Consider the following 57,671-nt stretch of genomic DNA (forward strand, 5'->3'; position numbering starts at 1 on the left):
TAAAGCGCCAAGTCCGGTCGACCGCGATAAAACTGCATGGGACCGGACTAAGCGCTAAAGCGCCAAGTCCGGTCGACAAAGGAGACGGACATGGATACTCCGGCACGGCTGAACGACCTTCAACGCACCACCCTCGCCATCGTCCTCGCCGGCGGACGAGGCACGCGGCTCGGACCGCTCACCAACAAACGCGTCAAACCCGCCGTGCACTTCGGCGGTAAGTACAGGATCATCGACTTCGCACTGTCGAACTGCCTGAACTCAGGCATCCGGCGTATCGCTGTCGTCACACAGTACAAGGCCCACTCGCTATTGCGCCACCTGCAGCGCGGCTGGAGCTTTCTGCGCGGCGAGTTCGGCGAATTCATCGACCTGTGGCCCGCGCAGCAGCGTGTGGAAGGCGCGCACTGGTATCGCGGCACCGCCGACGCCGTGTTCCAGAACCTCGACATCATTCGCTCCATCCGCCCCAAGTACGTGGTCGTGCTGGCGGGCGACCACATCTATAAGATGGACTACACGCGCATGATCGCGGATCACGCCGATAGCGGCGCGGATTGCACGGTCGGCTGCATCGAGGTGCCGCGCATGGACGCGGTGGCCTTCGGCGTCATGGCCGTCGACGAAAACCGTCGCGTGGTCGGCTTCGTGGAAAAACCCGCCGACCCGCCCGCAATACCTGGCCGCCCGGACACCGCATTGGCGAGCATGGGCATTTACGTGTTCAATGCGGACTACCTGTACTCGCTGCTGGAGGAAAACATCTCGACCGTCGATACGGATCACGACTTCGGCAAGGACATCCTGCCGCGCGTCGTCACGCAAGGCACGGCGATCGCACATCCGTTCGGCATGTCGTGCGTATCGTCGGACCCGAATGTGGAGCCGTACTGGCGCGACGTCGGCACCATCGACGCCTATTGGGCCGCCAACCTCGATCTCGCGTCCACGATTCCGACGCTCGACCTCTATGACCGCAGCTGGCCGATCTGGACGTATCAGGAACAGCTGCCGCCCGCCAAGTTCGTGCGGGACCTGAAGGGTCTGCAAGGTTCCGGCAACAATCTGCTCGCATGCGGCGGCTGTGTGATCTCGGGTTCGCAGATTTCGCGCTCGGTGTTGTCGTCGAATGTGAAAGTGAGTTCGTTCTGTAACATCAATGAGGCAGTCTTGTTGCCGCAGGTCACGGTCGGCGCGAGTTGCCGCCTGCAGAAAGTGGTGGTGGACCGCGGCTGCGCGATCCCGGACGGCACGGTGATCGGCGAAGATCCGGTGGCCGACGCCGAGCGTTTTTATCGCACCGACGACGGCGTCGTGCTCGTCACGCCCGAATCGCTGCGGCAGGAAGCGACCTGAGTCCGACCGGCTGCGTGCCGCTTGCCGTAGCTTCACCCGGCGCGGCGCGCGGCCAGCAGTGCGAGCACTCCCCGACCATCAATCAAGGAATCCAATTTAGCCTATGACGATTCGCGCCCTGCACGTCGCAAGCGAGCTGTATCCCCTCCTGAAAACAGGCGGTCTCGCCGACGTCGCGGGCGCGTTGCCGTCCGCGCTGGTCGAGCGCGGCGCCGATGTCCGCGTGCTGCTGCCCGGCTTCCCGTCGGTGGTTGCCGGCTTGCACGACGTGCGGCCGGTCGCCCAGCTTGGCAGCCGTTTCGGTGCGCCGGGCGTCACCCTCGAACAGGGAACGCTGCCGTCGAACGGACTGATCGTCTACACGATCCGTGCGGCCACGCTATATGACCGGCCCGGCAACCCCTATCTGAACGACGAGCACGTGCCATACGGCGACAACGCGCAGCGTTTCGCGCTGCTCGGCTGGGTCGCCGCGCAATTCGCGCAACAGCTCGATCCGGCCTGGTCGCCGCAGATCGTCCACGCACACGACTGGCATGCGGGACTCGCCGCCGCCTATCTGAAAGCCGCCGAAAGGCAGCATGGCCGGGCGCTCGCGCGCAGCGTCTTTACGGTGCACAACCTCGCGTATCAAGGCGTTTTCCCCGCGCATCAGTTCGGCCAGCTCGGCCTGCCCGACGATTTTTTCAGCATGTATGGCGTCGAATTCTATGGGCAGCTGTCGTTTCTGAAGGCGGGGCTTTACTACAGCGACCGCATCACGACCGTAAGCCCCACGTACGCCCGCGAAATTCAGACGCTGGCTCAAGGCGGCGGACTCGACGCTCTTTTACGCAACCGCTCGCACGACCTGTCCGGCATTCTGAACGGCGTCGACTATACGGTGTGGAACCCGGCGAGTGACGCGCTCCTCGAGAATCGCTACACCTCCACGCGGCTCGCCGGGAAACTGGCATGCAAGGAGGCGTTGCAAAAACGCTTCGGTCTCGCGCAGAAATCCGACGCGCTGCTGTTCGGCGTGGTGAGCCGCCTCACCGAGCAAAAAGGCCTCGACCTGCTGCTCGAAACCGTGCCGGAAATCGTCAAACGCGGCGGCCAGCTGGTCGTATTCGGCACCGGCGACCCGGCGCTCGAGAACGGCCTGAAACGTGTCGCGCAGACGCATCCCGATTCGGTCGCGGTGGAGCTTGGCTTCGACGAAAAGCTAGCGCATACGATCATCGCGGGCAGCGACGTGGTCGCCGTGCCATCGCGTTTCGAGCCCTGCGGGCTGACGCAGCTTTACGCGCTCGCCTACGGTTCGCTGCCGCTCGTGCATTGCGTCGGCGGTCTCGCGGACACCGTGGTGGACGCATCGCTCGAAAATCTCGCCGAAGATCTCGCCACCGGTTTCGTCTTCGAGCACTTCCAGCCACGCGGGCTCACCGCCGCGATTCGCCGGGCGTTCGCGCTCTATGGCCGGCGCACCGAATGGAAAGCGGCGCAGCGGCGCGCGATGCGCCAGGACTTCGGCTGGGGCGCTTCCGCAGACCGTTACCTGGCGCTGTATCGCGAGCTTTGCTGAGGCAGTGCCTGCCTGAACCGGCCGGGCCGCAAACAGCGCGGCGCCGCGCATCTTTGGTGATGGTTCGGCGCAACAACACGGGGACGGATCAACTGCCCCGCGTCAAACTCATGTATTGTTTCCTGACAATGCAGACCGTGCATTATTCTTGCAGCGTCTGAAGCAGTCCTGCGCGCGCGGCATTCGGCTCATGCCGAGGCACCGTCGCCGCGCATCCCTCCCGTTTTCACCGATCGCGCACGAACGACTGCGCGAGCCATACCATGACGAAGAACGTTCTGAGCATTCAGTCACATGTCGTTTTCGGGCACGCGGGCAACAGCGCCGCCGTCTTCCCGATGCGTAGGCTTGGCGTGAACGTGTGGCCGCTGAACACCGTGCAGTTCTCGAACCACACGCAGTACGGCCATTGGACCGGCACGGCGATCAATGCCGCGCAGATGGAAGAGCTCGCCGAAGGCATCGGCGCCATCGGCATGCTGCCGCGCTGCGACGCCGTGCTCTCGGGTTACCTCGGCACGCCGGAACAGGCGCAATCGGTACTGGAGATCGTCAAGGCCGTAAAGGCCGCGAATCCGCGCGCGTGGTACTTCTGCGATCCGGTGATGGGTGCGACGAGCGGCTGCAAGGTCGAGCCGGGCATCCAGGAATTCCTCGTGAACACCATGCCGGAGATGGCCGACGCCATGGCGCCGAACCATACCGAGTTGCAGCGGCTCGTTGGCCGCGAGATCGAGACGCTCGAAGAAGCCGTCACCGCGTGCCGCGAGATCATCGCGCGCGGGCCGAAGCTCGTGCTGGTCAAACATCTGCTCGACCGCAACAGTCCCGCCGATCGTTTCAACATGCTGGTGGTGACCGAACGCGAGGCGTGGATGTGCCAGCGCCCGCTCTATCCGTTCGCGCGGCAACCGGTCGGCGTCGGCGATCTGACGAGCGCGGTGTTCGTCGCTCGCACGCTGCTGGGCGATACGATTCGCGCGGCGTTCGAGCACACGCTCGCGGCGGTCAACGCCGTCGTCAAGCTGACCTGGCAAGCCGGGCGCTACGAGCTCGAACTGGTGGCTGCGCAAAACGAAATCGCGCAACCCCGCGAGTGGTTCGACGCATGGGTGGCGGAGACCGCATAGGCGCTGCGCTTGCCGCAGGCGGCAACGCGATGCTTTGCGCCGCACGGAACCTTGGCGGCCTGCCGGTCGTCCTATAATGCGTGCCGCGTGCGCGAAGCAACACCTCACGCGCGCAGCAACTTTTTCAGGCACCGGCATTCAGCAGACGAGGCATCGATGGACGGTTATATCCGCAGCGAGCGGGAAGAGTATTTCGAGCAGTTGTGTATCAGCGTCGACGCGGACGAGGTGCACGAACAGGAAGCCATCGAGTTCTTCGAGAACCAGTTCGACCAGGCCGACTTCGATCCCACGCAGTGGCTCGACATCGCGCTTTACTACTCGCCAGCCGTGGCGCGCGGCATCATCGACATGGTGACACCCGACGACAAGGCGCGCAGCAACATCGCCGAAGTGATCGCCGACAACCTCGACATCTCCTATGGCGAAGACGAGTGCGAGCAGTTTGCCGAGACCATTGAGTTCGCACTGAACAACGGCGTGCCAGTGGATCTCGACCTTGTGCTCGACGGCTGCCAGCGCGCGATCGACGATCTCGACACATGGGCTGACGACGAAACCAAGGCGCCCCTGCTGCGTCTGCGCGAAGAAGTGCTGCGCCAGCAAGGCGAGCGCTAGAGCCGGGCCCACCGCTCGACGCAACAAGCGTTGCATTGCGTTGAGTCTGTCTTTACTCACCGCCGCCGCATGCCGCCCACACGCGGCACCACGCCCGCACATGCCCTAAACGTTTCCCCTACGTCTCTTAAGCATGTGCGGTAATCCGCACCCCCGCCCTGCCGCGCGTCACGCGCCCCGTCCGCACGCGCGCGGCTTATGCCGAAATTCTCATCCAAAGCGCAGCGAACTGCCAAGACGGCGGCATATTGGCTTTCTATATTCGCGCCACATGACCGGCGTGCAAACCCGAGTGCGCGTATTCCAGCATTGTGTATCGCGAGCCATCCTCTTTAGTCTCTCGTTGCAAGCCGGACACACATCACAGCCTTGCCGCTTTCATAACCTGGAACTGTCGAAGTAAGGAGAGACCATGAGTTTTAACAACACGCTCAAACCGCTTGCTCTGTTCGTTGGCGCCATGATCGCAGCCGCGCCGCTCGCCAGTTTCGCCGACGACCTGCCTGTGAAGATCGGTTTCGCCGCGCCGATGACCGGGGCCAATGCCGGCTACGGCAAGGATCTCGAGAACGGAGTCCGGCTCGCTATCGAGGAAGCCAACGCGCAGAAAATCAAGATCGGCGACAAGGTTGCGCAGTTCCAGATCGTCTCGCAGGACGACCAGGCGGACCCTCGCATCGGCGTGCAGGTCGCGCAGAAACTGGTGGATGCGGGCGTTTCGGTGGTGGTCGGCCACTTCAACTCGGGCACGACGATTCCCGCCTCGCAGGTTTATGAGCAGGCCGGCATTCCGGTCATCGACCCCGCCGCGACGAACCCGATCATTACCGGCCGAGGCTTTGCAAACACCTTCATGGTGATTTCCACGGACGCGCAAAATGCCGGCAACGCAGGCGTCTACGCGGTCGAGGTGTCGAAGGCGAAACGCATTGCGATCATCGACGACCGCACCGCATTTGGCCAAGGCGAAGCCGACGAGTTCGAGAAGGCAGTCAAGGCACATGGCGGCAACATCGTCGCGCGCGAATACACCGACAATCACGCAGTCGACTTCAGCACGCAGATCACCAAGATCAAGGCGGCGAACGCGGACCTGATCTTCTTCGGCGGCCTCGACACGCAGGCCGCGGGCTTCGCGAGGCGCATGAAGCAACTCGGCGTGACGGCGCAACTGGTGGGCGGCGGCGGCGTGGAGGATCCGGAGTTCATCAAGCTTGCCGGCGACGCGGCCGAAGGCGTGATGGCCTGGGAATACGGCCGTCCGCTCGCGCAACTGCCGGGCGGCAAGGACTTCTCCGCGAAGTTCAAGAAGCGCTTTGGCGGCGAGATCCTGTCGTATGCGCCGTTCGGCTACGACGGAGCGTGGGCCGCGATCAAGGCCATGCAGCAGGCCAAATCGACCTCGCCCGCCGATTACCGGCCGGTTCTCAAGGCAATCGACTTCGAAGGCGTGACCGGCAGGATCTCGTTCGACAACACCGGCGCGCTGAAAAGCGGCGCGTCGACGCTCTATCAGGTCAAGAACGGCACGTGGGTTCCGATCGTGACCAAGAGCGGCTCCTGAGCGCGGCGCTACTTCGCGCTTACGCCCCCCGCAAGCTTCGCGGCCTTGACGACGATTTGCGCGTCGAGGTCGCGCTCGATGCGCACGAGATCGTCTTTGATCAGGGCAAACTCTGCGGGGGAGCACATCTGGTGTCCGAAGGCGGCGTGCAGTTGCCGCCTGATCTGCAGCACGCGTGCCTCGCGGTCGAACACATAGCGCGACGAGAAGGTCATAAACCGGTTCTGCACGTCGGTGTCGGCGGGCGTGTCGGTCAGGTTTGCGAAGCGCGGCAGCGTGATTTCCAGTGTCTCGTCAAAGTCTCCGCCAATGCATGCCCACGGCTGCGTGCGCACCGGCTCAGCGAGCCACGCCTGCACCTGCGAGCCCATGCCGCCCGAGAAGCTCGTAAGCGTCGGCATCGCCGTGGTGCCGTCGGTCCATACGAAATGCTCGACCTTGCCTTGCATCCACGTCGCGAACGGCCCGTCGGTCACCGCAACTTCGCCGGTACGTAACTGCGCGGTGCCATGCAGGCCGGTCTGCAACAGACGGTTGGCGGCAATCTGTTGCGTGCGCTGACGCGAAGCGCGTCGAAAGACATTGCGTTCGATCTCCGCAGTAAAGCCCGCGTCTTCCGCCCGGTACGCGTAGTCGGCAGTGCCGTTTTCGTCGACGTCGATCTGCACGCGCGCGCGCCGCTCGCGCACCTGAGTGGCCGGCGTGCGCGAAAGCACGCCCTCGCCGACCAGCAGCACCGGCCTGTCCATCGCCGCCGCCGGCAGATAACCGAAGCCCACGCCGCCCGCCGTCGTGTCCGCGTACAGCGAAAGATCAGGAATCCAGACGATCGCATGATTGATCGCGCTCGCGCCATAGCCCGGCACGTCCGGCAAGCTGTAGTACGGCCCGAGATTGAGCAGGACGGCCTCGCTGCGGATGCCGACGGCGGCCAGCAACGCGCTGTAAAGCGCGACGTGATCCTTGCAGTCGCCATAACGGTTACGCAGGATGTCAGCCGCCTTGTGCGGAATCGCCGCCGTCTCGCCCAGAAAAAGCGCGACGTAGCGAATATTCATGCGTACCCAGTCGTAAAGGATGTGCGCCTTCTCGCGGGGATCGGCCGCACGCGCGGTGAGCGACTGTGCAAGCTGCACGATGGACGGATCGTTGAAGGTGGCGTCGGCCGCGGGTCCCCCGTAACGTGCGGCGAAGCTCGCGAAGTCGGGCACGGTCGACACCATCAGACGATCGCCCCAATTCGCGTAGCCGACGGCGCCCGCTTCGAGCCGCGCATACAATCCGTGCCGGTAGTCGAATTCGTAGCGCGTGCGGCCGTTCGCCGTGACCGGCGGCAACGCGGTATAGCCACGCGCGTCGGCATAGAGCGGCACGTCGGCGGGAAGATCGAAGATCAGGCGCTGTTCCTCGACGGGTTCGCTCGTCGGCTCTACGAGGTAGGCGAACGTACCCGCCTGCAACGGCTTTGCGCGCGTCTTGCGAAACGTGAGATGCACGCGCGAGCCGGGCTCGACGCCGGGAAAAATCACGGTGCGCAACACGCCGTCCTGAAAGCTCGGCGCGCCCGCCGAGCGCGGCTCCTGAATATCGCGGATCGCTTCTGGACCGACCGCGTGCGTCGCGCCGTCGGCGTCGATCGTCTCGGCCGCGAGCAGTTGCACCTGCTCGATGTCCTTGTTGAACCACACATAGCGTTGCGCGATGTCGTCCACGCCGCTCGTCGTGTTCGCACGCAGCACGCTGTCGTCGTGTTCTTCGATCGAGCCGTCTTTCTGGATCGTGAAGAGATGAACGTCGCGCTCAGTGGTGTAAGGCGCACGGTCGTCGCCGGATGGGTCCGATCGCGTGTCTGCGGCAAAAGCGGTAGCGGCCGCCGCGCACAAGGCGAGCGCGGCGGCGATGTGCAGGCACGCCCGGTAGCGCATCATCAACAATGTTCCCCGCGCCGCCAATCAATCATCAATCGCCTTCACCGAGTTGGCCGAGCAGAGCCTGCAATCTCTCGACATGCCTGAGCAGCAGATGCCGATGCTTCTCGATCTGCTCGAGCCGCCCCGCAAGATCGGCCTGGATCGGATCGTCCGCATCCGCGGCGGCAATCACGTCTTCCACTCTCGATCGCAACGACGCGAGTTCAACCGGCGCATGCACGATGTGCCGCTCGAAACGGCGAACTTCTTGCACCGCGAGTTCACGGACCTTGCGAAAATACGCCTGGCGTCGATGCGCTTCAGCGTCGATGCTTTCGTCTTCGATGCGTCTGGCAGGCGACGCCTGGCCGAAAATCGGTTCAGGCGGACGCAGCACCGTCTTCTTCCGCACGGGATGCGCGGTGCCGCGAAACCGCGCGAGGGGCTGTTCATTGTCGATCGCCTCGCGCGCGTTGGGCGGGATCTCGGCTTCGGTATGCGGCGTGTTCATCCAGCCATTCGGCAGACCCGTCACCGCTTCTATGCCACGTACGAACTCCTCGCTGAATTCGCGCTGGCCGGACAACATCAACTTCAGGTAGCTCGCGGAGAAAGTCATCATGCGCGCGAGACGACTGGCCGCGCCGACCTCGCGCGTCAACAGCACGAGATTCGCGCGCCAGACCGGGAGCAGCAATTCGTCGGAATCTTCCATCGCTGGGTCTTCCATCTTTTGCCCGATGTAAAGACGACGCCATTGCGAGCGTCATCGTTTTGAAAGGGTAGCCGTTGCACGGCCTCACTGGCAAGCGGCGCACGCGATCGCACACGGAGCCGTGAATCGACCCGGCTCGCATCGCTCAACGTCAATGCACATCGTTCTTTAGCCTTCACCGCGCTGTTCGACACGTTGCATCGGGACGACGTTCCTGCTCGGCGCGCGCCGATGTGGCATGCTTGCAAACCGTGCGGCATAGGTCGTGCTGCACCGCGAGTTTCCCAACATTGATTAAGGGTTTTGTAATGAAGAAAATTGTTCTGGCCATTGCCGCAGCCGCCGCTGCTCTCAGCGCAATCGCTCCCGCACAAGCTTATGAGCATCACCACCACCAGGTGTGCCATAAGGTGCGCGTGCATCATCACTGGGAACGCCACTGCCGCTAATCGTTGCCCTCACATCGAGGGACACGACGGCCGCCGCGAACGCCTCGCATCGCGTCGCGCGCATCGCAAAGCCCCGCTACTTGCGGGGCTTTTTTTATCGACGGATTCGCACGGCGCACAGTGATTCGTCAGATGCGGACGCCATAACGCCATACGTTGTGCGCGAAAGGCGCGGCGCGCAATCGCGGACACACGCTGTTACACCTTCGCGGTCTGGGCCGACGCGGGGAAGCTGCGCGAGGCTTAAGCGCAACTCCGCGAACCGCGTGGAAATGATGGATGAAGTAGGGTAAAACATCAGGCCTGCAAGTGAGACGCCGCGGTCAACCGGCCTTGACGCACTCCGATGCCGTTGCGACCAGTTGCTCGAGCAGCGGCTCGACCTTCGCTGCAAGCGCTTCGTCGTACGCGTACGGCGGTTGTTCCTGCATATAGGTGATCTGGGACAACTCCAACTGCACCGCGTGCACCCCTTGCGAAGGCTGGCCGTAATGCCGCGTGATGTAGCCGCCCTTGAAGCGCCCATTAGCGACAGCCGAGTAGCCGCCATGTCGCTCGACGACAGCCGCCAGTTCCTCGCCCAAACCCGCCACCGCGCTTGCGCCGTTCGAGGTGCCGAAATTGAAGTCCGGCAAGCGTCCGTCAAAGAAGCGCGGCACATGCGAGCGGATCGAATGCGCCTCCCATAGCAGCACCTTGCCATGGCGAGCTTTGAGCGCGGCAAGTTCGCCCGCCAGGGCGTCGTGATACGGCACCCAGTAAGCGTCGCGACGGCGGGCCACTTCGGCCTCGTCCGGCAGATGACCTTCCAGGTACAACGGCTCCTTGTCGAAGGTATCGACGGGCAATAGTCCCGTTGTGTCCTGGCCCGGATAGAGGTTCGCTCCGTCGGGCGGACGGTTCAGGTCGATCACATAGCGCGCGTAAGTGGGCATGAGAATCGACGCGCCCATGCGTTTCGCGAACGCATAGAGCCGGTCGAGATGCCAGTCGCAATCGTCGGTGCGAAACGCTACGGGCGTCATCGTTCCGGCGATGTCGGCGGGGATTTCGGTGCCTACATGCGGGATCGAGATCAGCAACGGCAGGCTTCCTCGATGCAGCGTGAAAACCGGCGGAGTATTCGAAGCAGTCATGTCAGTTCTCTTTCGCAGGATCTTTGCAGTGACGCAGCCACGTAATGCACGATGCGCTGCTTTACGTCATTTCAGCAGGTCGGCGAGCGCCACGCGATAGCGCGCGTAAGCGCCCTCTTCGTCGCGATGCCGGCGATTGTCGACCACCTTCTCGCCGCCTGCGTACACATCGCGAATGGGCGTCTCGCCGTGCTCGCAGAATACAACGCCCGAGAGCCACGCGCTCGGCGCATGCTCGGCAATGCTCGCATGGTTCGGGTCGAGCACCAGCCAGTCCGCGCGATGACCCACTTGCAATGCGCCTGTCGCGCGGCCCGTTGCCTGCGCGCCGCCTTCGAGCGCCGCATCGAAAAGACGATCTGCCACATACGGCGTTTGCGCGGACGCGAGCACGTTGCGCTGCCGGCGCGTCAAACGCTGCCCGTATTCGAGCAGACGCAATTCTGCGCGCCAGTCCACGCCGATATGACTGTCCGAGCCGACGCCGATGCGCCCTTTCGCGTCGAGATATTCTTGCGCGGGGAAAAGGCCGTCGCCAAGATTCGCTTCGGTGGTCAGACACAAACCGGCCACCGCGCCGCTCCTCGCGAGCGCAAGCGTCTCGTTGGCATCGACATGCGTGGCGTGCACGAGGCACCATCGGCTGTCGACGTCGAAACGATCCAGCAGCCATTGGACCGGACGCGCGCCCTCTGTTTCCACGCACGCGTCGACTTCGGCAGTCTGTTCGGCGATATGGATGTGAACCGGCGCACTGCCGTCCAGCCCGCCGAGCAGTTCGCGCAACGATTGCTCGGAGACGGCGCGCAACGAGTGCGGCGCCACACCGTAGCGCAGTGCCGCATTTTCAGGCCGCGCGGCGCGCAATGCGCCGAGCAGTTCGAGCAGGCTGGCAGGCGTATTGATGAAGCGCCGCTGGTCGTCGCGCGGCGCGCGCGCGCCAAAGCCGCTGTATTGATACAACACCGGCAACATCGTCATACCGATGCCGCTCGCCGATGCTGCATCCACCACGCGTTGCGCGAGTTCCGCCGGGTTGCCATACCGCCCGCCGTCCGGCGTGTGATGCACGTAATGGAACTCGCACACCGACGTGTAGCCCGCCTTCAGCATTTCGATGTAGAGCCATTGTGCGACGCTGGCCAGGCCCTCGGGTGAGATACGCGCGGCAAAGCGATACATCAGATCGCGCCAGCTCCAGAAGTTGTCGGTGGCGCCTGTAGCCGATGACGCGCGATATTCGGTCAAGCCGGCCATTGCGCGCTGGAACGCATGCGAATGAAGATTCGGCATGCCAGGCATTATCGGACCCGCCGCTCTGGCCACTGATGCAGGCACGTCGCGTGTGTCGGGCTCGACCGTCGTCAGGTTTCCGTCGACGTCCCATTCCAGCAGAACGTCGCGGCGCCAGCCGCCCGGCAGGTACGCGTGCTCCGCGAATAGCGATTGTTTTGCTTGTGTCATCTCTCAGGTCCCGGCTCAGTTCGCATCGCGTGTAGAAGGACGATAAACCGTCTCGCCCGCGCGCACGACCCGCGCGCACAACGGACGCCCTATCCAGTAAGCCAATTCCGCGAGCGAATCGACCGACCATACCGCGAAGTCGGCCGCGCGGCCCACTTCGAGCGAGCCGTGCCTGTCCGCCTTGCCGAGCGCGCGCGCCGCATGCGACGTCACGCCCTTCAGTACTTCAGGCACGGTCATGCGGAACAGCGTGCTCGCCATGTTCATCATCAGCAGCAACGAGGTGGTGGGTGAAGTGCCGGGATTACTGTCAGTGGAAATTGCAATCGGCACCTCGTAACGCCGGAGCAGATCGAGCGGCGGCAGCTGCGTCTCGCGAATGAAGTAGTACGCGCCCGGCAGCAACACGGCCACCGTGCCGGCTTCTTTCATTGCCGCGACGCCGGCTTCGTCGAGAAACTCCAGGTGATCCGCGGACAGCGCCCGATGACGCGCCGCGAGGGCCGTGCCGCCGCCGTTGGACAACTGCTCCGCGTGCATTTTCACCGGCAGTTTGTAGCGCGCGGCGGCATTGAACACGCGCTCGCTTTGTTCGAGCGAAAAGCCGATGCGCTCGCAAAACACATCGACCGCATCGATCAGACCTTCGTCTGCGAGCGCGGGCAGCATGGTGTTGCAGACTTCGTCGATATACGCGTCGGCGCGGCCTGCGAATTCGGGCGGCAATGCGTGCGCGCCAAGGAACGTGGTGTAGACCGTCACCGGATAGCGTTCGCCCAGCTGGCGCGCGACGCGTAACATCTTGCGCTCGCTGTCCAGATCCAGTCCGTAACCGGATTTGATTTCGACCGTCGTCACGCCTTCGGCCAGCAACGGTTCGAGTCGCGCGGCCGATTGCCGGAACAACTCGTCTTCGGTCGCGGCACGCGTTGCGCGCACCGTGGACACGATGCCGCCGCCCTGCCGCGCGATCTCTTCATAGCTGACGCCCGCGAGGCGCTGCGCGAATTCATCGGCACGCTGCCCGCCGTACACGAGATGCGTGTGGCAATCGACGAGCCCCGGCGTCACCCATGCGCCGTGCAGATTTTCGCGCGGCCACCCCGCGTATTCCGCAGGCAAACTGGCGGCAGCGCCGAGCCACACGATGTTGCCGTTTTCAACCGCGATCGCGGCATCGCGCAGCGTGTGTTCGGGATCGCCCTGAGGGCACAAGTTCAGTTGATGCCAGACGGTTTGCTTCATCGCGTGCTCTTGCAGCTCGTTGCGTGTGTAAGGAGGTCCCCGCGCATGCGCTGCCGTGCTACGTCACGCACGCGCGAACCATGGTCATCGTTGCGTGTAGCGGATGCTGACGGCGAGCAGCGCGCCCGTGCCTTCCAGGTTGCATCGCAACGCGCTCGGCGTGTCGATGCGCAACGCGTCGCCGGTTTGCAGCCACTGCGGGTGCGCATTACGGTTTGCATCATCGTGTGCATTGCCCAATGTGACGGCAAGCGGCCCATTCGCGCAGTAAAGCAGCACGACGTCGGCGGACAAACTCCGTTCGGGCTGCGTCTCGTGCGGGGCCGCGCGCCACACTGCCAGCTCGCCCTGCGCCGAGTCGCGACGCACCATCAGATTGAAGTCGCGCGTCGCACCGTCGACAAGCCGCGCGTCGATCGCCGTCTCACCACTGAAGCGCGCGATATCGAGCGGCCGGGTCAGCGCGTGAGTCTTCACCGTGTCGTCCGGTTGGGTCTCGTCGAGCAACATGCCCGCGCCGGACAACAACACGAGCGTGCGATCGATGCCCGCGAATCGTGAGAACGGCCCCGCTTGCGCGACATCCGCCACACTCACGCGCCACACGAACGTGTCGAGCCCCGCATCCGCAGGAAACGCCACGACTTCGCGTGTGAGCCCGCCGCCGTTTTTCCACGGTACGGCTACGAGCTCCGCACCGCGGATCAATGTAACGCCGCGCGCGGAGCCGCTTTCCACAGCGCCTGTGCTGCCCGCAAACGTCATGCTCAGCGGCCCAGCATCGGCAGATTGAGGCCCGCTTCGCGCGCGGTTTGCTGCGCGAGTTCATAGCCTGCGTCCGCGTGACGCATCACGCCGGTCGCCGGGTCATTGAACAACACGCGGCCGAGGCGTTCTTTCGCGGCGTCCGTGCCGTCCGCGACGATCACGACGCCCGAATGCTGGCTGAAGCCCATGCCGACACCGCCGCCATGATGCAGCGACACCCACGACGCGCCGCCTGCCGTATTCAGCAACGCGTTGAGCAACGGCCAGTCGCTGACTGCGTCCGAGCCGTCTTTCATCGACTCGGTTTCGCGATTCGGGCTCGCCACCGAACCGGTATCGAGGTGATCGCGGCCAATCACGATCGGCGCCTTCAGTTCGCCGTTCTTCACCATTTCGTTGAATGCCTGGCCGAGACGGTAACGATCCTTCACGCCGACCCAGCAGATACGCGCCGGCAATCCCTGGAACGCGATGCGTTCGCGCGCCATGTCGAGCCAGTTATGCAGATGCGGATCGTCGGGAATGAGTTCCTTGACCTTAGCGTCCGTCTTGTAGATGTCCTCGGGATCGCCCGACAGTGCGACCCAGCGGAACGGTCCCTTGCCTTCGCAAAAGAGCGGGCGGATGTACGCCGGCACGAAGCCGGGGAAATCGAAGGCGTTCTTCACGCCCATTTCGAGCGCCATCTGACGAATGTTGTTGCCGTAATCGAGCGTGGCGGCACCGCGTTCCTGCAGCGTCAGCATGGCTTGCACCTGCTTGGCCATAGACTCTTTCGCCGGCACGACGATCGAATCCGGCGCGGTCTTTTGACGCTCGCGCCAGTCTTCGACCTTCCAGCCTTGAGGAAGGTAGCCGTGAATCGGATCGTGCGCGCTCGTCTGATCGGTCACGCAGTCCGGTGTGATGCCGCGCGTCACGCACTCGGCAAACACGTCGGCGGCGTTGCCGAGCAAACCGATAGACACTGCCTTGCCCGCCTGCTTCGCTTCTTCGAGCATGGCGAGTGCTTCGTCCAGTGTCTTGGCTTTCTTGTCCACGTAACGCGTCTTCAGACGGAAGTCGATGCGTGTCTCGTCGCATTCCACTGCGATCATCGAGAAGCCGGCCATGGTCGCGGCGAGCGGCTGCGCGCCGCCCATGCCGCCCAGACCGCCCGTCAGGATCCAGCGGCCCGCCGGATCGCCGTTGAAATGCTGGTTGGCCACCGAGAAGAACGTTTCGTACGTGCCCTGCACGATGCCCTGGCTACCGATGTAGATCCAGCTGCCCGCCGTCATCTGGCCGTACATCATCAGGCCCTTGCGATCGAGCTCGTGGAAATGCTCCCATGTCGCCCAGTGCGGGACCAGATTCGAATTCGCGAGCAGCACGCGCGGCGCGTCTGCATGCGTGCGGAAAACGCCGACCGGCTTACCCGATTGAATCAGCAGCGTCTCGTCTTCGTTCAGGTCCTTGAGCGAAGTAAGGATCTGGTCGAAGCAATCCCAGTTGCGCGCCGCACGGCCGATGCCGCCATAAACCACCAGCGCGTGAGGATGCTCGGCTACTTCGGGGTCCAGATTATTCTGGATCATCCGGTACGCGGCTTCCGCGATCCAGGTCTTGCAGGTCTTCTCAGCACCGCGCGGCGCACGGATCGTGCGGGTGGGGTCGAGACGCGGGTCGATGTGTTTCGGGTTGTTCATGGTGGCCCTCGGAATGCCTGAAGATGATCGGGATATGTCAGGGAAGAATCAGGGAAAGCGAAAATTAGAAATGTCCGGTGAAACGGTAACGGCTGCCCGGATGCCACAGATTCGCGATCGAAGCGACCTGGCTTTGCGACCACGTTCGCCGATGCAGCACGAGGCAAGGCTCCAGTTCGTCCATGGTCAACAGCTCGCGGGTATCGCCGTCCGCCGCCAATGCCTCGATGCGATATTCGACGCGCTGCAACGGCGCGACCCGCACGAGATACTGGTTCGGCGTGGTGTTCGTGAAATCCTGCAACGCGTATTCGGGGGCGACAGCCGGATTGACCCAGCGCTCTTCAAGCTGCACCGGCTCGTCGTTTTCGAAATGAAGCACGCGCGAATAAAATATCGGACTACCCGCGCTCACCTGCATTTCTTCGGCGAGCGCCGCATCGGCGATGCTCGCGCCAATGTGCAGCACCTTCGCCTGATAACGATGACCGCGCGCGACGATTTCGTCGGAGATACTGCGGATCGCCACCAGCGTCGATTCGTACTTGGGACGGGCCACGAACGTGCCCGAGCCTTGCACACGCGTCAGCACCTGCTCCGAGGTCAACTCGCGCAGCGCGCGGTTCACCGTCATGCGAGCGACGTTGAATTCGCGTGCAAGCTCGTTTTCGGAGGGCACCTGGTCGCCTTCGCCCCATTCGCCCGCGTGAATGCGCGCGAGGATGAAGTCCTTGATGCCCTGATATGCGGGTGCGTTCATTGGCTGCTGTGTCTCATGGTCCGGTCGGGGCGCCTAGGGGCGCTGAGTGCCGCTCAGAGATGCTGAGCGGCGCCTCATCGCACGTAGCCCCGCACGAATTCGCTTACTGTTCGGACACGAAGGAAAACGGGCTCAGCTTCGCGATCGTGCCGTTCTGCACGAGTCGCGTCACGGCCGCGATGTCCGGCGCGAAGTAGTGATCCAGTTCGTAATGCGCGACGTCCTTGCGCACCACGTCCATCACTTTCTGCAAACTCGGGCTCGTCTTGTGCGGCGCGCGCAGGTCCACACCTTGCGCGGCGGCGAGCAATTCGATCGACAGAATGTTGGCCGTGTTTTCGGCGATGTCGCCAAGTTTGCGCGCAGCGAACGTGGCCATCGAAACGTGATCTTCCTGGTTCGCGGACGTGGGCAACGAATCGACGGAAGCAGGATGCGCGAGCGTCTTGTTTTCCGATGCCAGCGCGGCAGCCGTTACGTGGGCGATCATGAAGCCGGAGTTCACGCCGCCATCGCGTACGAGGAACGGCGGCAGGCCCGACAGCGTCGCGTCGATCAGCAACGCGATGCGGCGTTCGGCCAACGCGCCGATTTCCGCGGCGGCGAGCGCGAGATTGTCCGCGGCGAATGCAACCGGCTCCGCGTGGAAGTTGCCGCCAGAGAGCACTTCGCCGGTGTCCGGGAAAATCAGCGGATTGTCGGACACGGCATTGGCTTCGAGCAGCAGCACGTCGGCGGCGTGACGCATCTGGTCGAGACACGCGCCCATGACTTGCGGCTGGCAGCGCAGGCTGTACGGGTCTTGCACCTTGTCGCAATCGGCGTGCGACACGTTGATGCCCGAACCTTGCAGCAGTGAGCGATATGCCGATGCCGCGTCGATCTGGCCTTGATGTCCGCGCAATTCGTGAATGCGTGCGTCGAACGGCTTGACCGAACCGGCCGCCGCATCGACCGACAACGCGCCCGCTACCAGCGCGGTGCGATACAGGTCCTCGATCGCGAACATGTTGTAAAGCGCGAGCGCAGTCGACGCCTGTGTGCCGTTCAGCAGCGCGAGGCCTTCCTTCGCTTGCAACGTGAGCGGCTTCAGACCGACGAGCGAGAGACCTTCGGTGGCCGGCAGACGTTCGCCTTTCGCGAAGACCTCGCCTACGCCGAGCAAAACCGCCGACATATGCGCAAGCGGCGCGAGGTCGCCTGATGCGCCCACGGAACCCTTCACCGGAATCACCGGCAGCACGTCGGCGTTATACAGCGTGATCAGCGCTTCCATGACTTCGCGGCGAATGCCGGAATGGCCGCGCCCGAGGCTCGACAACTTCAACGCAATCAACAGACGCACGACCGGGCGCGACATCGGCTCACCTACCCCGACCGCGTGCGACAACACCAGATTGCGTTGCAGCAGTTCGAGCTGGTCATGCGGAATATGCGTGCTCGCGAGACGCCCAAAGCCCGTGTTGATGCCATACGCGGGTTCGCCCTTCGCGGCGATGTCTGCTACCGCTTTCGCACATGCGTCGATAGCCGCGTGGCTTGCGGGATCGAGTCGCAGCGGCACATGTTCCCGCGCGATCTGGCGCAGTTGCGGGAGAGTGAGGTGGCCGGGCTTCAGAGTCATCATGGTTGTTGTCCTGTCTATACAATTTGAGAGAAGTCTAGCCGCGCCGTCTTGTATATACAACTTGTTTTTAATGCTTTCGGGACCAGGGCTTTCCACTAAGGCCGTCTGCACCGCATCCTAAGGCGTTCCTTGATCGGCTCGCGCCGCCAGCGCGGACCGAAGCCGCTGCCTTCAGCAACGGCCAACTTGTATATACACGTCCAATATAATGGCCGCCACGCGGACAAAAACCTTCCCGGCATCGATGAGCAGCGCTGAAAAAACCCACCCCATAACGCAAGGAAGCCCGCCAACTCATGCGAGCCGCGGGCTTCCTTCGACAACGGGTGACTCCGGATGCAGCGCTACAACTGCACGCGTGCCGCCATGAAATCCAGGAAACATTGCACGCGCCCCGCGAGCGACGCGCTCTGGTAATACACCGCGCTGACTGGCTGGCGCTCGTCGAGTAGCACATTGCCGAGAATCGGCACGAGGCGGGCGTCGCGGATATCGGCGGCTATCATGAACTCGGCGAGGCACGCGATACCCCAGCCCGACAGCGCGAGTTGCCGTAAGGTCTCTCCGCTCGATGCGGTGATCGACGGCTCGATTCTGAACGGCTCTGCGTTGGCGTTGGCGTTGCGGTTGCCGTTGCGGCTCCCCTTACCTTTGCCTGTGCTTCGCTCGCGCAACGGCCAGCGGTTCAGATGCTCCGGCGCCGTGAATCCGATCAGCCGATGCTCGGCTAAAGCATCGACCGATCTGGGCTCGCCGTGCTCGGCCAGATACGCGGGACTCGCGACCACGCGCAGTTTGCTGCTGCCGAGTGCGCGAGCATGCAGCGTGGAGTCCTGCAACGCGCCAATCCGGATGGCGATATCCACCTTCTGCTCCAGCAGATCGACGATCCGCTCGTTGCTGGTCAACTCCAGGCGGATCTCGGGATACAGCTCGGAGAACGCCGTCATATGCGGCGCAATGCAGTGAAGCATGAACGGCGACGCCGCGTCGACGCGCAAGCGCCCCGAAGGCCTGCGGCGCTCGCGCGTGACGGACTCCTCGGCTTCTTCCATCGCGTCGAGGATCGCGCGGGCGCGCTGCAGGAAGCCTTCGCCCTCTTCGGTCAATTGCAGACGGCGTGTCGTGCGCCTCACCAGCGCCGTGTCCAGCTTCTTTTCGAGGCGAGTGAGCGCGCGACTCACGCCTGACACGGTCTGCCCGAGCTTTTCCGCAGCCGCCGTGATCGAGCCGCTGTCGATCACGCTGACGAACACCAGCAACTCGTCGGTGGATGTTTTCATTGTTGATTCACAGTCAAGATTGATTTGAGACTAACACGCTTTTTGCGAGAATGAAGACGGCGGATACTGCTTGCCTGTCATCAGATTTCCACTCAGGAGAAGGTCTTGAAGATATTCATTACAGGCGCGGGCGGTTTTATCGGCGGTTCTATTGCGGCGCATCTCGTGCGCGCCGGTCATCAGGTGCGCGGTCTGATTCGCAAGCCCGAACATAGCGACGAGCTGAAACGGCTCGGCATCGAGCCGGTTATCGGCACGCTCGACGACCGCGCGTTGCTGATTGCCGAGGCGCAAGCCGCCGACGCTGTCATCAACGCCGCCAGCAGCGATCACGAAGGCGCGGTGAGCGCGCTGATCGAAGGACTCTCGGGCTCCGGCAAACCGTTCCTCCACACAAGCGGTTCAAGCATCGTCGGCGACGCATCGGGCGGCGAAGCGGCCGAAGCGCGCATCTATCACGAAGACGCGCTGCCTGAGCCGACCGCCGACAAGGCCGCGCGCGTCGCGATCGACCGCCGGGTCCTCGAAGCCGCGCAACAGAACATCCGCTCGGCGGTGCTGTGCAATACGCTGATCTATGGCCACGGTGCGGTAGCGGCCAGCGCAAGCGTGCAGTTGCCGCGCCTCGTGCGACAGGCTCAAAAGAGCGGCGTCGTGCGACACGTCGGCAGCGGCGGCAACACATGGTCGAACGTGCATATCGACGACGTCGCCGAGCTTTACCGTCTCGCGCTGGAAAAGAGCCCGGCCGGCACGTTCTACTTCGTCGAAAGCGGCGAAGCGTCGTTCCGCGAAATGAGCGCGGCCATCGCGCGCGCGATGAAGCTCGGCGAGCCGCAAGACTGGCCGCTCGAAGAAGCGCAAAAGGAATGGGGCTACGAAATGGCTTCGTACGGGCTCGGCTCGAATAGCCGCGTACGCGGCGAGCGCGCACGCAAGCTGTTGGGCTGGCAGCCCAAACGCACGTCGGTAATCGACTGGATCGAGCACGACATGATGTCCGGCCACGCGGCGTAGATCCGCGGTTTTCGTCGTAATTTGTGTAAGCGCCGGCGTTGCGAATCCGTAAGCTCGGCTCGATAGAATCCTGCTCATCTGACCCGCGCGGCTCGATGCTCGAGCCGCACACGAGCCCGGATTTGATCGATGACCTTGGCGTTGAATTTCGACTGGCTGACCAACCTGCTGGCGATCCTGTTCGTCGTAGCGTGCCTTTACGATGCACGCTACGACGAATACGGCACGTTGACGCTGTCAGCAGCTTTAATGGGTCTCGCCGTGATGGCGATCGAACTGTTTCTCAAGCCCGCGTTCGACATGGCGCTGTAGGCACGCGGCGCTCTATTCCTCCTCTCGCAATTCACTAACCACAAGCGGCACAACCGCCGCCGTGCGCCTCTTTCTCTTCATAGCGGTCGTGGTGCTTGACCCAATCGATAAGACTGCTCTTTTCATTGCGCCCTTTCGGCGTAACGTCCAGATGCGCGTACGTGTTGATGAACCGCTCGTCGCCGCGGCCATAGCAGGAATACGTGTGATAAACGTCGCCATTCGCGTCTTTATAGAAGACGCTATGGCCGTGTAGTTCGTCGATGCCGACGTCCTGCTCGACGAAGTTATACAAGGCCTTCTTGCTCGCCAGTTGTTCGGGCGTGAACGACACGTGATAGTCGAAATTGAAATCGCTTCCGTCGGACGACACCCACGGGAACGTCCAGCCCATGCGTTTTCTAAACGCTTCTATCCTGGCGAGCGGCGCATGCGAGATGGTCACGTACGAAACATCATGATGTTCCAGATGCGTGACGATCCCGGTCATGTGATCCGACAGGAACGAACAGCCAACACAACCCTCCTCCCAATCCGGGCCAAGCATGAAGTGATAAACGATCAACTGACTGCGCCCGTCGAAGAGATCGGCAAGCGTCTTGCGTCCCTGCGGCGTATCGAACACATACGTTTTATCCACCTTCACCCACGGTAGTTCGCGGCGCTTGCGGGCGAGTTCGTCACCGGCGCGCATGTGCGCTTTTTCTTCTACCAGCAGCGCCCTGCTCGCCTCCAGCCATTCCTGCCGCGAGCCGACCCGGTGCTGCGGGTCTTGCTGCGATTGCTTTGGTGTTTGCATCGGTTCCATCTGCGGCTCCTTCACAATGACGTACACGGCATGTAAATACGCGGCATGTGCAACTCATCGACGACTCGCGCACGGCAGACCGGTCTGCGCGTCACGAGCCGCGCCGTTTCCCTCGTGACGGCGAAGATTTGCGCGGCCCGGGTGTAGACAGTGCAGCGATACGGCGGGCTGGCTTTGACGCGCGCGGCGCTTCGTCTTCTTCGACGAAAGCGGCCAGACGATCGAGCGATTTCGCCCAGAAGCGCTCATAGCGGCCGAGCCACGCCATGGCTTCTTCCATCGGTCCGGCACAAAGCCGGCACGCGACCGTGCGGCCGTTCTTGCTACGTGTGATGAGGCCGGCCCCCGCGAGAACGTCGAGGTGCTTCATCACCGCCGGCAAGGACATGGCGAACGGCTCGGCAAGCCCGCTCACCGACAGTTCGGTTTCGGACAAACGCGCGAGCAGCGCACGCCGCGTGGGGTCCGACAACGCCGCAAAGGTGCGGTCGAGCAACGCTTCATTAAACTTAACCATGAGGTTAAGTTTAGAAACGAACTCGCGAATGTCAAGAACAGGCACGCAGTTTCTCCGGAGCACGCAGAAAACCGGCGCCCGCGCAGAGCAAAAAGAAACGCGGCACGTCGCAGATAGAACATTGCGACGTGCCGCGTCAGGGAGAACAACCGACTACGGTCCAGACCGCGGCACGCCGCGATACTCCGCCGTGCTCGCGTTACAGCAAATGACTCAGCGTGCCGCGGCTGCGCCGCGACGTCCCGAGCGAATCAGATCGCCCATCCGCCGAGATAGAACCCGACCAGCACGATCGCAATCGCCACCGTGCCCACGTTCAGCTTGCGGTATTCGCCGCTCACCACGCGGCCGATCACGAGCGTTGCAAAACCGAGCATTATGCCGGTCACGATATTCGCGGTCAGCACGATAAATACCGCGCACATGAGACCGGACATCGCGTCGACCATGTCGTCCATATGCAGCTTGCTGACGTTGGACAGCATCAGCAGCCCGACATACATCAGCGCGGGCGCTGTTGCGTACGACGGCACGAGGCTCGCGAGCGGCGAGAAGAACATCACACCGAGAAACAGCAGGCCGACCACTGCTGCCGCCATGCCGGTCTTCGCGCCGGCCGCCACTCCGACCGTCGATTCAATGTATGCCGCGGCTGGCGCGCCGCCGAGCAGGCCGGAGAAAATCGAGCTAACCGAGTCGGCCGTGAGCGCGCGGCCACCGTTGATGATGCGGCCGTTTTCATCGAGCTGGCCCGCCTGGCCCGCGACCGCGCGGATCGTGCCGGTGGCGTCGAACACGGCGGTCATCACGAGAGCGAGCACGCTGGGCAACACTGCCATCGACAGCGCGCCCTTGATGTCCATCGCACCGATCAGCGACTCGTGCCCCGGCGCGCTCAGCGACGGCACCGCGAATACGCCATGAAACGACACGGCCGGATCGACGAGCAGCGCAATGGCCGAAATTCCAATGATCACGATCAGGATCGAGCCGGGCACGCGGCGGCGCACGAGCCCGAAGATCGCGGCGAGCCCCGCAACCGACATCAGCGCAGGCAGTGCGGTGATATTGCCGAGCGAGACCGGCAAACCGGCGCCCGGATTCTTCACGACGAGCCCGACGTCGTTGGCGGCGATCAGCAACAGGAACAGCCCGATGCCGATGCCCGTGCCGTGCGCGATGCCCGTGGGCAGATTGCGCAGAATCCACGAACGCACGCCCGTCACCGAGATCGCGGTGAACACGACACCCATCAGAAATACCGCGCCGAGCGCGACTGTCGGATGCAAGCCCTTGCCGAGCACGAGACCGAACGCCGTGAACGCGGTCAGCGAAATCGCGCAGCCGATCGCGATCGGCAGGCGCGCCCACACACCCATCAGCAACGAGCCGAACGCGGTCGTGAGACACACGGCGACGAATACCGCGCTCGTATCGAAGCCCGCTTTACCGAACATGCCCGGCACGACGAACACGGAATAGACCATCGCGAGGAAGGTCGTGATGCCCGCGACGATCTCCTGGCGCTGCGAACTGCCGCGCGAGGAAATTTCGAAGTAGCGGTCGAGAAAGCCCTTGGTGTCGAATGACTCGGCGCCGGCTTCGGAAAGCGGCTGGGCGTGGGGTTCCATCATGATGAGTGCCTCCTTTATCAGCATGCTGAAACGGCCGTCGAAGTGGCCGTCATCAGGTTCGTCTCTTTGCGTTGTTTAATGTGCTTCGGGCGCTTCGTGTCCCGTTTCTGTCTCGAAATGTAGGCCAACCCAAATATATCGCCCATCGCATGAATGGCATGCCGGGCATGTCGCGACAGTTATATCGTCCAAGCGACGGCAAAGCGCATGTGCGATCCGCGCGTTAACACCTACGGCTCGTCACGCTTTCTCGTCCACATATGAAAGCGTTTTGAGAGCTTGACGGACGCTGCGAGATAACCGCCGCGCGTGACCGTCGTGTGCGGCGCGGCATGAAGCGTGCTTGCGGCATACCCCTCACATGGCCCTCAAAAGCGGACCGCTCGACGTCGCGGGTTAAACTCTGGGCCGTACTGTTTAATCGCGGCGCTCTACAGCCGCACCCGGTCCATGGAGTTCTTCCTGATGAGTGGCGGCTTTTCGCTTCCTGCCTGGCGTCATACGATCCTCGCGGCGTTCGCGCTGCTGGCGCTTCTTGCACTGTCCGGCTGCAGCAGCCTGCTGTGGGGAACGCAGCAGGCGCCGATCGTCGAAGCCACGGTCATGCCGGTCGAAGCCGCAAGCGCGCCCGTGGCCGCTTCCGCGCCGGAGCCGGTCGAGACCGAAGCCGCCGAACCCGAGCAGCCGAAGAAGCCGAAGAAGCCGGTCGTCAAGCCGCACAAAGTCGAGCCGCCGCCGCCCGTCGTCGCTGCGCCACCGCCACCGCCGCCGCCCCCGCCGCTGATCGTGCTGCGCACGATCGAGCGCAACGACGCGCATACGCTGCTCGACAGCGAGGTGCAGAAACCGGACGGCAAGGTGGTCGGGCGAGCAATCGACATGATTGCGGACGCGAGCGGCAAGCCGCGCGAAGTCGTGGTGAATCTGCAAGGTTTCCTCGGGGTCGGCGATCGGAAGGTCAATTTCGCGTGGAACGCATTCCGCTTTACGCCGACCGCGAAAGCCGCGCCGATCACGCTGAATCCGTCGGCGACTCCGGTGAATCCGGCGAAGGCGAACGCTGCGATGCAGTTGCCGGTGATCGACGCGACAGTTGAGCGCTCGAACGGCGCGAAAGTGGGCCGCGTGATCGACGTGCTGATCGACGCCAATGCGCAGCCGCAGGCAGTGGTGCTGGACGTCAACGGCATGGTCAGCACGGAGCGGCGCACGATTGCGGCGAACTGGTCGGCGCTGCGCTTCGTCGCGAAAGACAAGGAACTGCATCCGCAAATCGATTTGAGCGATGCGCAGATCAACGCGACGCCGCCCTACGCGAACGACAAGCCGATCCGCGCGGTATCACCCGCGCCGCCCGCGGCGCCCGCCCAGCCGGCGCCCGCTGCCGCTGCCGCGCCCGCGTCCGGGCCGACCGCCACGGCCGCTTCCAACGCACGGGCGGTCCGATGACAGGCCGCACTCTGGTTACTGCGCGAAGTCTGCGCGCGCTCGATTGGCTGAACTTCTTCGTCGCCAATGTGCAGACGGGTTTTGGACCGTTCATCGCGTCCTATCTCGCGTCGCACAAGTGGACGCAGGGCGAGATCGGCATGGCGTTGTCGGTCGGCACGATCAGCGCAATGGTGAGTCAGGTGCCGGGCGGCGCCGCCGTCGACGCGTTGCGCAACAAGAAGGGCGCGGCCGCCTGGGCGATCTTCGCGATCATCCTCAGCGCGGTATTGCTGGCAACCAGTCCGACTGTGCTGCCGGTGATCGCCGCCGAGGTCTTTCACGGCTTCGCCAGCTGCATGCTGACGCCGGCACTGGCGGCGATTTCGTTTGCGCTCGTCGGACGTGCGAATCTCGGCGACCGGCTCGGGCGCAATGCGCGCTGGGCGTCGATCGGCAGCGCGGTTGCGGCCGGCCTCATGGGCGTATTCGGCGAATACTATTCGCCGCGCGCGGTGTTCTGGCTGACTGCGGGGCTCGCCGTGCCCGCGCTGTTCGCGCTGGCGATGATCCAGCGCACCGACACGATCCAGTTGCCAAAAGCCGCGCCGACGCCGCAAGAAACCGAGCGCCGCGAAAGCCTGCGCGAGTTGCTGCGCGACCGGCGCATGCTGCTGTTCGCTGCCTGCATTGTGTTGTTCCATCTGTCCAATGCAGCGATGCTCAATCTCGCCGCCGGCGAAGTGACGGCCGGCATGGGCGACAACGTGCAGCTCGTGATCGCCGCGTGCATCATCGTGCCGCAGGCGATCGTCGCGATGATGTCCCCGTGGGTCGGCCGATCCGCCGAGCGTTGGGGACGCCGGCCTATCCTGCTGCTGGGCTTTTCGGCGTTGCCGATCCGCGCGCTGCTGTTCGCCGGAATCAGCAGCCCATACCTCCTCGTGCCCGTGCAGATGCTCGACGGTTTGAGCGCGGCCGTGTTCGGTGTGATGCTGCCGCTGATCGCCGCCGATGTGGCCGGCGGCAAGGGCCGCTACAACCTCTGCATTGGCCTGTTCGGGCTTGCTGCGGGTATCGGCGCGACCTTGAGTACGACCGCGGCCGGATTCATCGCCGATCATTTCGGCAATGCGGTCGCGTTTTTCGGACTCGCCGCCGCGGGTGCGCTGGCTGTCTTGCTGGTGTGGGCGGCGATGCCGGAGACGCGCGATGCGGCAGCGGCAGAAGACAGCGCGCCGGTGGCGGACGGCGGCGGGTCGGCGGTCAGGTAAGTCGCGATGGTTTTGCCTGCGGCGCTGTTGCACCGCAGGCTGAACCGGACTCCCGATTCAGTCGGCCTGTGCGCCGCGCGACGCATGCCGGGCCGTTGCGGCGACGTCGCTCAATCCAGAAATTCAGCCGCGCGCATGCGCAACACCGCGCTGAAGTCGTCCAGCCAGCCAATCGACAGGCGCCAGCTCTGCCAGTAGAGATCGACGTCGATATGCTTGCCTGGCGCCATGTCCACGAGTTCACCGCTCGCCAGATGTGACGCGATCATGCGCTCGGGACACATGCCCCAGCCGAGACCCGTCACGCACGCGCGCAAAAAGCCGGCGACATGCGGAATCCAGTGCAACGGCGGATCGACCTCCGCTCGCGTGATGCGGCGCATGAAGCGTTTTTGCAACTGGTCTTTCGGATTGAAGTCCACGCACGGCGAGCGCCGCAAACTGTCGCGCGTGACGCCGTCCGCGAAATGACGCGCTAGAAATGCCGGCGAGCAGACCGCGAGATAGCGCATGCGCCCAAGACGCGTCGAGCGGCACCCTTGCACCGGCTCCGCCTGAGTGGTCACCGCGCCCTGCACGCTGCCGTCGCGAATCCGCTGCGCGGTGTGGTCCTGATCGTCGATCACGAGGTCGAGCAGCATTTGACGCTCGGCGCAAAACGGCGCAACTGCGTCGATGAACCAGGTGCCCACGCTGTCGTCGTTCACCGCCACGCGCAGCGTCGGCCATGCTTCGACCAGACCGCCCGGCAGCGCGGGCACGCGACCGGTCAATTCCGCTTCCAGCAGTTGCACGCGTTCGGTATGACGGCACAGCAACGCACCAGAAGTTGTCGCGACACACGGCTGACCGCGCTTGACGAGCACACTGCCCACACGCTCCTCGAGCAGCTTCACCCGCTGCGATACCGCCGAGGGCGTGACGTTGAGTTCACTCGCTGCGCGGTCGAAAGAACCATGACGCACGACGGCCGCGAGCGCGTCGAGCAACGCATAGTCGAGCATTAGCGTTCCTTAATCAGCGTTAGCTAAATTAGCTTCTCTTATGAAGCACAGAACCGCAGACTAGCCATGTTCGCTTCTCCCGTCTACTGGATCCGCTATGAACTGGCTGTCTTTTTCTCACGGCGCTGCATTATGTGCATCGCTGATCGTGACCATCGGCGCGCAAAACGCCTTCGTACTGCGGCAAGGCATCATGCGCTCGCATGTGGGCAAGATCGTCGCGCTATGCGCGGTGTCGGACTGCATTCTGATTAGCGCGGGTGTCGGCGGCGCGTCGGTGCTGATCGAGCGTTATCCGGTGTTCGTGCATGTCATGCTGTACGTCGGGCTCGCCTATCTCGCGTGGTTTGGCATCAATGCATTGCGCCGCGCAGTGCGGCCCGGGCATGCGGTAATGGACGCCGACGCGAACCGTGGCGCACAGCCCGCGCAACGCGCGATGCCGATCGTGCTTATGACGCTCGCCTTCACGTGGCTCAACCCGCACGTTTATCTCGACACTTTTCTACTGGTGGGTACCGCTGGGGCACGCGAACCCGACGGCGCACGCGTCGCGTTCGCCGTTGGTGCGATGGCGGTGAGTTGCGTCTGGTTCATAGCGCTGGGCTACGGCGCACGAGCGCTTGCGCCGCTGTTTCGCCGGGCAAGCGCATGGCGTGTGCTGGATGGCGCGATCGGCAGCATGGTGTTGTTGCTGGCCGTCACGCAGTTGCGTTGAAGCAAACTAGCCTTCGCCCGCTCACTGCCTCACTGTCTCACTGCCTCACTGCCTCACTGTCTCATTGCGCGAGCCGGCCCCACGCCGACCGTCTGCAGGCCGCCGTCCGTGACATATGGAACAAGGCCCGCAGCGCTGATCCTGTTGACGGTGTCGGCGGCGCAGACGCTGTCGGCCGGCGCGCAATAGTCGATTGCGAGGACCGGCAGCCGGTATTGCTCGCGAATCGTTTTCGCCTGCGCGAGCAGCCAGTCGCGATCGGCCTGCGTAATCTCGGTGTAGCGCTTCCCCGCCTGGTCCCAGCCTCGGTAGAGCGATTCGAATGCGACCGCATATACGAGCGAGTGAACCTGCGGCAATATTTCGAACCCGCGATTGAAAATCAGCCGTGCACGCGGATAGCGCGCCTTGATCGCGCGGACCACGGCAACGAGACCACGCTCCTGCCGCGCCCTCGCCGCGTCCGTCTTTGCAACGATCTGGTAAGAATCCAAAGTGTCGAGGAAAAAGCCGCGATAGCCTTTCTTCCACAGCGGAGCGATCACATGCTCCACGTAGAACGCGGGCCAGTCCGCCGCGTCCTGATCGATCACCTTCGCGCCCCACACCGTGTTGTCGCCTAGTTGCCAGGCCTTCGGAATGGCAGCGTAATACGGACGCTGCGGCTCCACCTCTCCCACGCTCACATAAGCGAACCACGCGGTGTCCGGATTCTTGTGCTTCAGTGGCTCAAAGCCGCTGTCGGGTTCGACCACCGCGACGTCGAAATCGCGCAACTGGCTGACCGGCGGCTGCGTGCCATAAAAGAGCGCAATCGAGGGCCCCGCTCCTGCGTCGGCCCACGCGCGTTCGTGTGCGATCGAAGACAGCAGGCCCACCAGCACCAGACGCGCCGCGCATACCACGCGCCGATAAAACGCGCACATGTCGTGGCGCTGACGTTTTCCGATACTCATCCGCGAATCCCCGCCTAGTTGCGCAACATGTAAGTCTCGTACTCGAGCGACGCGAATTTGCGGTCGAGCAGCGTCACGGCCGCCATCACGACGAGCAGCAGCGCGAGCGCGAAACCGTAGCCGTATAGATCCGGCCCGAGCCAGAGCGTGATGCCCGTGAACAGTGCGTTCAGCACGACGAACGCCGCCGTGAGTTTGAGCACGGCACGGCGTGCGTCGAGATAAAAGAACACGTTGAGCAAGCCGAGCAGCAATACTTGCAGACTGGCCGAGATCACATCCACGATGAGCAGCGGCAAATACAGCGTTGAAATTCCCAATGCTTCCAGCACGAGGTGCCCGAACGCGAGGATCAGCAGCAGCACGACCGTCTGCACCTTCACGATCTCGTACAGCCCTGCCCGCACGCTGCCGACCATCATGTCGCGCATGTCGTTGATATGGCGCAGCGTGGCGCCGCTGCGCACAGCGTCGTAGAAGCGGTCGTAGTACTCGACGAAATCCGCTTCGATCCGCACGAGAAAGGTTGCCATGCCGGGCATCACGCACACGTATGCAATGAACACGGGAATATCGTAGATCACCGACGCATGCAGCGGTCCGATCACGCGCGCGCCGGTGTCCGGCGCGTACCAGAACATGAATTTGTCGATCCACACGCCAAGGTTGAACAGCAGTCCGACGAGCGCAAGACTCGGATACGCGAAGCGTTTTTGCAGCACCTCGAACGAGATGAAGCGCTCGCTGCGATAGTTGCGATAGATCAGCCCGGACAGCCCGGCGAGCAGCACGACATGACCCGCCACGAAGCCGCCGAGCAGCCCGGGCAGTCCATGACGGTTGAGCATCAACGCGAATGCAACGGTGCAGCCGTAGCCAAGCGCGAACACATAGAGAATTTGCCGATACTGCTTGACGCTCGACAGGAAAATCACCGCGATCCAGATGTTGCTGACGACCACGAACCCCGCCACCATCAGCAGCCGGTAAATCAGCGGCTCGCCCCGAAAGCCGAATGCGACCGCGATCACGCCGAGCACGCCCGAGGCTGCCGTTGAAATCAGCACGACGCCGTTATAGTTCGACAGTACCAGGTCGTCGCGCTTTTCGAACAGGCGGTCGGAGATAAAGCGCGTGAACGACAGTTGCAGCGGCCCGGTCAGAATCAGGCTGCACGCAACGAGGTACGTCACCGACACCTGGAACTGCACGATCGCGTACTTCGGAATCACGAACGCGAGGCTCAGCACACCAATAATCAGAATCCCGAAGATCGACAGAATGAGCGGCCCGGAACTGATCAGCCCCGCGTACGCATAGGCGCGCGCGACGCCGAAAAGCGTCTGGTGCTTGAGTATCTTGCGGAGCTCGAAACCGATGCCGGCCATCAGCGCACCTCTTGCGGTTGGGTTTGCGCGTTGCCGTGATGCATCGGGCAGCCGCCGCGCGCAGCGGCCGCGTTGCCGCTCTCGCGACCGTCACGTATGGGCGCGGCCGTCAGGCGTTCATACAGCACGCGGTATTGATCGATCATCTGCTTTTTCGTGTAAAAACGCCGCACCCGCGCAAGGCCCGCCTGCTGCGCCGCGAGCCAACGCGGTTCGTCGCCGAGCAGATCGAGCACGGCCTGCGCGAACGCTGCGGGATTCGCGATGGGCACGACGCTGCCCGCCGAGCCCAGCGCGCGGTCTTCGTCACCGTAACCGTCGATCAACTGACGGCACGAGCCGACGTCCGTCGTGATGGAAGGCACGCCCGCCGCGAAGCCTTCCAGCACCACGAGCGGCAACGCCTCGCTGATCGACGTCAGCGCGATGACGTCCACTTGCGGCAAGATTTCGTCGATGCGCTGGAACCCGAGGAATTTCACGTTCTTCGCGAGCCCGAGACTTTGCACCAGCGCGCGGCACTCGAGGGCGTAGGCCGCATCTTCTTCCTCCGGTCCGACGATCCACCCTTCAATTTCCGGCATGGTTCGCGACGCGATAAAGAGCGCGCGAATAAAGGTCTTGATGTCCTTGATCGGCACCACGCGGCCAATCAGCGCGACTACGTTGCGCGGCCGTGCGACGCGTTGCTCGACGAGCGGCGCCAGTGCGTCGACGTCCACGCCGTTCGGAATGTTGCGCGTGCGCGAAGCGAGTGCGCCGTCCGCGATCTGCCGTTGTCGATTGGTCTCGTACAGCGCGACGATGTCGTCGGCGGCGTCGTAGGCGAGCTTGCCGAGCGCTTCGAAAAAGCGCACCCACAGTTCGCGGAAGTAACTGATCTTCGAGATGTCGCGCTCGAATGCGCCGCGGTTGTCGCGTATCCACTGGCTTTGCAGCAGATCGATCTTGCGCTCTTTCGTATAGATGCCGTGTTCCGACACGAGCAGCGGCCGACCGCTCCGGTAATGCAGCAGCGCGCCGAGAAAACCCGCATAGCCCGTCGACACCGTGTGATACACCTTCGCCGGCGGCACTTGCTCCGCGACGCGCGCGAGCTGCCACAACGGTTTGTGCATGATGCGCACGGTCCAGAAGTAGTCGGTAAACGACGGGTCCGTGCAATACCGATCGTACTGGTCGACGATAAAGTCCCATGCGGCGCGGCTCGACAGGAACTGCTCCTCGTTCAGCGGCCCGTTGTCGCCGATCATTTGCACCATGTCGGCCATCAGCGCGCCGGGGTCCGACGCCGCGTCGGAATTGCCGCGGTTGCGCCATGCGTCGTGCAACGCGGCCGAGCGCGCGAATGCCTGCGCGTCGCCGGGAATTTCACGCGACGCGTCTTTATCGGCATGGGCCGCTTCGTACAGATAGTGGGCTTCGAAATGGACCACGTTATCCGGCAGCGCATACGCCGCGCCTTCGTAGTCTTCTTCGCGGCTGCCGACGAACACGATCGAAAAGCGCAGCTCCGGATACGAGCGGATCATGCCGTTGACCCAGCTCGATACGCCGCCGCGCACATAGGGGAACGTGCCTTCGAGCAGCAGGCAGACATCGGCGTCCGCGGCGCGGCGCATCAGTGAGGGTTTCATGTTGACCAGTAACGCGCAACAGGTTTGAGCATCGGCAGCGTCGCGGCATTGCCGAGCGACGCCAACAGTTCGGATACGCGCACAAAATTCCCGCGCAGGAATTCGACTTCGGCAAGCCACGGCACCAGGCGTTCGCGTGGGAAGCCCAGCGCCTGGGCACGCGCCATGTAGTCGGCCGCTTCGTCTGCGGCGCCGTTCGCGAGAGCGAGGCGGCCGCGAATCATCCATAGCGCGGCGTCGCCGTCGTCGATCTCGAGCGCAGCGCGTGCGTGGCGATCGGCCTGTTCGAGCGTGTGCCGGTAGACCGCGCCTTGCACCAGGTTCTGATAGATCAGCTCGAAGTACAACTCCGCAAGCTGACGATTGATCGCGTGACGCTGATCGTCGGTGCTCGCCATCTCGAGACTTTGCCCGGTCTGGAAAATGCGCTGCGTCACTTCATTTTCCGCCTGGTCCAGCGTGCCGTAAGCAATCAGGCGCACGTCTTCAACCGGGTCCGCAAGCAGTTCGCGCAGCAGCGTGCCCGTGGTGCGCGTCGGCATGCTCTGGATCGCGACGAGCGCCGAAAGGCGGTCCGACGCATTCACCTGCGTATTGACGATGCGCGCCTGCAAGCGCGCGCCGCCGCCATGCGATACGCGCGACATCAGGTGCGTAACGAATTCGGGCGCCGGCACGTCGTCCAGCTCCTCGCCGCTGTGTGAACGCGGGTAGCAGGCGGCCCACGCACAACTCACGAGTACGACGAGGCCGCCGAACAGCGGCACGAATGCGCATCCGAGCCACAGCAGCAACAAACTCCAGCCGCGCGGCTCGCGATAGTGCTGCGGTAACAGCGCGCGAAACAGGAGCGCCTGCAATGCACCGCCGATCAGATTGATCGCGACGACGGGCAGCAGCGGGTCGAACGCCACCTGCCCGTTCGCGACGCGCCAGACCAACGCACATTGCACCAGCACGACGAGCACGATGCCGGCGAAAGCGACGAAAGCGCGAAGCACGCGCGACGCGCGGCCTATGGAGTGAGGGCGCACGGTTTCAGACATCGACGCCACTGCGCACGAGAAGACGCTTCAACGCCGGACCCGGCTCGCCGCCGAGATGCAGCGTATGCACGCCGATGCGCGCGCCTTCGAGATCGAGATTGAACTGCGCGCGCAGGCTGGCTTCGATCCGCGCGAGATAACCGTCCACGCCGGTCGCATCGGTCGCCGGCATCAGATTGATCAGCACCGACTGCCCCGCGGCCTTGACCGGCCACATCAGATCGAGAGCACGCCGGCGACGCATCACGTGTTCGAAGAACGAGTCGCCCTCGTCGTCGTGCGGGAACACCAGCGCGACGAGCGACGACGTAATGCCCGCCGCGTGTTCGAGGCGCGTGAGGCGGCTCACGTCGAGCGCGAACTCGTATGGGCAGTCGGGCAATGCATCGAGAATCGTGCGTACCTGCTGCGAGTGTTCGACGCCGTCGGCGTAATAGCCGAGCAGCACCAGCAGCAATTGCAGGTTGTCGAAGTTCAGCGACAGGAACGGCATGCGCTTGATCGCCAGCACGGCGATGAGCCGCCCGTCCGCCGAGATCATTGGCGCACACACGAGCAGGCCCGTGTTCGTGACAGGATGCTCGCCGCTCTTCAGATGCGCGACGGCCTGGGTTTCGAGCGCCCGTGCGACGAGTTCGTCGCGCGGGTCGAGCTCGAACGCGTCGCCGATCCGGGCGAGTGTTTCACGCCCGAGCTTGCCGCCGTGCACGGGGTACAGCGCGGCCACTTCGATCTGACATGCCTGCGCCACGAATTCAAGCAGCGCATGCGCGCCCGGCAGATCGTGCGACGGCACGTCCTTCGCACTATCGAGCCCATGTGCGACCGACAGGCGGCGCAGTTCGGTAATCGAATCGCGCAACGTGGTCGGCTTCGACAACAGATCTTTTTCGAGCCGCTCGTGCGACAGGCGCATCAGGTAATGGCTGTTCGTAATCGCGACGAGCCGGTCGTTCAGGTAGTCGTTCAGCGCGTTCGCGCGTTGCGCCCGGTTGCCCCACGTATCGCCGAAGTGACCGGCAACGATGGTCTGCAACAGGCCGCCGGTGAAGAACAGCGTCGGCCATGCGTCGGGGCTGCCGTGCATCAGCACCTGCCATGCGCCGATCAGCATCGCGCAGGCGAGGAGGCCGAGCAGCGTGCCGTAGCGCAGCGCGACGATCAGCGGCGCGAACCATAGCCACGGAAAACCAGTATGCAGCAGAAACGGGTCGTTGCGGTCGAGCGCCCAGCTCAACGCACCGGCCGCCGCAACGAACACGATCGTCTCGACAATTGAAAACGGCCGAGCCACCGCGGGCGCAACGATGCGCCGCAACGCGCTCAGGTTGCCGAGCGGATTCGAATGGCGCGGCTTCGCCGCACTGGCGGCGGATTGCGCGGTGACGGTATTCACAGCCGACTCCTCATGACATCTCGAGATACGAATGACAGCGTGCCTGCGCGGCGCGTGGATCAACCGCGCGAGCGCAGCGGCGACAACAGACTGCCGATCAACGACGAAGCAACGCTTGCAAGACTGGAGCGCGTCCATCCGCTCTTCGAACCCGTGGCGCTCCAGACCACCTGACCCGATGCGACGTCGATCAGTTCGAAGGTGACGCCCGCTACCGGCTCGCCGTCCACGCCCACCTTGTAGCGCCACTCTTCCACCGCGCCGGTCAGCACGTATTTCACATGCTGCTCACGCGCCCATGCGAGTTTTTTCTCGCCGAGATCGCGCTGCGCGGTATCGAACATCGCGTTCGCCGATGCATCGGCGGGAGCGATCCGCACATCCGTCAGGCCGTTCGCGCGCAGCGTGTTGGCCGCGATCGCAGCCGCGCTGCTGCCCGCCGCCGGCGTTTCGGTGAAGTTCGCCATCGACACGACCGCAACCGAGTCCTTGGCGCCGAGCGCCGGCGAGCCCGTTTGGCGGATGGAACCGCACGCGCCGAGCACGAGTGCCGTCGCCGTCACCGCTACGGACCATTTGATGAGGCCGGACCATCTTTTCATGTTGTTCATCGAACCACTCCTCAGTAACGTCGTTATTCGTCGCAGGCGCGATACGCCCACGGTGTCAGTCGGACAGAATCGGTAATCAGTAGTACCAGCTGTAGCGCGCGCCCAGCACCGTGACAGGCGTGCCGATCTTCGACACGCGCTGATGTTGCAGGAACACCGCGACATGATCGCCGCCGAACACGGTGCCCGCGACACCCACGCTCATTTGCGGCCCCCATCCCTGTATCGAATCGTGCAGCAGGCCGACGTCGAAGAAAGGCCGCCAGCGGTGCGTGTACTGCTCGAGCAGATCGTTGCCCGCGCCGAAGAAGAAGCCGTATTGCGTATAGGTGTCGGGCATGAAGTCGCGCGGCGTGGCCGGTTGCAGCGCGACCGGCAACAGACGCGAGATCAGGCCATCGGCCTGGCCGCTTGCGCCATAGCCGCCGTGCGTGATGAGCGCGCGCAGCGTGTAATCCGGGTACTGCGTGCGAATCCGGTAACTCACCTCGCCCGTCGACAGCACGCCGCTGCCCATATAGGTGCGCGCCTGGCTGTAGAAACGGTCCGCCTCCACGCTGCCCGTGAGCGTGATGTGCTGCGTCATGCGATACGTGAAATCGCCGATCACGTTGTCTTTCATGCCGCCGACCAGCAGCGTCTGGGTTTCGTCCGCGACCTGATTGCGGCCGGCGCGGAGTCCGAGTGTCAGGGCCGAGTTGCGGCCCACCTCTCCCGCCAGATCGAGCGTGTAGAACGAGGCGGACGCAACGCGCCTGCCGCCCGTGATCGTGAACGACGTGTCGCGCGTGCGCCGCTCGCCGTAGATGTTGAGCCAACGATCCACCGAGGGCACGTTGACAAGTTGGGTGATGTCGGTCGAATGTTGAAAATGCTGGACCGCAGTCACGCCAACGAGATAACGCTCGACGATCTTGCGGCTGCCGGCAAGCGTTGCCTCGACGTAATCGAGCGGATGCTCGACGTAGTTGGTGACATTCGCGTCGATCGATTGCGGCCAGTCGAGCGTCGTCTCCGTGACCCGCGTGTGAAGTTCGGTGTCTTCCGGCGCGCCGCCAAGGGCGTCGAACGCAAGCTGTTGCGCGCGATCAGGATGATCGACGGCGATGGTCGCGTCGATGCGGTCGTAGACCGGCAAGCGCGAGCGCTCCAGATCGAGCAGACGCTCCATCTCGCCGACGTTGTTCTCGGCGAGCGCGATGGTGAGCCGCGCGTCGGCGGGACGCGACAGGCGTTCGGCATACTGCTGCGCGAGCCAGCGCTTCGCAAGCGGATTGCTTTCGTGCGACAGCGCCCATGCAACCGCGACGTCCTTCGCAACCGCGCCGCGCACCTGCGCATTTTGCGGCAGATCGGCGCCTTGCATCGGCGCACCGCCGGGCAAACCCTTCGCGTTGCCGATCAGGGTGCGGCGCAGTTGCGCGATGTCGGCCGGCGTTGCGTGCGCGGACATGAGGTCGTCGAGCAATGCGGCGGAGACGTCACCCGTTGCAAACTCCGTCGATAACGTCACACGGCGCCCGCGCAGATCGGCAGCCGTCTCGGCGTCCTGCGCGGCGCGGCCACGCATCGACGCGCGCTGCGCGCCGTGGAGTTTCGCGAGCTTCGCCTGTTCGTCCTGCAGTTGCAGCCACACCTTCTTGCGGATGGTCCAGGCCAGCCCCGCGTGCCCCGACTGTTCCTGTGCGTCGGCATAGGTAAGGAGCCATAACGGATCGCGCGACATCATGCCTGCCTGCCGCCGCAGATAGTCGAGCGCGGCGACGGGCCGGTTCAGGCGCATTTCAGCGGCGGCGAACGGGCCCCACAACGCCGAGCTTTGAGCGGCGTTGCCGCGCCAGCGCTTGAGCGCGGCGCGCAGATCCGCGTCGCTGCCGTAGTCGACGAGGGTCCACAGATACGCGGCACTCACGTCGGAGCCTGCGCCGGGCAGGTCCACTGCCCGCTTCAGATCGGCAAGTGCGTTTTGCGGCTCCCCCATCAGGCGATAGTATTCGGCGCGTACGCCGAGCAATACGGGCGACGCGTCGGCGGTCCTGCGCTCGTCCGGCGTGAGATTCGCGAGGAGCGTCGCGATCCGGTCCAATGCCTGCGCGTCGAGGTAGTAGTAGATCGCGTCGCGCAACGCACGCGCCGTGTGTTCGCGATGAAAGCGCAACTCGGCGATGCGGCCTGCGTCGATCGGATACGGATCGTAGAAATCCGTCATTTCGCCGAGATCTTCCCGCGTCGCCATGCCGTTCGCGAGCAGGTGGCGATACGCCTCGTTGGCGTCGTCGTCGCGCTGCTGCAGTCGCGCGAGTTCGGCGTAGTTGCGCCAGAAAACTTCGTCACCGTCTTTTGCGCCCGCTCGCGCGGCGGACAACGCGGCGAGCGAGGCGCGATAGTCGCCCTTGCGGTACAGCACACTCGCCGTGCGCAGCGCGGCTGTTGCGTCGTTCGGATGACGGGCCTGCACCGCGCGGTAGGTAGCGAGCGCCTCTTCGTCGTGCCCTGCCCGCTCGGCAAGCGCGCCTATACGCTGATCGATCGCATCGCCATTCGCGCCGCGCGGCAGCGAACGCAGGAACGCCAGACCGTCGTCGGGCCGGCCAAGACGTTCATAGGTGGCGGTGACGCTGTCGACGAGTTTCATGTCGCCGGGCTTCGCGCGCGCCTGGTGAACCAGCGCAACGAGATATGCTTCGTCGTCGTTGAGCATTGGTGCGATACGCAGCACGTTTTGCCAGCCAACGGGATCGTTCGACACCTGCGCATATTCGAGCCACGACTTCAGCGCGAGCGAAGGTTCGCGATTCCATTCCGCCACTTCAGCGAGTCGCTTGACCCACACTGCGGAGCGCGGATCGCGCTGCACCCGTTGCGCGGCGATTTTCTGCGCGTTGGGCAGATCGCCGGATTCAACGAACGCCTGGAATACGGTGTTTGCGATGCCGGGGTCCGGGTTAGTCTGGGATGCAGCGGTGGCTGCGCTTGCCGGTGTCGCTCGGCTTGCCGGGGTCGCTGCAGTCGCAATGCGAACGACGTGAACCGTGCGCGGATGTTGCGCCTCGCCGTGCATCGCCTCGCGCAGACTCGCGAGCACGAAGCCGCCGGGCCGCGCGACAGGTCCGTCCATATACGCGTATTGCGCGCGGGGCGAAGGCAGCCCTTGCGGCGGCATCTCACGCAATTCGTTCGACGTATAGCGCGCCAGCATCTTCGCGTAGCGATCGACCGCTTGCGGCCGGTTCGCGGCACGCGCGAGATTCAGCAGCACGACGAGCGTTGCCGGATCGTCGGCGAGCGCGCTGCCATGTGCATCCGCCGCGGCAAGCGCGTCATCGAGCAGATTGCCCGACTGCAACGCGCGCAGGCCCGCCACGAAACAACGGCGCTGTTCGTCGCGCGTGCGAGCCGCAGCCTCCTGACGGAACCAGGCATCCGCAGCCGCGCGATAGTCGCCCACTTGCAGCGCGTAGCGCGTGATCTGCGTGTCCCACTTGTTGCGGCCATCGGGATCGTTAGCCGAGAGCCGCGCGTAAAGCTGCACCGCGAGATCGGGCAGGCCGACGGCAGCCGCGCGTTGCGCGAGCCATTCGAGGTCCTTCGGCGCCCACTGCAGCTTTGCCGCTTCCTGCAAATGCACGCGCAGATCGCTCAGTTCGCGGGCGCGGCGCGGATCGTCTTCGGGAATCGCAAAGGTGCGCTGCTCCGCCACCGAAAGACGCAGCATCGTCGCGGTGCGATGCATGTTGTCGGTGCCGAGCGCATCCATGCGTGCGGCGATCCGCTCGGTGTCGGCGGTGCGTCCCAGATACGAATACTGCGCGCCGAGCAACGAGAGAAACTCCTCGTTATCCGGCCGCACCTTCGACCATGCTTCCAGATACGCGACGCTCAGCTCGCTGGGCGCCCCGACCGACGCCACGCGCTGGCGCAAGCCGCCGCGAGGCGACACGCCGTATATCGTCAGCAGTACGACGCCCGCCATCAGACAGACGAGCCAGGTCGGTGCGATACGGGGACGTTTAGCGCTCACAGGAAATCTCGACGGGCTGATAGTTCACCTCCAGACCGGCGGAGGCCGGGGTGTCGAAGCGCAAGCCTGCGGCGTCACGGTGCACGGCGACGGGACGCCCGGCGACATTCACACTGCAACTGCCCGCCTGGGCAAGCCTGACGAACGGCTGGTAGTAGCCCCCGAATTCGAACGACATGCCGTTTGCGCCGCGCCTGAAGTTGCGAACGAAGCCGTTCGCTTCGGCGATGTAGGGCAATGCGCCTGCTTTCGAAAGCGCTCCCGCAGAGCTATCGCGAGCATCGGCACCGTTGAACGACACGCGAGCGGCGCCGTCGGCGAAGTGGATATAAGTGCCGTCGGGGCCGGCCGAATAGCCGGTGACGCCGGCCGATGCGCGCAGATCCGGCGCCGTCGACAGCGGCCAGTGCAACTCCCGCACGTCCCCGTTGCCGCGCACGATCCAGTCGCCGTCGGCACGCTTGCCGCCATCGGCACCTGCACCTGCACCTGCATCCGCGTCGACGTCGCCGCGCACCGCGCGTGCGACAGCGAACGAACGCCAGTCGAGCACCTTCTGCGTGTAATCGGTCATCTGCACGGGCAGCACGGCTTGCTTGAGCACCGCCGTGAAAATCTGGTCGAGCGCGCGCAGCGAAGCGACCTTGGTACCGCTGTACATGTGGTAGTACAGGTCGATCGGCTTGAAACGCAACGGCTTGTCCGTCATGTCGAAGGTTTCGAGCACGCGCGTGAAACCGTAGAACGGACCCAGCCAGTCGTTCGTATAGACGTTCTCGTCCTGATTCGGCGCGTACACCTGATACGCGCCCGGCCCTTTGTCGACGCCGATCGGCGCGATGTTGGTCCAGCTGCTCGCGCTCTTCGTGATGACGGTGTCGCCGCCGTTCACGTTCGCGACGCCCGCCGCGTAGACCTTGCGCACCACCACCGCGGGCGGCTTGCAGTTGCCGGGCCATTGCAGAATGGTCGTCTTCTTGCCGGGAGGCGCAAGGCGCGTATTGATGTAATCGATCGAGCCGGTCACCTCCCGGTCGATGTCGAACGTGTAGTTCGGAATGTTCAGCGAGAACGCAGTATCGCCGCCGCCGCGGTCCACACGTTCGCCCGTCTTCGCGTCCACGCTGCCCCAGTCGAACGGATGCGAGTAGGTATGAGTGCCGATTGCCACATACGGCAGCGCGAACATCTTGCGGGCAATCTCCTCCAGGCGCGGCGAAATTTTCGGGTAAAGACCCGTGGGCCCCACTTCACCCTCGATGACGGACAGCGTCATCGGCACCTTGTAGCGGGTAAAAATCTGCTGATACAGCGCTTCGCCCGAATAGTCCGCGCCGGGGAATTCCGCTCGCGACGCGAAACCGTCACCGTCGACGTGCGACATGAAAAGACGCCGCCCGTTTTCCGTGGTCACGCTCGGCGACGGCATCTGTTGCAGACGCAAGGCGGCGGTGAGGAACGAAATCGGTTGAATCGCCCAGCGCTCCTGGTCGATGCCGTTGAGCGACACGACCGTGTACGGGCTCATTGCGAAGCCGCCCCATGGCGTGATCGCGACCGGGTCCAGCGTCGCCTGACCGCTCTTCACGCGCAGCAGCGGCCGGCTGGCCGCGCCGACCTGGACGCCCGTCAGATCGCGCGGGCCGAGCTTGGGAGCGATCTCGAAGCCGATCATCGGATCGCGCGAGACGACGTCTACCTTGTCGCTGAAGGGACCCGGCACTGCCTGCAGATCGAGCGCGCGCCCTTCGTCCTCGGCCGCGTCGAAACCGAACTGGCCAAGAAACGCAACGGGAACGTGCGCGGCGATGCGCGCATCGACCCATCTGCGCCACACGGCGCTGTCCTGCGTGCCGCTGCCCTGCAGCCACGCAACGACGCCCGCGTAGCGGTCGGGCGTAATGTCATCGGGAAGCGTGTCGTTGACGTTCGCGTACTCGACGTCATAGCCGAGATAGTTCAGCGGCATTGCCAGGTCACGCACGCCGGGGGTTTCGTCGAGCAGCAAATCTTCGCCCGTGTCCTGCACGACGAGCACCTTGCGCGGCAGCACTTCGATTGCGCCGATGCCGACCACGTCGCGCGCCACGTCGGTCACATAGGGCGTGACGCCCGTCGCCACCACCTGCGCCGCCGTCCTGCGCGCGCACGCGCGGTCATCGGCGGCGCAGTATTCGATCGACACGACGGGCACGCCCGTCTGCCGCATGTACGCTTGCGCCGCGGCGACGCGCGCCGCGCGGTCGTCTGCGGAAACGACGATCTGCCCGGCACCGCTCGCGCTCGCACCGCTGACGAGCGACGGGCCCACCACCGCATACAGCGCTTTGGCATGCGGCGCGGCGAGCTTAAGCGCGTCGTCGCCGCCGATCACGATTCGCGCGTCGGGATGCGCCGCGCGAATCGCGTCGATCGATGCAAGTGCTTGCGGCGTGTCGAGCAGGAAGCCACGATAACCGCGTTGCCACAGCGGCTCGATTACGCTCGCGACGAATGCACCGGGCGTGCTGGCAGCGGCGTCCGCACCGGTGCGCGCGAGCCATACCGTATGGCGCAACGGATTCGCCGACGGATCGAAACCATGCGACGGATCGACGACGACGGCATCGAACGCTTGCAACAAGTCGACCGGCACATTGGCGCCGTCGAAAAACGCGAGATTGACTGACGCAGAGGCACCCGCTTGCGCAGTGCGCGCTTCTGTCTGAGCTAGCGGTGCCGTGGGTAAAGTCGTGGATCGGGATTGCGGCGCCGTCGACTGAGCGTTCGCGCTGCCGTAGACGATCGCGAGCGCCGCAAGTACAGCGCACTCGGACACACGCATGAGGCGCGGCTGGCCACGTCCTCGCTCGAAACGCGCTGGCGTCGCCTCGCCGCCCGGCCCGTTGCGAAGCGCCCGGCGCGCACCCCCGATCGTTTGAATCCCCAATGGCATGTGATTTCTTCTTCGGTTTCTGCTCTTTTACCGGCCCGCATTGAACGCGGCTTTTTTTTGGGCTTTACTGCAGCCCACTCGATTGACTGCCCCTCTTTTTTGACGCGCGCTGCGCCGACCTTTACAACGGCGTAATAAAACACCGCCACGGCCCCTCTGGCGTTAATAGCCGCCCCGCGTCCAGGCTGCGCATTCTAATAGCTGTTTTTTCAAATTGCACGAGTATTCTGGCGCTCGGGTTTTTTACCAACAATCGCCAAAAACGCCCGGAACATCAACGAACTACTGTGCTACCCAATCCTATATGACGGCGCAAACGTTTCACCTCTTCACCACCCGTCGGGTCCAAAATGGTTCGGTCTGACAACAATTAACAATCCACGAATGACTTAATCGTTTTCAGCGGGAATCTTTCGAGCAGGCTTAAGCGGGCAAGATGGGGCTCGGAGCGCCAGTGTTGTGTCAGGTGCCCTGCTGGCGGAATCGTCGCCGCCGCACGTTGTTATTGGCGCGCAATCCGGCGCGACAGAAGGACCGCCGGGGTTCCGCCGTTGGCCGTTTGGTGAAGTGATTTTCGATAAACCGCTTTAGCCGGAAACCGTTCGGTGGACTTCCCCTGGAAATCGCTAAAACCCGATTTGTGCCAGTGCGCGACGGTTTGATACCGCTGATTTGCGGTGGTGAGTGGCGTTAATACGGTCATGCTTGGGGCGGATTTTGTTGAGCGACTCAACGGCAGCCGCACGACATCTTGTTGTTTCTGCCGCCGTGACGCCCCCGCTGCTTCACTCTTATTAAATGCGGATTAACTATTTTTTATTTGACACGCCTGTTTTTATGCAGCGCAAATCAACTGACACATCGATCCACTCGGCAGCATGCTTATTGACTCGCGCAAACGTTATCGTCGGTGGATATCCGTTTTTCACGGCATGAGGCGCTCCGCGGCGCTTAGCGTGTCGTTGCAGTGAGGCAACGGCAAGGTCGCCGCTGACGGTTGGTGGGCACCAGGCACAGCCATTGCTCAACATCGCTCGCCGGCAGATCGCTCGTTGCGGGGACCTAACCCGAGGCGAGCCGCCGTTCTACTTTCAATCCAGTATTCATCGGTGGGAGGCCTCATGCTTCGATACGCTGCAATCTTCTTCGTCATCGCTATCATCGCCGCGGTATTCGGCTTTGGCGGCATCGCCGCCGGCGCGACGGAGATCGCCAAGGTGCTGTTCTTCATCTTCGTGGTGATTTTCCTCGTCACCTTGCTGATGGGCGTGATGCGGCGCTGATCACCGCATCGGCTGTATAAGCGGAGGAATACCCGCCCCGGCGCGTGCGAACAACCTCTTGCAATACCTGCCACGGTGTATTGCAATAGTTGCCGCTCACGCCGGGCTTCTCCGCAACGCAGCACGCGCATCGCGCTATACGTGTGCCGCCAGTCTTCAGCGTGTTCCACGCGCCACTCCAGCATTCCCTCGTCTGTATCTGCTTCATTCCTCCGACAGCACGCGCGAGTCGCTCTCCCGCATGCCCAGATGCAACTCCTCGCATAGAAAACCTTGCAACGTCTGCACCGCTGCCTCCTGCGCGCCCGCGACCTCGCGCGTGAACAGCCCAAAATCCGCAGCGGGCGCATCGGGCAAGCCATCGGCACGACCCAGAATTCTCATGGACTCCGAACGAATATTGCCTTCGAGCAATACCGACACGCCGAGCCCCGCTTCGACCGCCGACTGCACCGCCGGCAAGCTCGTGCTCGTACACACGATGCGCCAGCCGATGCCCGCGCGGCGCAGCGCCGTCAACACATTCTGTTGCCACAGACATGTGTCGCCGAAAGCGACCAGCGGTAAGAGCGCTTCGGCGTCGCGCGAATAGCCGCGCGCGCCGACCCAGAACAGCGGTTGGGTCCATGTGAGCAAAGGCGTGCCGTTCACCAACGCGGGATCGGCAACGACCACATCGAGGCCGCCGTCTACGAGCCGCCTGGATAAAGCGGCGCTGCTATCCACGACGATTTCGAGCGCGACTCGCGGATAGGCAATCGAAAAACGCCGCAACGCACGCGGCAAGCGACCGACGGCGATGTCCTCGAGCATGCCGAGCCGTACCGTGCCCGACACCTGCCCCGCGCTCAACGCACGCCGCGCATCGGCACCCGCGCCGAGAATCGTGTGCGCGTACGGCAGCAGCAGATGGCCGGCCTCGGTGAGTTGCACGCCGCGTGGCGAACGGTCGAGCAGCCGCTGACCGAGGTCTTCTTCAAGACGGCGCAACTGCATGCTCACCGCGGCCTGGGTGCGTGCGAGACGGATTGCGGCCACGCCCACCGCGCCCGTCTCCGCGACGGTGACAAATGTGCGAAGCAGACTGCTGTCGAGGTCACGGGTCATCACGATTGTTGAAGTCGGCATAAGAAATATCAACTTATCTTAGTAGCGCGGGAGCCGATAAGATAGCGTGAACATTCACACAGCGACCCGAAAAAAACCATGCAGGACACGACAATCAAATGCGCAGCCGCGCCCGACCCGGCCGACATCAAACCTGCGCGCGCCGCGGCCGGTGCAGCGTTGCTGTGCGTGCTGTCCATGTCGAGCGTCCAGTTCGGCGCCGCGCTTTCCGAACCGACCATGTCGGTATACGGCTCGCTCAGCACCACCTGGCTGCGGCTCTGCTGGGCCGCCCTCGTGCTCGCAGTGCTGGTAAGGCCGCGCGTTCGCAGCTACTCGCGCGCGCACTGGTTCGCCGCGGGCGCGCTCGGCGCCGCGATGGCCGGCATGACGTTGTGTTTTTTCGCGGCGCTTCAACGCATTCCACTCGGCCTCGCGGTGGCGATCGACTTTCTCGGGCCGCTAACGGTCGCAACCCTGGCCGTCCGCCGTGCACGTGCGCTTCTATGGCCCGCGCTGGCGATTGCCGGCGTCGTGCTGCTTTCGCGCGATCGCGGCGGCTGGGTGGGTGAACCGCTCGGCGTATTCCTTGCGCTTGCCGCCGCTTGCGGCTGGGGCAGCTACATCGTGTTGATGAAAAAGACCGGCAAGCTCTTCGCGGGTCTTGAAGGCCTGTCGGTCTCGCTGATTGCAGCGGCGCTCGTGGCCACGCCTTTCGGCCTCGCACAGAACGGCATACACGTGGCCGCAGGCCAACTCGCGGCGACCGCCGGCCTTGCGATACTCGTTCCTCTATTGCCCTATGCGTTGGAAATGGTGGCGTTGCGTCATATGCCCGCAGGTTCGTTCGGTATCCTGATGAGTGTAGAGCCAGCCATCGGTGCGGTGGCAGGCTTTGTCGTATTGCATCAGCCGATGGGTATTCTGCAGGTCGCGGGCACGTTGTTCGTGGTGGCCGCAAGTGTCGGCGCGGTGGTGGCCGCGCGGTAGCAACGGCGCATTGCGATCCGTCGAGCGCGTCGTGCAGTAAGGACCACTCAACTGCGGAAGCGCATGCGCGGCTAAGCCATGTTCTCGGCTTCGTATAGACGCCGCCCGGCAGCGTCCTTCGCGCCGACAATCGGCTCGAAATCGATCGGCCATTCAATGCCGATGTCCGGGTCGCTCCACAAGATGCAGCGCTCCAGTTCGGGAAACCAGTACTCGGTTGTTTTCCACAGACACTCGGCGACGTCGGAAAGCACGACGAAGCCATGCGCGAAGCCCGGCGGCACCCAGATCTGCCGATGGTTTTCCGCGCTCAGGTGCGTGCCGCACCACTTGCCGAAGTTCGGTGAATTGAGCCGCACGTCCACGGCGACGTCGAAAATTTCGCCTGCCACGACCTGCATGAGCCGGCCTTGCGGACGTTGGACCTGATAGTGCAATCCGCGCAGCACGCCATGCACCGCGCGCAGATGCCGGTCTTGCACGAAGTCGAAACCGCGTGCGACGTCGGCGGTAAACTCGTCCGCGGCAAAGCTCTCATAACAGAAACCGAATGGGTCGCCAAACACCTCGGGCTCGATGAGTTTCACTTCCGGCAGTGCCGTTGCCAACACCTGGTTGCCCATGCCACTGTGCCCGTAAGAAACTGCTCGACAAAGAACGAGGACACCGCCGCGCGTCCGCGCGGCGGCCTTGAAACGCGCCTGCCCTACAGACGCGCTCTACTGTCAGAGCTCCGAGGAGGCAAGCCGGCTGCGGGCGCGATATTCGGTTGGCGATAGCGCCATGCGCTTGCGGAAGATCTTTGCAAGGCGGTCGCCGTTGCCGGTGCCGCTGCGCCGCGCGATCTTGTCGACCGGCAGTTCGGTTTCAGTGAGGAAGTTGCAAGCAATCCGCAGACGCACCTGCAACAGGTAGTCGGACGGTGTGACGTGCATCTCATGCTTGAAACGACGCAGGAAATTGCGCTCACTCATCGCGGCGACCTGGGCTGCGTCGGCAACCGACACCGGACGGTCGCAGTTCGCTTCCATCCAGCGCGCGGCCGCGCGGATTTTTTCCGCCACGCTCAGCGTGCCGCCCTCGGCGGGCAGCGGAACCCACGTCGCAGCCATGCCAGGCATCACGCGTTCGGCAACGCTGCGCGCCAGTTCTGCGCCTAGATCGCGCTTGATGAACATCAGCGCGCTGCGGGCGCAGTCATTGCGATCGTTGGACGCGCTGAGGATAGCGTCCGCCCCGCCGCGGCCATAGCGGCCGATTTGCAGCGCCTCCGGGTCGCCCGGATTGGCCGCCTCCAGCACGAGCCGCCCTTCGCCGATGGTTTCGATCGCACGAGTGCGTGCCTGCACCGAGCGCAGCCAGCCGAGCAGGCGCTGGTCGCGGGCCGCCTCATGCGCGCCGTGACCGCCGGCAATGAAAAGGACGTCGAAGCCGGTTCCATAGCGCGTGTCGATACGATCGGTCCAGATGCGCGCGGCCGACGAACTGGGCACGCTGCCGCCGTCGAGCGACAGGAACTGCACTTCATACGGCGGCTCTTCGCCTGGGCGCGTACCGGAAAGTTCGTTCGCGGTCTGGAACATTTCGACGACCGTACCGGGGCCAAGCAACCAGAAGCCGTCGAACAACAGCACACCAATTCGCCGCGCCGCTGTGCGCACATTGACAGCGGGCGTGTGTAACCAGGTAACCCTCGCGGAATCGACGTGGATGTGGGACATGGTCTTCCTCAAAATGTCTACGTGGTTGGACGAGGACGCGCGTTACTCCGACGATATGGATCAACTGATAATCGCTATTCAACATCGGTGAACGCCGCTTCACGCATTATCAGCGATGTTAGCCGAATGAATCCCGTTAGTAAATTTGAAAACAACGGAATTAGCCAGGCATTTAACGTCTGACGAAAATTATTCTCATTTGATGCAAGTAATAATTAGCCGACGCGTGAATCCGGAGCGGAAAAACCTACCGCGCGCCGCCGCCGAGCCCTGCGAGCCGCGGCTGAGCGGGACCGCAGCCCGCCTCGCTTTCCCCGTGGAATGCCGTGTGCATACGCCCGGCGGCGTGTGCGGCATTGGAGAGCTATCAAAACGTTTCAAAGCTGAACACACCGGCGCACCGCAATGGCCCTTTTAATTGGATTTGTTATTCGCACATTCGGAATGTGCCTTGTCAGCCGTGGTAATTAGCCCGCAACGATTCTAATCGAGCGATTATTCGTTTATGCGAACGTTTTAAAATCGCAAAAAATGTTTCATTTATGAAACATGATCTGTTTATTCTTCAGATTAATCGGCGCCACTGTCGAGCGGTTCCTTGCGTGAAACGCTAATTCTTCAGAAGATTGGGAATCGTGTGATGCTTCCCGTTCGCGTACGCAGGGAAGCCGGCGCGCGGCTCGCCTCGAACGGCGAGCCGCGTCGCAATGCTTAAAGGGTCAGCTCGAATGACTTTGCGAGGATGCCCGGCAATTGCATGCCGCCCGTCGCCCGCTCGCCCCACGTCCCATCGCTCAGAAGCAATTCGGCGTGCGCGCCGATCTGTTCGAGTTCGCTGCCAAGCAGGCGATACAGGCTGTCGTCGAACCGCATGGCTTCGAGCGGCGCGGCGATCTCTCCGTTCTCCACCCAGAAGGTCGCGAAGCGCGTCATGCCGGTGAGCCGGCAATTCATCCGGTCCGAAAAGTTCACGTACCACAAGTTGCCGATGTAAAGCCCGGTGCCCAGTTGCGCAAGCACGTCCTCGTCCATCAGGTCGCCAGGCTGCATGGCGAGCGACGCCGGCGATTCTTCGGCGAGCGCGCCGTTGGGCGTCCAGCCGTATTCCCTTGCGCTGCGTGCATTGGTCAGTTGCCCGGCACTGCGGCCCGCTGTGATCAGCGCAACGCTGTCGCGCAAGTAGCCGTCGTCGTTGAAGCCCGGTGTGATGCCAAGGCCGAGGTCTTCGCTGAGCGTGACGCGACGATCCAGCGCGATCTCGCCCACGTGCAGCTTGTACAACTCGCTGCGCGAACTGGCCTGCGCGCGTGCCGAAAAACCGCGCCACGCCGTTACGCCCAATAGCTCCGCAAGTGCGGCTGGAGCGAGCCATGCGCGATAGCGTCCAAGCGCGAGCGCACGAGGCGCGCGAGCAAGCACCGCGAGACGCGTGGCAGCCTGTTCCACTTTGCCGGCGAAGACCGCATCGCTCCAGTCGTCGCCGGCATATGTGGTCTTGATTGCCCGACCGCTCGGGTCATAGAGCGACCAGCTGAAATTGAAGTTGTCGACTTCGTACCAGCCGCGGCTGCCACGCGTCGACGCGAAGCCGCGCACAATGGTGCCGCCCGCATAAAAGCCCACGAAATCGAGGCCGCGCGCGCATTCGGCGACGACGCGCAACAAGCCGTGCGGATCCGGCAATCTGCCCGACCGCCGCGTGGTGCGCTGCCATGCGGATGTATCGAACAGCAGGTGCGGATCGTCGGCGGCATCGCGCAGACCCTCGCGCAACGTGGCCAGCGCGGCGCGCACTTCGTCGATGTCCTGCTCCAGCTCGCCGCACACCGTCAACGTTGAATACGCCTGACGCGCGCCGTCAATCAGACGCAAGGTCAGCTTGCCTTGCGAGACGGTGCCGCTTTGCCGCACTTTGCCCGCGTTGAAGCGAATGAAGTCGGACTGCTCGCCGGCAAAAGAACTGAGCGTGGTTTCGCCGCGTTGCTGCAGACGCTCGATCGCATCGGCGAGCGAGGTGAAGTGCCGTTGCCAGTCCACGGCATGCGCGGCGCGCGGTGACATGAAGTCGCTCATCACGCGCCTCCGAACACGTCGACACTGCTGAACACGCAAGCGGGCGACGCGTGGCCCACGCGAATGATCTGCGCCGGTTCTCCCTTGCCGCACATCGACGTGCCATACACTTCGCGCGTGTCGGCGTTGCCGACCGCGCTCAAGCTGCGCCAGAAATTCGCGGAAATGCCGCGATAGTTCGGCTGCTTGACGATCTGCGTGAGCTTGCCGTTCTCGATCAGTTGCCCGAATTCGCAGCCGAACTGGAATTTGTTGCGATGATCGTCAATCGACCAGGACGTGTTGGTGCGCATCAGAATGCCGTGTTCGATGTTGCCGATCATCTCGTCGAGCGAACTGTCGCCCGGCTCGATATTCAGGTTCGCCATGCGGTCGATGGGCGGCCGGTTCCAGTTCGACGCACGCGAATTTGCAACACCCGGCATGCCCGCGCGTTGCTGCGAGAGCGCGCCGCCAAGCGGCCGCTCCAGCACGCCGTTGCGAATCAGATATTCCTTGTGCGCTTCGGAGCCGTCGTCGTCGAATGCGTAGGCTGCAGCTTCTTCGCGCAACTCCGGGTCGAAAGTCACGTTCAGCAGTTCGGAGCCGTAGCGGTAAGAGCCGAACATGTCGGGCTTCACGAAGCTCCAGCCGGCGAAATTGCGCTCGTCGCCGAGAATCCGGTCGAGTTCCAGCGGATGGCCAATCGACTCGTGAATCTGCAGCATCATCTGATCGGGCATCAGCAGAAGGTCGCGCTTGCCCGACGGGCAATTTGGCGCGGCGAGCAATTGCAGCGCCTCGGCGGCGACGCGCGGGCCGCAGCCGTCGAAACCGAAGCGCGCCAGCACGTCCATGCCGCCCTGTCCGAGCGTGCCGTAGTTGCCGCCGAGTGTGCGCACTTGCGTGTCGCCGTTCGCATGCGCGGCCACGCTCAACTGCGGCATCACGAAGCGGAACCGCTGATCGATACGCACGCCGTCGCCGGTCATATAAAGCTGATCGGTGTGAATGATCTGCATCGCGGCCACGCGCTCGACGATGCGCGAATCCAGCTTCGCCGCCGCGCATTCGGCGCCGAGCCGGTCGATCCATTCGGCGCGGCCCGGCAGCGTGTGCTGGGCATTCGGCGACACGTACTCGCCACTCGCCGACGGACGCGCCACTTCGCGATGATCGATCAACGATAATGCCGCGCTCGCCTCGGCGCGTGCGGTGGCGAGATCGAGCGCCTGCTGCAAGCCCGCCGCCGACAGATTCGCCGTCGCCGCGTAGCCGGCGCCCGCACCGACCCACGCGATGAGCATCGCGCCACGATCGCGCACGGTGCGCAGCGGTTGCGCGATATCGTTACGAACCTCGTGATCGTCGATCCGTTCGTCGACAATGCGCAGCGACCAGAACTCCGCGCGGCTCTTAAGCGACCGGGCGGCCTGCGCCCAGCGTTCGTCAATCATTCACGCTCCTTGGAGTTTGCGCGGAATCCGGCCGCGCCATCAGCAGCGACGAGGCCAGAAGCGATCGTGTATAGGGATGCGACGGCGCATGCAAAACTTCGAGCGTATCACCGGCCTCGACGACCCGCCCGGACTTCATGACGATCACACGGTGCGCCATGGCCCGCATCACCGCGAGATCGTGCGTGATCAGAAGGTAGCTTAGCTTGCGCGTTTTCTGTAAATGTACCAGCAGAGCGAGCACCTGCTGCTGGATCGACACGTCGAGCGCGCTCGTCGGTTCATCGAGCACCAGAAGTTCCGGTTCCACTGCAAGCGCCCGCGCAATCGCAATCCGTTGACGCTGCCCGCCGGAAAACTCGTGCGGATAACGCGGCATCGCGTCGGCGGGCAGCCCCACTTCCTCCAGCAGACCGGCAACGCGTGCACGCCTCGCCTTTGCGTCGATCTCGGGCCGATGCACGGCAAGACCTTCACCGACGATCTGCTCCACCGTCATGCGCGGCGACAGCGAGCCGAACGGGTCCTGGAACACCACCTGCATGCGCGAGTACAACGCACGCCGCGAAGCAGCCGTCTTCAACACCGACAACGGCATGCCGTCGATATGCACATGACCCGCAGCAGCCCTGTTCAAACCGAGCACGGTTGCCGCGAGCGTCGATTTTCCCGATCCCGATTCGCCTGCAATGCCGAGGGTTTCGCCGCGCCGCACGCTCAAATCGACGTCATGCACCGCGCGAAACGTGGAGCGGCCGAACAGCGATCGCCAACCTTTGGCGGGCGTGCTGTAGTCGACGGAAAGCCCCTGCACTTCGAGCAGACGGCGCGCGCCTTTTTCGAGCGGCGCTATGGAGCGGCGCGGCTCGCTGTCGAGCAAACGCTGCGTGTACGGATGCCGCGGATCGTCGAACAACGCTTGCGTCGTATTCGTTTCGACCAGCACGCCCTTCTCCATCACCGCGACGCGCTGGGCGAAACGCCTGACGAGATTCAGATCGTGCGTGATCAGCAATACCGCCATGCCGCGCTCGGCGGCTTCCTGTTCCTGGAGTTCGATCAACAGGTCGACGATCTGCTGGCGCACGGTCACGTCGAGCGCGGTAGTGGGCTCGTCGGCGAGCAGCAGGCGCGGTCGGCACGCGAGCGCCATCGCGATCATCGCGCGCTGGCGCTGGCCGCCTGACAACTGATGCGGAAAACTGTCGATGCGGCGCTCCGGCTCCGGAATGCCCGTGCGCCTGAGCAACTCGATGCCGCACGAGCGTGCCGCATTCGGCCGCAAGCCCTCGTGCAGGCGCACGCTTTCCGCGATCTGCTTGCCGATCGTAAAAAGCGGATTGAGCGCGGTCATGGGTTCCTGAAACACCATGGCCACGTCCGCGCCGCGCAGCCCGCGCATCTGCTGCTCGGTCTTGCTCAACAGGTCTTCACCGTCGAGCAGAATGCGTCCGCTCAAATGCGCGTGGTCGACGAGCCGCAGAATGGACAACGCGGTGACGCTCTTTCCCGAGCCCGATTCGCCGACGAGCGCAACACGCTCGCCACACGCGATGGAAAGATTAAGATCGCGCACCGCGAGCTTGTCGCCGAAACGTGCGGAAAAGCGCTCGATATCCAGCAGCGGCCGGTCGTTCGACGTGACGCTCATCGCGGCGCCCCCCCGAATGCGGAACCGCGCGAACGCGTGTCGAGCGCATTGCGCAGCGCGTCGCCGATAAAAGTCAGCAGCAGCAACGTGACCACGAGCGCGGCGAACGCCGACACCGAAATCCACCAGGCGTCCAGATTGTTTTTACCCTCCTGCAATAACTCGCCGAGGCTCGGCGTCGGCGGCGGCACACCGAGCCCGAGAAAATCGAGGCTGGTCAGCGACAGGATCGCCGCGCTCATCCGGAAAGGCAGGAACGTGATCACTGGCGTGAGACTGTTCGGCAACACATGACGCCAGATGATCTGCCCGTTCGACAGGCCCATCGTGCGTGCGGCTTTGACATAGTCGAGCGAACGGTTGCGCAGGAACTCCGCGCGAACGTAGTCGGACAGCACGAGCCAGCCGAACATCGACAGAAGAATGAACAGCAGCCACAGCGTCGGCTCGAAGATCGACGCGAAGATGATGAGCAGATACAGGTCGGGCATCGAACTCCATATCTCGATCAGACGCTGGCCGATCAGATCGGTGCGCCCGCCGTAAAAGCCCTGTACCGCGCCCGCCGCTACGCCGATCAGCACGCCGGAGACCGTGAGCGCGATCGCCATCGACACCGACAGCCTGAAGCCGTAAAGAAGCCGCGCGAGCACGTCCCGCCCGTATTGATCGGTGCCGAGCCAGTTCGACGACGTGGGCGGCGCCGGATACGGATGCGCGGCGAAATAGTCGATCGTGTCGTAGTGAAAGTGGTTCGGCGGATAGACCGCGAAGTTGCCGTTCGCCTCCAGCCGCGAGCGAATATACGGATCGAGGTAATTCGCGCGCGCCGGAAAATCGCCGCCGAAAAGCGTCTCCGGATAGTCCTTTACGATCGGGAAATAGTAATGCCCGTCATAGCGGACAACGAGCGGCCGGTCATTCGACAGCACCTCGCCGAGCAGGCTGAGAACGAACAGCGAAGCGAGGATCATGAGGCTCCAGTAGCCCAGACGCTGCTGCCGGAAGCGCAGCCACGTGCGCCGCCACGGAGACGGCACTAAGCCGCGTGGCGCGGCGGACGCGTCATCGGTCAAGCCGGTTGAACTGGATACGCGGGTCGACGAGGACATAGCAGACGTCAGCAATGAGTTTGGTTACAAGGGCGATCAACGTGAAGAGAAAGAGCGAGCCCAGCACGACCGGGTAATCGCGGCGAATCACGGAGTCGTATGAGAGCTGGCCCATGCCGTCGAGTGAAAACAAAGTCTCGATCAGCAGATTGCCGTTCAGGAACGCGCCGACGAACGCCGCCGGCAATCCGGTCAGCAGCGGAATCGCCGCGTTGCGCAGCACGTGTTTCCACAACACGTCGCGCTGGGTTGCGCCCTTTGCACGCGCGGTCAGCACATACTGACGGCCGATCTCTTCGAGAAACGTGTTCTTGGTGAGGATCGTGACGACCGCAAAATTGCCGACCACCGAGGCCGTGACTGGCAGCACGATGTGCCACAGATAATCGAGCAGCTTGCCGAATGTGCTCAGCTCACCGAAGTTATCCGATGTGAGACCGCGCATGGGGAATACCTGCCAGAAGGTGCCGCCGCCGAACAGCATCAGCAGCAAAACGCCCAGCACGAAGCCGGGAATCGCGTAGCCCGCGAGCACGAGCACGCTCGTCACAGTGTCGAAACGCGAGCCGTTGCGCACCGCCTTGGCGATGCCGAGCGGCACCGAAACCAGATAGGTGAGCAGCACCGTCCAGAGCCCGAGCGTGATCGACACCGGAAGCTTCGAGCGGATCACGTCCCATACTCTTGCGTGCTGATAGTAGGACTGCCCGAGGTCGAAGCTCGCGTAGTGTTCGAGCATCAGCACATAGCGCTCGAGCGGCGGCTTGTCGAATCCGAACTGCTTCTTGATCTGCTCGATCTGCTGCGGATCGACACCCTGACTGCCGTGATAACCGCCGCCGCCCGCCCCCGCGTCTCCGCCACGGCCAGTGCCGTGGCGGAGTTGCGTCATCACCTGCTCGACCGGCCCACCCGGCACGAACTGCGTGACGATGAAAGTCAGCGTGACGACACCGAGCAAGGTCGGCACCATCAACAGCAATCGTCTGAAAATGTACGCAAGCATGGCGTTTCCGATGAACTCAATGTGACGCGGCCGGCCGTCTGGCGAACCAGTAGTCGATAACCCAATCCTCGTACTGGTACGAGGCTGGCACGATCTCCGGATAACCGAGCGTGGTCTTGTAGCCAATGCGCGCGCCCGGCGCGTAATACTCGGGCACGAGGTAATAGGAGTTGATCAGCACGCGGTCGAGTGCGCGGGTTGCCGCCTGCAGATCGTCGAGCGTGGTCGCGGCGAGCGCGGCATGGATCAGCGAGTCGACTGCGGGCGAGCGAATCCCCGGGTAATTCTCCGAGCCCACCTGCGAGGCCGCCGCGCTGCCGAAGCGGCGTGCGAGTTCCACACCGGGAATGGTGACCGGCGGATAGATATACGTGGTCATGTCGAACTCGAAGTTGTCGATCCGCTTCTGATACAACGCACTGTCGATCTGGCGCAGATGCGCCTCTATTCCGAGGTTCGCCAGCGCCTGCATATACGGAAGAATCAGCCGGTCCATGCCGGGCTGATCGTCGATGATCTCGATCTTCATCGGCGTACCGTTGGCGTCGCGCAACGCGCCGTCGCGATAGTGCCAGCCGGCTTGCGCGAGCAGATCGCGCGCCACGCGCAGATTACCGCGCAGCGAATTCGGCGGCAGCGTGTCGGGCGGCTTCACCATCGGGCCGAACACTTCAGGCGGCAGACTCGCGCGGTACGGTTCGAGCAGCGCGAGTTCCTTCGCGTCCGGCATGCCGCTCGCACCGAACGGGCTCGCAGCGAAATAGCTGCCGGTGCGCCGATACTGGCCGTAGAACATCATCCGGTTCATCCAGTCGTAATCGAACGCCATGGTCAACGCATGGCGCACCCGCACGTCCCGGAACATCGGCTTGCGCAGATTGATCAGCATGCCTTGCATCTGCGCGGGGCCGTCTGCGAAATTGCCTTTCTTCAACACACCGTTGTCGAAGTTCTTGCCCACGTACTTGCGCGCCCATTGCGTCGCGCTGTATTCGACAATCGCATCGGCGTCGCCGGCCTTGAAGGCTTCGAGTTGCGTGTAGTGGTCGCGATACAGCTTGAACGTGATATGCGCAAAGCGGTACATGCCGCGCCTCGACGGCAGGTCCGCCGCCCAATACGCCGGATTGCGCCTGTACGCGATCTCCTTGTCGTTCTTGCGCGATTCGACCAGATACGGGCCGCTCGAAACCGGCACCTCGTTCGCGATCTGGTCGAACGGCGCGCGCGTGCCGTCGGCGCGCATTCCCCATTTCGGCGAGAACACCGGCAGATCTCCCGCAATCAGCGGCGCGCCGCGCTCGGCATGCCTGAATTCAAAGCGCACGGTGGCCCGATCGACCACGACCGCGCGTTTGATCACCGCGAATTGCGCATTGAACATCGGCGACGCCTGCGGGCTCGTTAACGTGTCGAACGAATATTTGACGTCGGCTGCGGTAATCGGATCGCCGTTCGAGAAGCGAGCGGCCGGATCGATGTGAAACGTCGCCGACGACAGATCGGGCGCGACTTCCACGTCGTCCGCAATCAACGGATACTCCGACGCAAGCTCGTCCCAGCTTCGCTGCATGAGCGTGTCGAACATCAGGTGCAGCACGTCCGGCGCGGGTGCGCCACGCACGAGGAACGGATTCATCGAATCGTAGGTCTGCAACTCGTTGTAGTTCTGGAAGCTGAGCGTGCCGTCCGCGGGCGCGGTGGGATCGGCGTAGTCGAAGTGGGTGAAGTTCGCCGGATATCGGGGCTCGTCGTATTGCGATATCGATGGCCTCGCGTGCGCGGATGGCATGCCCAATGTGAGACCGAGGCCGAGCACGACGGCGCGCGCCCACAGCGAGGCCACGCTCGAGCCCGGCCGCGGCAGATATGCGAGCATGCGCAACGCGCGCGGCCAGCGAAACTTCACAGGTCTCATTTATTCCAAACGCTGAAAGGTCGCGCGCCGGCTGCGAGCCGGCGCGCGGTACGTCGAATCGCGCGAGGATGGTTCTGGCCATCGCCCGCGCTCCCTTCTCCACTGCGGTTGCGACCTTACTGGTCGTCGTCGCTCGGTGCGGTCTTGAACGAGAACGCAACCTCGCCAACGTACGGCTCGGCATTCTTCTCGCAACGGTACGATCTGGCCGCAGTGATGACCGCGTCGTTGAAGACCGAGGTCGGCGGTGTCACGCGCACGATCTTTACGTCGCTGACGCTGCCGTCGGGACTGATCGACAGATGTGCAATTACCGTCGCCGACAGTCCCTCTTGCAACGCGCGGCGCGGAATCTGCGGCTGCACGGCCTGGCAGTGACCGCGTCCGTCGACCACGCCGTGCAACGCCGGCGGCGCCACCGGCGCGGGCGGAGCGGCAGGCGCCGTGGCTGGACCCGGCGTCGCATTCGCCGTGGCGAGCGCGGGCGCATTCGCGCTTGGATTCGCAGCGGGCGCGATGTTCGCGGGTTTGGGCGTCGCCGACGGCATCGCCGGGGGCGGCTTCGGCGCCGGTTGCGGCTTGGGTTGCTGCTGTTTAGGCGGCGGTTTTACCGGCGTCGGCGCGGGCGGCGGCTCGAGCTTTTTCACCTCGGGCGGAGGCGGCGGTGGCGGCGGCGCCATCGTCACTTCCATGATCTTGCGCGGCGCGGGCGGCTCCTGCCTGAAGCTCACCTGCGAGAGCCCCGCGACGATCAGCAATTCGACGACGAGCGCGGCAGCCAGCGCAGTCTTCATGGACATGCGGCCATGATGCGCCGGATTGGACGACGCCCAGAGCGCGCCGCTCAGGCGGCTTTGCGGGTCTTTCATGTCGAGTACCGGAGAGCTCATGTCGTCGGATTGGTGGCGAGTGCAACCGAGCTGATGCCCGCCGCGCGCACGAGGTCCATCACCTTGACGATGTTCTTGTAGCTCGTGCCCTCGTCGCCCGCGATCGCCACGTCGACCTTCTTCGAATCATGCACGAGCCCTTGCAGATGCGCGGTCAGCTCTGCGGGCGTGACCGGCTTCGCGTCGAGATAAATCTCGTCGGTCTTCGTGACGCCGATCGACACCTTGACCGTCTGCTGCAACTGCTCCGCCGTGCTCGATTGCGGCAGATCGAGCTTGATGCCCGCGCCCTGAATCATCTTCAGCGTGGCAAGCATGAAGAACACGAGCAGGAACATCATGATGTCGATCATCGGAATGATCTCGATGCGCGCCTTCTCTTCCGCGCCCAGGTAATGGCTGCGATGGTTACGCATGATCCTTCTCCTTGGAAGCGGATGTTCAGGCGGCGAACCGCGACACGAGCAGCGACTTGATCAGATCGAACTGATTGACCGTCATCCGG

The 57,671-nt window shown here is 63.6% G+C and carries 47 protein-coding genes (1 of these 47 running past the window's edge); 13 read left to right on the forward strand and 34 right to left on the reverse strand.

Going from position 1 to position 57,671, the window contains the following annotated elements; translation table 11 throughout:
* The first annotated feature begins 90 nt into the window (after positions 1-90).
* From glgC to SB753_RS26940, 5 genes are all read left to right on the forward strand, one after another.
* On the forward strand, positions 91-1,356 hold the full coding sequence (gene glgC / locus SB753_RS26920; RefSeq protein WP_020069872.1) for a glucose-1-phosphate adenylyltransferase: 1,266 nt from the start codon (positions 91-93) through the stop codon (positions 1,354-1,356).
* A 103-nt stretch (positions 1,357-1,459) separates the two neighbouring features.
* A complete protein-coding gene (glgA, locus tag SB753_RS26925) occupies positions 1,460-2,920 on the forward strand; it encodes a glycogen synthase GlgA (protein WP_410802745.1) in 1,461 nt (486 codons plus the stop codon).
* Between the two features lie 263 nt (positions 2,921-3,183).
* Complete coding sequence (pdxY, locus tag SB753_RS26930; RefSeq protein WP_087753139.1) at positions 3,184-4,050, forward strand: pyridoxal kinase PdxY; 867 nt, start codon at positions 3,184-3,186, stop codon at positions 4,048-4,050.
* A gap of 156 nt (positions 4,051-4,206) precedes the next feature.
* Entirely contained in the window at positions 4,207-4,668 is a 462-nt protein-coding gene (locus tag SB753_RS26935; RefSeq protein WP_020069875.1) for a hypothetical protein, read from the forward strand.
* Positions 4,669-5,080: 412 nt separating this feature from the next.
* Entirely contained in the window at positions 5,081-6,232 is a 1,152-nt protein-coding gene (locus SB753_RS26940) for a branched-chain amino acid ABC transporter substrate-binding protein (protein WP_410802747.1), read from the forward strand.
* An 8-nt stretch (positions 6,233-6,240) separates the two neighbouring features.
* Here SB753_RS26940 and SB753_RS26945 read toward each other — a convergent pair whose 3' ends face one another.
* Complete coding sequence (locus SB753_RS26945; RefSeq protein ID WP_410802749.1) at positions 6,241-8,160, reverse strand: DUF3857 domain-containing transglutaminase family protein; 1,920 nt, start codon at positions 8,158-8,160, stop codon at positions 6,241-6,243.
* A 31-nt stretch (positions 8,161-8,191) separates the two neighbouring features.
* On the reverse strand, positions 8,192-8,857 hold the full coding sequence (locus tag SB753_RS26950; protein WP_020069878.1) for a hypothetical protein: 666 nt from the start codon (positions 8,855-8,857) through the stop codon (positions 8,192-8,194).
* Positions 8,858-9,165: 308 nt separating this feature from the next.
* Between SB753_RS26950 and SB753_RS26955 the strand changes: the two genes are divergently transcribed.
* On the forward strand, positions 9,166-9,306 hold the full coding sequence (locus SB753_RS26955) for a hypothetical protein (RefSeq protein ID WP_164701943.1): 141 nt from the start codon (positions 9,166-9,168) through the stop codon (positions 9,304-9,306).
* A gap of 323 nt (positions 9,307-9,629) precedes the next feature.
* Here SB753_RS26955 and hutG read toward each other — a convergent pair whose 3' ends face one another.
* From hutG to SB753_RS26995, 8 genes are all read right to left on the reverse strand, one after another.
* Entirely contained in the window at positions 9,630-10,442 is an 813-nt protein-coding gene (gene hutG, locus SB753_RS26960; protein ID WP_410802751.1) for an N-formylglutamate deformylase, read from the reverse strand.
* Between the two features lie 66 nt (positions 10,443-10,508).
* Entirely contained in the window at positions 10,509-11,906 is a 1,398-nt protein-coding gene (locus SB753_RS26965; protein ID WP_410802753.1) for a formimidoylglutamate deiminase, read from the reverse strand.
* 15 nt (positions 11,907-11,921) lie between these two features.
* Positions 11,922-13,151, reverse strand: a complete 1,230-nt coding sequence (gene hutI, locus SB753_RS26970; protein ID WP_408171838.1) for an imidazolonepropionase — start codon at positions 13,149-13,151, stop codon at positions 11,922-11,924.
* An 84-nt stretch (positions 13,152-13,235) separates the two neighbouring features.
* On the reverse strand, positions 13,236-13,916 hold the full coding sequence (locus SB753_RS26975; protein ID WP_410802755.1) for a HutD family protein: 681 nt from the start codon (positions 13,914-13,916) through the stop codon (positions 13,236-13,238).
* Positions 13,917-13,918: 2 nt separating this feature from the next.
* Positions 13,919-15,607 carry a urocanate hydratase gene (hutU, locus tag SB753_RS26980; protein ID WP_214878916.1) on the reverse strand — a complete coding sequence of 563 codons (1,689 nt, stop codon included), beginning with the start codon at positions 15,605-15,607 and terminating at the stop codon, positions 13,919-13,921.
* Between the two features lie 64 nt (positions 15,608-15,671).
* Positions 15,672-16,367: a histidine utilization repressor gene (hutC, locus tag SB753_RS26985; RefSeq protein WP_087753145.1), complete on the reverse strand. Its 696-nt coding sequence runs from the start codon at positions 16,365-16,367 to the stop codon at positions 15,672-15,674.
* 103 nt (positions 16,368-16,470) lie between these two features.
* A complete protein-coding gene (hutH, locus tag SB753_RS26990; RefSeq protein WP_020069885.1) occupies positions 16,471-17,994 on the reverse strand; it encodes a histidine ammonia-lyase in 1,524 nt (507 codons plus the stop codon).
* 344 nt (positions 17,995-18,338) lie between these two features.
* Positions 18,339-19,277, reverse strand: a complete 939-nt coding sequence (locus tag SB753_RS26995) for a LysR substrate-binding domain-containing protein (protein ID WP_410802757.1) — start codon at positions 19,275-19,277, stop codon at positions 18,339-18,341.
* A 105-nt stretch (positions 19,278-19,382) separates the two neighbouring features.
* On the opposite strand from SB753_RS26995, the gene SB753_RS27000 reads away from it, so the two are divergent.
* The gene (locus SB753_RS27000) at positions 19,383-20,294 is read left to right on the forward strand and encodes an NAD-dependent epimerase/dehydratase family protein (RefSeq protein WP_410802759.1); all 912 of its coding nucleotides are present in this window, start codon (positions 19,383-19,385) and stop codon (positions 20,292-20,294) included.
* Between the two features lie 129 nt (positions 20,295-20,423).
* Complete coding sequence (locus tag SB753_RS27005) at positions 20,424-20,606, forward strand: hypothetical protein (RefSeq protein WP_020069888.1); 183 nt, start codon at positions 20,424-20,426, stop codon at positions 20,604-20,606.
* Positions 20,607-20,640: 34 nt separating this feature from the next.
* Here SB753_RS27005 and SB753_RS27010 read toward each other — a convergent pair whose 3' ends face one another.
* The 3 genes from SB753_RS27010 to SB753_RS27020 form a co-directional block, all read right to left on the reverse strand.
* A complete protein-coding gene (locus SB753_RS27010) occupies positions 20,641-21,414 on the reverse strand; it encodes a DUF899 domain-containing protein (RefSeq protein WP_410802761.1) in 774 nt (257 codons plus the stop codon).
* A 91-nt stretch (positions 21,415-21,505) separates the two neighbouring features.
* Entirely contained in the window at positions 21,506-21,931 is a 426-nt protein-coding gene (locus tag SB753_RS27015; RefSeq protein ID WP_410802763.1) for an ArsR/SmtB family transcription factor, read from the reverse strand.
* A gap of 251 nt (positions 21,932-22,182) precedes the next feature.
* Positions 22,183-23,565, reverse strand: a complete 1,383-nt coding sequence (locus SB753_RS27020; RefSeq protein ID WP_027804926.1) for an NCS2 family permease — start codon at positions 23,563-23,565, stop codon at positions 22,183-22,185.
* A 465-nt stretch (positions 23,566-24,030) separates the two neighbouring features.
* Here SB753_RS27020 and SB753_RS27025 point away from each other — a divergent pair, with 465 nt between their 5' ends.
* Together SB753_RS27025 and SB753_RS27030 are read left to right on the forward strand one after the other, a co-directional pair.
* A complete protein-coding gene (locus SB753_RS27025) occupies positions 24,031-25,014 on the forward strand; it encodes a PRC-barrel domain-containing protein (protein ID WP_410802765.1) in 984 nt (327 codons plus the stop codon).
* A complete protein-coding gene (locus SB753_RS27030) occupies positions 25,011-26,267 on the forward strand; it encodes an MFS transporter (RefSeq protein WP_020069893.1) in 1,257 nt (418 codons plus the stop codon). Before SB753_RS27025 ends, SB753_RS27030 begins: the two co-directional genes overlap by 4 nt.
* Positions 26,268-26,377: 110 nt before the next feature.
* Here SB753_RS27030 and SB753_RS27035 read toward each other — a convergent pair whose 3' ends face one another.
* Complete coding sequence (locus SB753_RS27035; protein ID WP_410802767.1) at positions 26,378-27,271, reverse strand: LysR family transcriptional regulator ArgP; 894 nt, start codon at positions 27,269-27,271, stop codon at positions 26,378-26,380.
* A gap of 97 nt (positions 27,272-27,368) precedes the next feature.
* Between SB753_RS27035 and SB753_RS27040 the strand changes: the two genes are divergently transcribed.
* Positions 27,369-27,989 (forward strand): LysE/ArgO family amino acid transporter, encoded by a 621-nt coding sequence (locus tag SB753_RS27040; RefSeq protein WP_088175111.1) that lies wholly within the window; start codon positions 27,369-27,371, stop codon positions 27,987-27,989.
* A gap of 53 nt (positions 27,990-28,042) precedes the next feature.
* On the opposite strand, the gene SB753_RS27045 is transcribed toward SB753_RS27040, so the two are convergent.
* The 8 genes from SB753_RS27045 to SB753_RS27080 form a co-directional block, all read right to left on the reverse strand.
* Entirely contained in the window at positions 28,043-28,945 is a 903-nt protein-coding gene (locus SB753_RS27045; RefSeq protein ID WP_410802769.1) for an endo alpha-1,4 polygalactosaminidase, read from the reverse strand.
* A gap of 14 nt (positions 28,946-28,959) precedes the next feature.
* On the reverse strand, positions 28,960-30,333 hold the full coding sequence (gene pelG, locus SB753_RS27050; RefSeq protein ID WP_087753155.1) for an exopolysaccharide Pel transporter PelG: 1,374 nt from the start codon (positions 30,331-30,333) through the stop codon (positions 28,960-28,962).
* Positions 30,333-31,970, reverse strand: coding sequence for a GT4 family glycosyltransferase PelF (pelF, locus tag SB753_RS27055; protein ID WP_410802771.1), 1,638 nt, complete (start codon positions 31,968-31,970; stop codon positions 30,333-30,335). Before pelF ends, pelG begins: the two co-directional genes overlap by 1 nt.
* Positions 31,967-33,016, reverse strand: coding sequence for a tetratricopeptide repeat protein (locus SB753_RS27060; RefSeq protein ID WP_193610965.1), 1,050 nt, complete (start codon positions 33,014-33,016; stop codon positions 31,967-31,969). Before SB753_RS27060 ends, pelF begins: the two co-directional genes overlap by 4 nt.
* On the reverse strand, positions 33,009-34,412 hold the full coding sequence (locus SB753_RS27065) for a PelD GGDEF domain-containing protein (RefSeq protein ID WP_088175108.1): 1,404 nt from the start codon (positions 34,410-34,412) through the stop codon (positions 33,009-33,011). The genes SB753_RS27060 and SB753_RS27065 overlap by 8 nt, the downstream gene beginning before the upstream one ends.
* A 59-nt stretch (positions 34,413-34,471) precedes the next feature.
* On the reverse strand, positions 34,472-35,023 hold the full coding sequence (locus SB753_RS27070; RefSeq protein ID WP_020069901.1) for a hypothetical protein: 552 nt from the start codon (positions 35,021-35,023) through the stop codon (positions 34,472-34,474).
* A 76-nt stretch (positions 35,024-35,099) separates the two neighbouring features.
* Complete coding sequence (locus SB753_RS27075) at positions 35,100-38,996, reverse strand: tetratricopeptide repeat protein (protein WP_410802902.1); 3,897 nt, start codon at positions 38,994-38,996, stop codon at positions 35,100-35,102.
* A gap of 37 nt (positions 38,997-39,033) precedes the next feature.
* Positions 39,034-41,868 (reverse strand): sugar ABC transporter, encoded by a 2,835-nt coding sequence (locus SB753_RS27080; RefSeq protein WP_410802904.1) that lies wholly within the window; start codon positions 41,866-41,868, stop codon positions 39,034-39,036.
* Between the two features lie 1,232 nt (positions 41,869-43,100).
* Here SB753_RS27080 and SB753_RS27085 point away from each other — a divergent pair.
* On the forward strand, positions 43,101-43,262 hold the full coding sequence (locus tag SB753_RS27085) for a DUF1328 domain-containing protein (protein ID WP_006051149.1): 162 nt from the start codon (positions 43,101-43,103) through the stop codon (positions 43,260-43,262).
* A gap of 204 nt (positions 43,263-43,466) precedes the next feature.
* Here SB753_RS27085 and SB753_RS27090 read toward each other — a convergent pair whose 3' ends face one another.
* Positions 43,467-44,390, reverse strand: coding sequence for a LysR substrate-binding domain-containing protein (locus SB753_RS27090; RefSeq protein WP_410802774.1), 924 nt, complete (start codon positions 44,388-44,390; stop codon positions 43,467-43,469).
* Between the two features lie 78 nt (positions 44,391-44,468).
* Between SB753_RS27090 and SB753_RS27095 the strand changes: the two genes are divergently transcribed.
* The gene (locus tag SB753_RS27095; protein ID WP_410802776.1) at positions 44,469-45,359 is read left to right on the forward strand and encodes an EamA family transporter; all 891 of its coding nucleotides are present in this window, start codon (positions 44,469-44,471) and stop codon (positions 45,357-45,359) included.
* A 71-nt stretch (positions 45,360-45,430) separates the two neighbouring features.
* On the opposite strand, the gene rfbC is transcribed toward SB753_RS27095, so the two are convergent.
* The 11 genes from rfbC to SB753_RS27150 all read right to left on the reverse strand — a co-directional run.
* Positions 45,431-45,982, reverse strand: coding sequence for a dTDP-4-dehydrorhamnose 3,5-epimerase (rfbC, locus tag SB753_RS27100; RefSeq protein ID WP_020069906.1), 552 nt, complete (start codon positions 45,980-45,982; stop codon positions 45,431-45,433).
* A 102-nt stretch (positions 45,983-46,084) separates the two neighbouring features.
* Complete coding sequence (locus SB753_RS27105) at positions 46,085-47,080, reverse strand: GlxA family transcriptional regulator (protein ID WP_027804932.1); 996 nt, start codon at positions 47,078-47,080, stop codon at positions 46,085-46,087.
* A 711-nt stretch (positions 47,081-47,791) separates the two neighbouring features.
* Positions 47,792-49,153, reverse strand: coding sequence for a metallopeptidase TldD-related protein (locus tag SB753_RS27110; RefSeq protein ID WP_410802778.1), 1,362 nt, complete (start codon positions 49,151-49,153; stop codon positions 47,792-47,794).
* Complete coding sequence (locus SB753_RS27115; RefSeq protein WP_410802780.1) at positions 49,153-50,589, reverse strand: TldD/PmbA family protein; 1,437 nt, start codon at positions 50,587-50,589, stop codon at positions 49,153-49,155. Before SB753_RS27115 ends, SB753_RS27110 begins: the two co-directional genes overlap by 1 nt.
* Positions 50,582-52,240, reverse strand: coding sequence for an ABC transporter ATP-binding protein (locus SB753_RS27120; RefSeq protein ID WP_410802782.1), 1,659 nt, complete (start codon positions 52,238-52,240; stop codon positions 50,582-50,584). The genes SB753_RS27115 and SB753_RS27120 overlap by 8 nt, the downstream gene beginning before the upstream one ends.
* Positions 52,237-53,352: an ABC transporter permease gene (locus SB753_RS27125; RefSeq protein ID WP_410802784.1), complete on the reverse strand. Its 1,116-nt coding sequence runs from the start codon at positions 53,350-53,352 to the stop codon at positions 52,237-52,239. Before SB753_RS27125 ends, SB753_RS27120 begins: the two co-directional genes overlap by 4 nt.
* Positions 53,306-54,358, reverse strand: coding sequence for a microcin C ABC transporter permease YejB (locus SB753_RS27130; protein ID WP_020069913.1), 1,053 nt, complete (start codon positions 54,356-54,358; stop codon positions 53,306-53,308). The genes SB753_RS27125 and SB753_RS27130 overlap by 47 nt, the downstream gene beginning before the upstream one ends.
* Before the next feature lie 16 nt (positions 54,359-54,374).
* Entirely contained in the window at positions 54,375-56,276 is a 1,902-nt protein-coding gene (locus SB753_RS27135) for an extracellular solute-binding protein (RefSeq protein ID WP_410802786.1), read from the reverse strand.
* Between the two features lie 116 nt (positions 56,277-56,392).
* Positions 56,393-57,166: an energy transducer TonB gene (locus SB753_RS27140; protein ID WP_310357982.1), complete on the reverse strand. Its 774-nt coding sequence runs from the start codon at positions 57,164-57,166 to the stop codon at positions 56,393-56,395.
* Positions 57,163-57,582, reverse strand: a complete 420-nt coding sequence (locus tag SB753_RS27145) for an ExbD/TolR family protein (RefSeq protein WP_027777380.1) — start codon at positions 57,580-57,582, stop codon at positions 57,163-57,165. The genes SB753_RS27140 and SB753_RS27145 overlap by 4 nt, the downstream gene beginning before the upstream one ends.
* Positions 57,583-57,607: 25 nt before the next feature.
* Positions 57,608-57,671, reverse strand: the final stretch of a protein-coding gene (locus SB753_RS27150) for a MotA/TolQ/ExbB proton channel family protein (protein WP_020069917.1). The gene runs 548 nt beyond the window's last position; only the last 64 of its 612 coding nucleotides appear in the window; its start codon lies off the right edge, out of view — the gene reads right to left on this strand; it ends in the stop codon at positions 57,608-57,610.

The organism is Paraburkholderia sp. SIMBA_053 (assembly GCF_046534895.1).
Classification (GTDB): domain Bacteria; phylum Pseudomonadota; class Gammaproteobacteria; order Burkholderiales; family Burkholderiaceae; genus Paraburkholderia; species Paraburkholderia caledonica.

Excerpts from the sequence above, each read along its gene's own strand:
- SB753_RS27035 (WP_410802767.1), bottom strand. The coding sequence starts at position 27,271 with ATGCTCGACTATGCGTTGCTCGACGCGCTCGCGGCCGTCGTGCGTCAT.
- pelF (WP_410802771.1), bottom strand. The coding sequence starts at position 31,970 with ATGAAACCCTCACTGATGCGCCGCGCCGCGGACGCCGATGTCTGCCTG.
- pelG (WP_087753155.1), bottom strand. The coding sequence starts at position 30,333 with ATGGCCGGCATCGGTTTCGAGCTCCGCAAGATACTCAAGCACCAGACG.
- hutH (WP_020069885.1), bottom strand. The coding sequence starts at position 17,994 with ATGATGACTCTGAAGCCCGGCCACCTCACTCTCCCGCAACTGCGCCAG.
- SB753_RS27125 (WP_410802784.1), bottom strand. The coding sequence starts at position 53,352 with ATGTCCTCGTCGACCCGCGTATCCAGTTCAACCGGCTTGACCGATGAC.
- hutI (WP_408171838.1), bottom strand. The coding sequence starts at position 13,151 with ATGAAGCAAACCGTCTGGCATCAACTGAACTTGTGCCCTCAGGGCGAT.
- hutC (WP_087753145.1), bottom strand. The coding sequence starts at position 16,367 with ATGAACGCACCCGCATATCAGGGCATCAAGGACTTCATCCTCGCGCGC.
- SB753_RS27070 (WP_020069901.1), bottom strand. The coding sequence starts at position 35,023 with ATGAACAACATGAAAAGATGGTCCGGCCTCATCAAATGGTCCGTAGCG.
- SB753_RS27015 (WP_410802763.1), bottom strand. The coding sequence starts at position 21,931 with ATGGTTAAGTTTAATGAAGCGTTGCTCGACCGCACCTTTGCGGCGTTG.
- glgA (WP_410802745.1), top strand. The coding sequence starts at position 1,460 with ATGACGATTCGCGCCCTGCACGTCGCAAGCGAGCTGTATCCCCTCCTG.
- SB753_RS26945 (WP_410802749.1), bottom strand. The coding sequence starts at position 8,160 with ATGATGCGCTACCGGGCGTGCCTGCACATCGCCGCCGCGCTCGCCTTG.
- SB753_RS26950 (WP_020069878.1), bottom strand. The coding sequence starts at position 8,857 with ATGGAAGATTCCGACGAATTGCTGCTCCCGGTCTGGCGCGCGAATCTC.
- rfbC (WP_020069906.1), bottom strand. The coding sequence starts at position 45,982 with ATGGGCAACCAGGTGTTGGCAACGGCACTGCCGGAAGTGAAACTCATC.
- SB753_RS27080 (WP_410802904.1), bottom strand. The coding sequence starts at position 41,868 with ATGCGTGTGTCCGAGTGCGCTGTACTTGCGGCGCTCGCGATCGTCTAC.
- SB753_RS27060 (WP_193610965.1), bottom strand. The coding sequence starts at position 33,016 with ATGTCTGAAACCGTGCGCCCTCACTCCATAGGCCGCGCGTCGCGCGTG.
- SB753_RS27025 (WP_410802765.1), top strand. The coding sequence starts at position 24,031 with ATGAGTGGCGGCTTTTCGCTTCCTGCCTGGCGTCATACGATCCTCGCG.
- SB753_RS27005 (WP_020069888.1), top strand. The coding sequence starts at position 20,424 with ATGACCTTGGCGTTGAATTTCGACTGGCTGACCAACCTGCTGGCGATC.
- SB753_RS27085 (WP_006051149.1), top strand. The coding sequence starts at position 43,101 with ATGCTTCGATACGCTGCAATCTTCTTCGTCATCGCTATCATCGCCGCG.
- SB753_RS27095 (WP_410802776.1), top strand. The coding sequence starts at position 44,469 with ATGCAGGACACGACAATCAAATGCGCAGCCGCGCCCGACCCGGCCGAC.
- SB753_RS26995 (WP_410802757.1), bottom strand. The coding sequence starts at position 19,277 with ATGAAAACATCCACCGACGAGTTGCTGGTGTTCGTCAGCGTGATCGAC.
- SB753_RS26955 (WP_164701943.1), top strand. The coding sequence starts at position 9,166 with ATGAAGAAAATTGTTCTGGCCATTGCCGCAGCCGCCGCTGCTCTCAGC.
- SB753_RS27135 (WP_410802786.1), bottom strand. The coding sequence starts at position 56,276 with ATGAGACCTGTGAAGTTTCGCTGGCCGCGCGCGTTGCGCATGCTCGCA.
- hutU (WP_214878916.1), bottom strand. The coding sequence starts at position 15,607 with ATGAACAACCCGAAACACATCGACCCGCGTCTCGACCCCACCCGCACG.
- hutG (WP_410802751.1), bottom strand. The coding sequence starts at position 10,442 with ATGACTGCTTCGAATACTCCGCCGGTTTTCACGCTGCATCGAGGAAGC.
- SB753_RS27040 (WP_088175111.1), top strand. The coding sequence starts at position 27,369 with ATGAACTGGCTGTCTTTTTCTCACGGCGCTGCATTATGTGCATCGCTG.
- SB753_RS26965 (WP_410802753.1), bottom strand. The coding sequence starts at position 11,906 with ATGACACAAGCAAAACAATCGCTATTCGCGGAGCACGCGTACCTGCCG.
- SB753_RS27010 (WP_410802761.1), bottom strand. The coding sequence starts at position 21,414 with ATGGAACCGATGCAAACACCAAAGCAATCGCAGCAAGACCCGCAGCAC.
- SB753_RS27115 (WP_410802780.1), bottom strand. The coding sequence starts at position 50,589 with ATGATTGACGAACGCTGGGCGCAGGCCGCCCGGTCGCTTAAGAGCCGC.
- SB753_RS27105 (WP_027804932.1), bottom strand. The coding sequence starts at position 47,080 with ATGTCCCACATCCACGTCGATTCCGCGAGGGTTACCTGGTTACACACG.
- SB753_RS27130 (WP_020069913.1), bottom strand. The coding sequence starts at position 54,358 with ATGCTTGCGTACATTTTCAGACGATTGCTGTTGATGGTGCCGACCTTG.
- pdxY (WP_087753139.1), top strand. The coding sequence starts at position 3,184 with ATGACGAAGAACGTTCTGAGCATTCAGTCACATGTCGTTTTCGGGCAC.
- SB753_RS26940 (WP_410802747.1), top strand. The coding sequence starts at position 5,081 with ATGAGTTTTAACAACACGCTCAAACCGCTTGCTCTGTTCGTTGGCGCC.
- SB753_RS27045 (WP_410802769.1), bottom strand. The coding sequence starts at position 28,945 with ATGAGTATCGGAAAACGTCAGCGCCACGACATGTGCGCGTTTTATCGG.
- SB753_RS27120 (WP_410802782.1), bottom strand. The coding sequence starts at position 52,240 with ATGAGCGTCACGTCGAACGACCGGCCGCTGCTGGATATCGAGCGCTTT.
- SB753_RS26975 (WP_410802755.1), bottom strand. The coding sequence starts at position 13,916 with ATGACGTTTGCGGGCAGCACAGGCGCTGTGGAAAGCGGCTCCGCGCGC.
- SB753_RS27140 (WP_310357982.1), bottom strand. The coding sequence starts at position 57,166 with ATGAGCTCTCCGGTACTCGACATGAAAGACCCGCAAAGCCGCCTGAGC.
- SB753_RS27020 (WP_027804926.1), bottom strand. The coding sequence starts at position 23,565 with ATGATGGAACCCCACGCCCAGCCGCTTTCCGAAGCCGGCGCCGAGTCA.
- SB753_RS27090 (WP_410802774.1), bottom strand. The coding sequence starts at position 44,390 with ATGCCGACTTCAACAATCGTGATGACCCGTGACCTCGACAGCAGTCTG.
- SB753_RS27030 (WP_020069893.1), top strand. The coding sequence starts at position 25,011 with ATGACAGGCCGCACTCTGGTTACTGCGCGAAGTCTGCGCGCGCTCGAT.
- glgC (WP_020069872.1), top strand. The coding sequence starts at position 91 with ATGGATACTCCGGCACGGCTGAACGACCTTCAACGCACCACCCTCGCC.
- SB753_RS26935 (WP_020069875.1), top strand. The coding sequence starts at position 4,207 with ATGGACGGTTATATCCGCAGCGAGCGGGAAGAGTATTTCGAGCAGTTG.
- SB753_RS27145 (WP_027777380.1), bottom strand. The coding sequence starts at position 57,582 with ATGCGTAACCATCGCAGCCATTACCTGGGCGCGGAAGAGAAGGCGCGC.
- SB753_RS27110 (WP_410802778.1), bottom strand. The coding sequence starts at position 49,153 with ATGAGCGACTTCATGTCACCGCGCGCCGCGCATGCCGTGGACTGGCAA.
- SB753_RS27075 (WP_410802902.1), bottom strand. The coding sequence starts at position 38,996 with ATGGCGGGCGTCGTACTGCTGACGATATACGGCGTGTCGCCTCGCGGC.